The 56,510-nt window shown below is 69.8% G+C and carries 54 protein-coding genes, 1 tRNA gene, 1 other RNA gene and 1 pseudogene (1 of these 57 running past the window's edge); 40 read left to right on the top strand and 17 right to left on the bottom strand.

Annotated elements, in window-relative coordinates:
• Positions 1-152 precede the first annotated feature (152 nt).
• On the top strand, positions 153-1,649 hold the full coding sequence (locus ACWCOV_RS19605) for a LuxR C-terminal-related transcriptional regulator (RefSeq protein ID WP_449830703.1): 1,497 nt from the start codon (positions 153-155) through the stop codon (positions 1,647-1,649).
• A 7-nt stretch (positions 1,650-1,656) separates the two neighbouring features.
• Positions 1,657-2,514 carry a class I SAM-dependent methyltransferase gene (locus tag ACWCOV_RS19610; protein WP_449830704.1) on the top strand — a complete coding sequence of 286 codons (858 nt, stop codon included), beginning with the start codon at positions 1,657-1,659 and terminating at the stop codon, positions 2,512-2,514.
• On the opposite strand, the gene ACWCOV_RS19615 is transcribed toward ACWCOV_RS19610, so the two are convergent.
• The 3 genes from ACWCOV_RS19615 to ACWCOV_RS19625 are packed head-to-tail and all read right to left on the bottom strand — an operon-like array spanning position 2,487 to position 6,338.
• Positions 2,487-3,239: a class I SAM-dependent methyltransferase gene (locus tag ACWCOV_RS19615; RefSeq protein ID WP_449830705.1), complete on the bottom strand. Its 753-nt coding sequence runs from the start codon at positions 3,237-3,239 to the stop codon at positions 2,487-2,489. The genes ACWCOV_RS19610 and ACWCOV_RS19615 overlap by 28 nt on opposite strands.
• Positions 3,240-3,279: 40 nt before the next feature.
• The gene (locus ACWCOV_RS19620; RefSeq protein ID WP_449830706.1) at positions 3,280-5,634 is read right to left on the bottom strand and encodes an ABC transporter permease; all 2,355 of its coding nucleotides are present in this window, start codon (positions 5,632-5,634) and stop codon (positions 3,280-3,282) included.
• Entirely contained in the window at positions 5,631-6,338 is a 708-nt protein-coding gene (locus ACWCOV_RS19625; RefSeq protein ID WP_449830707.1) for an ABC transporter ATP-binding protein, read from the bottom strand. The genes ACWCOV_RS19620 and ACWCOV_RS19625 overlap by 4 nt, the downstream gene beginning before the upstream one ends.
• A gap of 137 nt (positions 6,339-6,475) precedes the next feature.
• Here ACWCOV_RS19625 and ACWCOV_RS19630 point away from each other — a divergent pair, with 137 nt between their 5' ends.
• From ACWCOV_RS19630 to ACWCOV_RS19650, 5 genes are all read left to right on the top strand, one after another.
• Positions 6,476-7,273: a sensor histidine kinase gene (locus tag ACWCOV_RS19630; protein WP_449830708.1), complete on the top strand. Its 798-nt coding sequence runs from the start codon at positions 6,476-6,478 to the stop codon at positions 7,271-7,273.
• Positions 7,274-7,287: 14 nt separating this feature from the next.
• Positions 7,288-7,944: a response regulator gene (locus ACWCOV_RS19635; RefSeq protein ID WP_449830809.1), complete on the top strand. Its 657-nt coding sequence runs from the start codon at positions 7,288-7,290 to the stop codon at positions 7,942-7,944.
• A gap of 12 nt (positions 7,945-7,956) precedes the next feature.
• Entirely contained in the window at positions 7,957-8,832 is an 876-nt protein-coding gene (locus ACWCOV_RS19640; RefSeq protein WP_449830709.1) for a class I SAM-dependent methyltransferase, read from the top strand.
• Positions 8,810-9,076 carry a hypothetical protein gene (locus tag ACWCOV_RS19645; RefSeq protein ID WP_449830710.1) on the top strand — a complete coding sequence of 89 codons (267 nt, stop codon included), beginning with the start codon at positions 8,810-8,812 and terminating at the stop codon, positions 9,074-9,076. The genes ACWCOV_RS19640 and ACWCOV_RS19645 overlap by 23 nt, the downstream gene beginning before the upstream one ends.
• A gap of 62 nt (positions 9,077-9,138) precedes the next feature.
• Complete coding sequence (locus tag ACWCOV_RS19650; RefSeq protein ID WP_449830711.1) at positions 9,139-9,615, top strand: hypothetical protein; 477 nt, start codon at positions 9,139-9,141, stop codon at positions 9,613-9,615.
• An 88-nt stretch (positions 9,616-9,703) separates the two neighbouring features.
• On the opposite strand, the gene ACWCOV_RS19655 is transcribed toward ACWCOV_RS19650, so the two are convergent.
• Positions 9,704-9,791: transfer RNA gene (locus ACWCOV_RS19655), tRNA-Ser, on the bottom strand.
• Between the two features lie 92 nt (positions 9,792-9,883).
• Between ACWCOV_RS19655 and ACWCOV_RS19660 the strand changes: the two genes are divergently transcribed.
• The 4 genes from ACWCOV_RS19660 to ACWCOV_RS19675 all read left to right on the top strand — a co-directional run bounded on the left by ACWCOV_RS19660 (position 9,884) and on the right by ACWCOV_RS19675 (position 12,059).
• Positions 9,884-10,393, top strand: a complete 510-nt coding sequence (locus tag ACWCOV_RS19660) for an RNA polymerase sigma factor (protein ID WP_449830712.1) — start codon at positions 9,884-9,886, stop codon at positions 10,391-10,393.
• Entirely contained in the window at positions 10,390-10,797 is a 408-nt protein-coding gene (locus ACWCOV_RS19665) for a hypothetical protein (protein WP_449830713.1), read from the top strand. The genes ACWCOV_RS19660 and ACWCOV_RS19665 overlap by 4 nt, the downstream gene beginning before the upstream one ends.
• A 123-nt stretch (positions 10,798-10,920) precedes the next feature.
• The gene (locus tag ACWCOV_RS19670) at positions 10,921-11,547 is read left to right on the top strand and encodes a CatB-related O-acetyltransferase (protein WP_449830714.1); all 627 of its coding nucleotides are present in this window, start codon (positions 10,921-10,923) and stop codon (positions 11,545-11,547) included.
• The gene (locus ACWCOV_RS19675) at positions 11,544-12,059 is read left to right on the top strand and encodes a GNAT family N-acetyltransferase (RefSeq protein WP_449830715.1); all 516 of its coding nucleotides are present in this window, start codon (positions 11,544-11,546) and stop codon (positions 12,057-12,059) included. The genes ACWCOV_RS19670 and ACWCOV_RS19675 overlap by 4 nt, the downstream gene beginning before the upstream one ends.
• On the opposite strand, the gene ACWCOV_RS19680 is transcribed toward ACWCOV_RS19675, so the two are convergent.
• Positions 12,048-12,866: a TIGR03620 family F420-dependent LLM class oxidoreductase gene (locus ACWCOV_RS19680; protein ID WP_449830716.1), complete on the bottom strand. Its 819-nt coding sequence runs from the start codon at positions 12,864-12,866 to the stop codon at positions 12,048-12,050. The two genes, ACWCOV_RS19675 and ACWCOV_RS19680, sit on opposite strands and share 12 nt — an antisense overlap.
• Before the next feature lie 57 nt (positions 12,867-12,923).
• Here ACWCOV_RS19680 and ffs point away from each other — a divergent pair.
• Positions 12,924-13,020, top strand: an RNA gene (ffs, locus tag ACWCOV_RS19685) — signal recognition particle sRNA small type.
• A gap of 39 nt (positions 13,021-13,059) precedes the next feature.
• The gene (nadE, locus tag ACWCOV_RS19690) at positions 13,060-13,878 is read left to right on the top strand and encodes an ammonia-dependent NAD(+) synthetase (protein ID WP_449830717.1); all 819 of its coding nucleotides are present in this window, start codon (positions 13,060-13,062) and stop codon (positions 13,876-13,878) included.
• A gap of 115 nt (positions 13,879-13,993) precedes the next feature.
• Here the strand turns inward: nadE and ACWCOV_RS19695 are convergent, their stop codons facing one another.
• Positions 13,994-14,392 (bottom strand): hypothetical protein, encoded by a 399-nt coding sequence (locus ACWCOV_RS19695; RefSeq protein WP_449830718.1) that lies wholly within the window; start codon positions 14,390-14,392, stop codon positions 13,994-13,996.
• A 2-nt stretch (positions 14,393-14,394) separates the two neighbouring features.
• Positions 14,395-14,880, bottom strand: a complete 486-nt coding sequence (locus ACWCOV_RS19700; RefSeq protein ID WP_449830719.1) for a MarR family winged helix-turn-helix transcriptional regulator — start codon at positions 14,878-14,880, stop codon at positions 14,395-14,397.
• Between the two features lie 131 nt (positions 14,881-15,011).
• On the opposite strand from ACWCOV_RS19700, the gene ACWCOV_RS19705 reads away from it, so the two are divergent.
• Positions 15,012-16,640 (top strand): long-chain fatty acid--CoA ligase, encoded by a 1,629-nt coding sequence (locus ACWCOV_RS19705; RefSeq protein WP_449830720.1) that lies wholly within the window; start codon positions 15,012-15,014, stop codon positions 16,638-16,640.
• 40 nt (positions 16,641-16,680) lie between these two features.
• Here the strand turns inward: ACWCOV_RS19705 and ACWCOV_RS19710 are convergent, their stop codons facing one another.
• From ACWCOV_RS19710 to ACWCOV_RS19725, 4 genes are read right to left on the bottom strand one after another with little or no spacing between them, the layout of a single operon-like run.
• The gene (locus ACWCOV_RS19710; protein ID WP_449830721.1) at positions 16,681-17,163 is read right to left on the bottom strand and encodes a MarR family winged helix-turn-helix transcriptional regulator; all 483 of its coding nucleotides are present in this window, start codon (positions 17,161-17,163) and stop codon (positions 16,681-16,683) included.
• On the bottom strand, positions 17,160-17,540 hold the full coding sequence (locus tag ACWCOV_RS19715; protein WP_449830722.1) for a hypothetical protein: 381 nt from the start codon (positions 17,538-17,540) through the stop codon (positions 17,160-17,162). Before ACWCOV_RS19715 ends, ACWCOV_RS19710 begins: the two co-directional genes overlap by 4 nt.
• 54 nt (positions 17,541-17,594) lie before the next feature.
• Complete coding sequence (locus ACWCOV_RS19720; RefSeq protein WP_449830723.1) at positions 17,595-18,413, bottom strand: hypothetical protein; 819 nt, start codon at positions 18,411-18,413, stop codon at positions 17,595-17,597.
• Positions 18,414-18,427: 14 nt separating this feature from the next.
• Complete coding sequence (locus tag ACWCOV_RS19725) at positions 18,428-19,156, bottom strand: hypothetical protein (protein WP_449830724.1); 729 nt, start codon at positions 19,154-19,156, stop codon at positions 18,428-18,430.
• Positions 19,157-19,520: 364 nt separating this feature from the next.
• Between ACWCOV_RS19725 and ACWCOV_RS19730 the strand changes: the two are divergent.
• Positions 19,521-20,837, top strand: a pseudogene (locus ACWCOV_RS19730) (DNA polymerase III subunit gamma and tau); the annotation flags it as partial.
• Positions 20,838-22,995: 2,158 nt separating this feature from the next.
• Here the strand turns inward: ACWCOV_RS19730 and ACWCOV_RS19735 are convergent.
• On the bottom strand, positions 22,996-23,907 hold the full coding sequence (locus ACWCOV_RS19735; protein WP_449830725.1) for a sigma-70 family RNA polymerase sigma factor: 912 nt from the start codon (positions 23,905-23,907) through the stop codon (positions 22,996-22,998).
• A gap of 136 nt (positions 23,908-24,043) precedes the next feature.
• Here ACWCOV_RS19735 and ACWCOV_RS19740 point away from each other — a divergent pair, with 136 nt between their 5' ends.
• From ACWCOV_RS19740 to ACWCOV_RS19765, 6 genes are all read left to right on the top strand, one after another.
• The gene (locus ACWCOV_RS19740) at positions 24,044-24,658 is read left to right on the top strand and encodes a DUF2461 family protein (RefSeq protein ID WP_449830726.1); all 615 of its coding nucleotides are present in this window, start codon (positions 24,044-24,046) and stop codon (positions 24,656-24,658) included.
• Positions 24,659-24,857: 199 nt separating this feature from the next.
• A complete protein-coding gene (locus ACWCOV_RS19745; protein WP_449830727.1) occupies positions 24,858-25,439 on the top strand; it encodes a YbaB/EbfC family nucleoid-associated protein in 582 nt (193 codons plus the stop codon).
• 1 nt (position 25,440) lies between these two features.
• Complete coding sequence (gene recR, locus ACWCOV_RS19750; RefSeq protein WP_449830728.1) at positions 25,441-26,040, top strand: recombination mediator RecR; 600 nt, start codon at positions 25,441-25,443, stop codon at positions 26,038-26,040.
• Positions 26,033-26,677, top strand: a complete 645-nt coding sequence (locus ACWCOV_RS19755) for a DUF5063 domain-containing protein (RefSeq protein WP_449830729.1) — start codon at positions 26,033-26,035, stop codon at positions 26,675-26,677. Before recR ends, ACWCOV_RS19755 begins: the two co-directional genes overlap by 8 nt.
• Positions 26,678-26,680: 3 nt before the next feature.
• Positions 26,681-27,334: a hypothetical protein gene (locus ACWCOV_RS19760; protein ID WP_449830730.1), complete on the top strand. Its 654-nt coding sequence runs from the start codon at positions 26,681-26,683 to the stop codon at positions 27,332-27,334.
• A gap of 23 nt (positions 27,335-27,357) precedes the next feature.
• Complete coding sequence (locus ACWCOV_RS19765) at positions 27,358-28,890, top strand: serine/threonine-protein kinase (protein WP_449830731.1); 1,533 nt, start codon at positions 27,358-27,360, stop codon at positions 28,888-28,890.
• A 40-nt stretch (positions 28,891-28,930) separates the two neighbouring features.
• On the opposite strand, the gene dinB is transcribed toward ACWCOV_RS19765, so the two are convergent.
• Positions 28,931-30,130: a DNA polymerase IV gene (gene dinB / locus ACWCOV_RS19770; protein WP_449830732.1), complete on the bottom strand. Its 1,200-nt coding sequence runs from the start codon at positions 30,128-30,130 to the stop codon at positions 28,931-28,933.
• 80 nt (positions 30,131-30,210) lie between these two features.
• Between dinB and ACWCOV_RS19775 the strand changes: the two genes are divergently transcribed.
• Positions 30,211-31,419 carry an MFS transporter gene (locus tag ACWCOV_RS19775; RefSeq protein WP_449830733.1) on the top strand — a complete coding sequence of 403 codons (1,209 nt, stop codon included), beginning with the start codon at positions 30,211-30,213 and terminating at the stop codon, positions 31,417-31,419.
• On the opposite strand, the gene ACWCOV_RS19780 is transcribed toward ACWCOV_RS19775, so the two are convergent.
• Together ACWCOV_RS19780 and ACWCOV_RS19785 are read right to left on the bottom strand one after the other, a co-directional pair.
• The gene (locus tag ACWCOV_RS19780; protein WP_449830734.1) at positions 31,305-31,916 is read right to left on the bottom strand and encodes a dihydrofolate reductase family protein; all 612 of its coding nucleotides are present in this window, start codon (positions 31,914-31,916) and stop codon (positions 31,305-31,307) included. The two genes, ACWCOV_RS19775 and ACWCOV_RS19780, sit on opposite strands and share 115 nt — an antisense overlap.
• A 56-nt stretch (positions 31,917-31,972) precedes the next feature.
• Positions 31,973-32,293, bottom strand: coding sequence for an ArsR/SmtB family transcription factor (locus ACWCOV_RS19785; RefSeq protein WP_449830735.1), 321 nt, complete (start codon positions 32,291-32,293; stop codon positions 31,973-31,975).
• Positions 32,294-32,533: 240 nt separating this feature from the next.
• On the opposite strand from ACWCOV_RS19785, the gene ACWCOV_RS19790 reads away from it, so the two are divergent.
• Together ACWCOV_RS19790 and ACWCOV_RS19795 are read left to right on the top strand one after the other, a co-directional pair.
• A complete protein-coding gene (locus tag ACWCOV_RS19790; RefSeq protein ID WP_449830736.1) occupies positions 32,534-33,802 on the top strand; it encodes an aspartate kinase in 1,269 nt (422 codons plus the stop codon).
• Positions 33,803-33,807: 5 nt separating this feature from the next.
• Entirely contained in the window at positions 33,808-34,905 is a 1,098-nt protein-coding gene (locus ACWCOV_RS19795) for an aspartate-semialdehyde dehydrogenase (protein ID WP_449830737.1), read from the top strand.
• A 63-nt stretch (positions 34,906-34,968) separates the two neighbouring features.
• Here the strand turns inward: ACWCOV_RS19795 and ACWCOV_RS19800 are convergent, their stop codons facing one another.
• The gene (locus ACWCOV_RS19800) at positions 34,969-35,958 is read right to left on the bottom strand and encodes a helix-turn-helix domain-containing protein (RefSeq protein ID WP_449830738.1); all 990 of its coding nucleotides are present in this window, start codon (positions 35,956-35,958) and stop codon (positions 34,969-34,971) included.
• Between the two features lie 1,140 nt (positions 35,959-37,098).
• On the opposite strand from ACWCOV_RS19800, the gene ACWCOV_RS19805 reads away from it, so the two are divergent.
• The 14 genes from ACWCOV_RS19805 to ACWCOV_RS19870 are packed head-to-tail and all read left to right on the top strand — an operon-like array spanning position 37,099 to position 53,166.
• The gene (locus ACWCOV_RS19805; protein ID WP_449830739.1) at positions 37,099-37,965 is read left to right on the top strand and encodes an ABC transporter permease; all 867 of its coding nucleotides are present in this window, start codon (positions 37,099-37,101) and stop codon (positions 37,963-37,965) included.
• Positions 37,966-37,981: 16 nt separating this feature from the next.
• Positions 37,982-38,770, top strand: coding sequence for an ABC transporter ATP-binding protein (locus ACWCOV_RS19810; protein WP_449830740.1), 789 nt, complete (start codon positions 37,982-37,984; stop codon positions 38,768-38,770).
• 3 nt (positions 38,771-38,773) lie between these two features.
• A complete protein-coding gene (locus ACWCOV_RS19815; protein WP_449830741.1) occupies positions 38,774-39,871 on the top strand; it encodes a glycosyltransferase in 1,098 nt (365 codons plus the stop codon).
• Positions 39,868-41,190, top strand: coding sequence for a glycosyltransferase (locus ACWCOV_RS19820; protein ID WP_449830742.1), 1,323 nt, complete (start codon positions 39,868-39,870; stop codon positions 41,188-41,190). Before ACWCOV_RS19815 ends, ACWCOV_RS19820 begins: the two co-directional genes overlap by 4 nt.
• Positions 41,187-41,891, top strand: coding sequence for a hypothetical protein (locus ACWCOV_RS19825; RefSeq protein WP_449830743.1), 705 nt, complete (start codon positions 41,187-41,189; stop codon positions 41,889-41,891). Before ACWCOV_RS19820 ends, ACWCOV_RS19825 begins: the two co-directional genes overlap by 4 nt.
• A 4-nt stretch (positions 41,892-41,895) precedes the next feature.
• Positions 41,896-43,080: a hypothetical protein gene (locus ACWCOV_RS19830; RefSeq protein WP_449830744.1), complete on the top strand. Its 1,185-nt coding sequence runs from the start codon at positions 41,896-41,898 to the stop codon at positions 43,078-43,080.
• Positions 43,077-43,688 carry an acyltransferase gene (locus ACWCOV_RS19835; RefSeq protein ID WP_396351961.1) on the top strand — a complete coding sequence of 204 codons (612 nt, stop codon included), beginning with the start codon at positions 43,077-43,079 and terminating at the stop codon, positions 43,686-43,688. The genes ACWCOV_RS19830 and ACWCOV_RS19835 overlap by 4 nt, the downstream gene beginning before the upstream one ends.
• Positions 43,685-44,776: a DegT/DnrJ/EryC1/StrS family aminotransferase gene (locus tag ACWCOV_RS19840; protein ID WP_449830810.1), complete on the top strand. Its 1,092-nt coding sequence runs from the start codon at positions 43,685-43,687 to the stop codon at positions 44,774-44,776. Before ACWCOV_RS19835 ends, ACWCOV_RS19840 begins: the two co-directional genes overlap by 4 nt.
• A 1-nt stretch (position 44,777) precedes the next feature.
• Complete coding sequence (locus tag ACWCOV_RS19845; RefSeq protein ID WP_449830745.1) at positions 44,778-45,785, top strand: Gfo/Idh/MocA family protein; 1,008 nt, start codon at positions 44,778-44,780, stop codon at positions 45,783-45,785.
• Complete coding sequence (gene wecB / locus ACWCOV_RS19850) at positions 45,782-46,834, top strand: non-hydrolyzing UDP-N-acetylglucosamine 2-epimerase (RefSeq protein ID WP_449830746.1); 1,053 nt, start codon at positions 45,782-45,784, stop codon at positions 46,832-46,834. Before ACWCOV_RS19845 ends, wecB begins: the two co-directional genes overlap by 4 nt.
• 4 nt (positions 46,835-46,838) lie before the next feature.
• Positions 46,839-48,086, top strand: coding sequence for an acyltransferase family protein (locus ACWCOV_RS19855; RefSeq protein WP_449830747.1), 1,248 nt, complete (start codon positions 46,839-46,841; stop codon positions 48,084-48,086).
• A gap of 25 nt (positions 48,087-48,111) precedes the next feature.
• Positions 48,112-49,413 carry a nucleotide sugar dehydrogenase gene (locus ACWCOV_RS19860; protein ID WP_360519062.1) on the top strand — a complete coding sequence of 434 codons (1,302 nt, stop codon included), beginning with the start codon at positions 48,112-48,114 and terminating at the stop codon, positions 49,411-49,413.
• Positions 49,410-52,010, top strand: a complete 2,601-nt coding sequence (locus ACWCOV_RS19865; protein ID WP_449830748.1) for a glycosyltransferase family 4 protein — start codon at positions 49,410-49,412, stop codon at positions 52,008-52,010. Before ACWCOV_RS19860 ends, ACWCOV_RS19865 begins: the two co-directional genes overlap by 4 nt.
• A 1-nt stretch (position 52,011) precedes the next feature.
• The gene (locus ACWCOV_RS19870) at positions 52,012-53,166 is read left to right on the top strand and encodes a glycosyltransferase (RefSeq protein WP_449830749.1); all 1,155 of its coding nucleotides are present in this window, start codon (positions 52,012-52,014) and stop codon (positions 53,164-53,166) included.
• A 198-nt stretch (positions 53,167-53,364) separates the two neighbouring features.
• Here ACWCOV_RS19870 and ACWCOV_RS19875 read toward each other — a convergent pair whose 3' ends face one another.
• Positions 53,365-55,305, bottom strand: a complete 1,941-nt coding sequence (locus ACWCOV_RS19875) for a CocE/NonD family hydrolase (protein ID WP_449830750.1) — start codon at positions 55,303-55,305, stop codon at positions 53,365-53,367.
• 162 nt (positions 55,306-55,467) lie between these two features.
• Between ACWCOV_RS19875 and ACWCOV_RS19880 the strand changes: the two genes are divergently transcribed.
• Both ACWCOV_RS19880 and ACWCOV_RS19885 read left to right on the top strand, forming a co-directional pair.
• Positions 55,468-56,385, top strand: a complete 918-nt coding sequence (locus ACWCOV_RS19880) for a hypothetical protein (RefSeq protein WP_449830751.1) — start codon at positions 55,468-55,470, stop codon at positions 56,383-56,385.
• Positions 56,386-56,390: 5 nt separating this feature from the next.
• On the top strand, positions 56,391-56,510 hold the beginning of the coding sequence (locus ACWCOV_RS19885; RefSeq protein WP_449830752.1) for a hypothetical protein. 783 nt of this gene lie beyond the right edge of the window; only the first 120 of its 903 coding nucleotides appear in the window; the start codon lies at positions 56,391-56,393; its stop codon lies off the right edge, out of view.

Genomic DNA, 56,510 nt, shown 5'->3' on the forward strand with positions numbered 1-56,510 from the left:
GCACCTCTCGGAGCCGTCTCCGGACCTGCTTCCGCAGGTGGATCGCCTGGTCGACGCGCTGATCGCTCACCTCGACCACGAGGAGGCCCAGCTGTTGGCCTACTTGTAGTCGGCTCTTGCGTTCCACGGCCGGCGAGGATCAGCGTTGGCCTGTGTACGACGACGCCGTCGAGGCCGGCCGGGCTGCCCTGTCACGGGGCGCCTGGCCGGACGCTCGGCTGCGGTTCGCGCAGGCAATCGAGGCTGTGGCGACTGCTGAGGCGTACGAAGGGCTGAGCTGGGCCAACTGGTGGCTGGAGGACGTGACTGCCTGTCTGCAGGCGCGTGAGCAGGCTTATCGCCTGTATCGGAGGGCCGACGACGTACGTGGTGCTGCCCGGATGGCCTTGTGGCTCGGTGATGACCACAACGAGTTCCATGGCGCCGGAGCGGTGGCTGAGGGGTGGTTCAACCGGGCCGCGCGGTTGCTCGGCGACGTGGATTGCCCGGAGCGGGGCTGGCTCACGGTGTTCGACGCCAACGCCGCGCTCGGTCGGCGGGAGACCGGTCGGGCGCGGCAGCTCGCCGTACAGGCTGAGGAGATCGGTCGGCGGCATCGGGCTGTGGATCTGGAGATGTTCAGCCTTGCCACCGAAGGCGTTGTGCTGGTGGCCGAGGGCGCTGTGGAGCAAGGGATGCGGTGCCTCGATGAGGCGACAGCGGCTGCGCTCGGCGGTGAGTACGAGAACCTCGCACCGGCTGCGTGGACGTGCTGCCGGTTGATGCAGGTGTGTGAGGAGGTTCGCGACTACGAGCGCGGCGCGCAATGGTGCCGGCAGGTGGAGGAGTTCAGTCGGCGGATGGAGGCGCGGTTCGTCCGTGGGGTCTGCCGGGCGCACTACGCCGCCATCCTCGGTTGGTACGGGCGGGAGAGCGAAGCGGAGGTGGAGCTCGCCGGCGCGCAGCTGGATCTGACGGCGAACCGGCCGTACTGGCGGGCGGAGGCCGTCGTGCGACTCGGTGAGCTGCGCAGGCGAGAGGGGCGGCTGGAGGAGGCCGCGGCGCTGTTCGACGACGTGCCGTGGCATCCGATGGCCAAGCGTGGGCTGGCCGAGCTCTGTCTGGACCGGGGCGATCCGGCGGCCGCGCGGGCTGTGCTGGACCGGGTGCTGCGGCAACTGCCGGCCGAGGGATCTGTGGACCGCGCGTGGCCGCTCGAGTTGCTCGTCCGGGCGGAGACTGCGCTGGGCGACCTCGATGCGGCCGGCGCGCATCTCGAGGAGTTCCGCCGGATCGCGCTGACAGTGGGGACACGGCCGCTTCGGGCGGCGGCGCGCTTTCTGGAAGGCCTGTACGCGGCTGCGCTCGGCGAGCACGAGGCCGCGAACGTCTGCTTCGAGGACGCTTGCGAGTTGTACCTGGCGCCGTACGACGTGGATCGGGCTCGGGCGGAGCTGGCTCGGGTCCCTCGGGGCGGGACGCTCACTTCCCGGCAGGTGGCGGTCCTGCGTCTGGTGGCCGCCGGACTCGGTGACCGGGAGATCGCGGCCAAGCTGGTGATCAGTGAGCACACCGTGCATCGGCATGTGGCCAACATCTATGCGCGGTTGGGTTGCTCCACCCGTGCGGCGGCGGTCTCTCGGGCAACTCAGCTGGGCCTGATGGCCTGAGCAGGCCATGCTCGGGAGTTGGCTGTTCCGGGCGATGCTGTGGGGTCGCGGCTTGCCGATCCTGGAAGTCATGCAGCAACTGGCGGAGTACAAGGGCATGGTGCGGACGACCTGGTCGACCGGGGACTACGACGCGATGATGCGTCAAGAGGGCTTGTACGAGGTGGGCTCGCGCTTGGTGCGGACCGTGGGAGTCCGGCCTGGTGAGGACGTCCTCGACGTTGCCTGCGGGACAGGGAACGCGACCATCCCGGCTGCCGAGGCGGGCGCCCGGGTGAGGGGTCTGGACCTGACTCCGGCGATGCTGTCGAAGGCGCGCGAGCGGGCGGCCGGACTCGCGATCGAGTGGGTCGAGGGTGACGCGGAGGACCTGCCGTATCCGGGCGAGCACTTCGACGTGGTGCTCTCCACCTTCGGCTGCATGTTCGCGCCGCGGCACGAGGTGGTCGCCGACGAGATTGCCCGGGTACTGCGGCCGGGCGGGCGGCTGGGGTTGTGCACGTGGACCCCTTCCGGCGCGATCGGTGACTTCTTCCGGGTCGTCGGCGGGTACTTCCCGCCGGATCCGCCGTACGTCGATGCGCCGCTGGGATGGGGCGATGAGGACCACGTGCAGGAGCTGTTCGAGGGCACCGGGATCTCGCTGCGGTTCGCCCGCGAGGTCTCTGTCATCCGTCACGAGTCGCCTTCGGCGGCCGCTGAGTTCTACGCGACGAAGTTCGGGCCGGTCGTCATAGCGCGTGCGGCGCTGGGTGATCGGTGGCCGGACCTTCGGGACGATCTCGTGCGGCTCTTCGCCTCTTACGACTCCGTGCTACCCGCCGAGTACCTGGTGATTCAGGGGCGGCGGGCGAGCAGGGCGTAGGCGTTCGGGAGGCGGCCGGACCAGGCGGCCGCGGCGTGTCCGTCCGCGGGTCGCCAGAACGGTTCGGCGTACTCCTCGAGGGTTTCGAGGCGGAGGCCGGCCGCGGTGACCGCGGTGACGATGTGGCCGAGGTTCCACTGCCATTCGCGGGCGCCGTTGGCCGGGAACGTGTCGTTGATGTGCGACTCGGCGAAGTAGCTGCGGTCCGGGCGGATCCGCGGCTCGTCCTCGTCCCACGTCCACAACGGCACCGCCGGGTGCGCCTCGTACACGAACAGGTGGCCGCCGGGCCGCAGTACTCGCGCGACATCCCGCGCCCACGCGTCGATGTCGCGCATCCAGATCAGCGCGCCCTTGCCGGTGTAGACGAGATCCGCGCTCCCGTCCTTCACCGGTACGCCGGGAACCTCGGCGACGACGTACCGGCAACTCACCCCGAGCTCGACCGCCCGCCGCTGAGCCGCCCCCGCGGCCACCGCGCTGTAATCCACCCCCACGACTCGACCGGCCCCGGCCTTCACCAACGCCACGTCGTCGAGCCCGTTCCCACTCTGAAAGTGCACCACCGTCGGCCGCCAGCCTAGCAATGGCCGCAGCAGCTCCGCCTCTCGCTCGAACAACCGCGGCCCACTCCGCGCTTCCTCGAGCAACTCGTCGTACTCCCGAACGTACTTGTAAGACGCCGTCTCCCAAGCCACCCGATTCCCCAGCACGGCCTCGTCCATCCGCAGAGTCTTGCGCACGACGAGGCCGCCGTCAGCTGGATTACTCGTTGTGGAGGACCTTGGCGATGGTGGTGTGGGCGGCGGCTCGGGCTGGGACGTAGGCGCCGAGGGCGGCGAGGAGGATGCCGGAGAGGACGAAGAGGGCGAGGAGGGGGAGGGGGTAGACGTCGAGCATGAAGGCGGGCAAGGCGACCTGGGCGCCGTTGGCCATGGCGGGGACGACCAGGCGGTGGGCGAGGATGCCCAGGGGGATGCCCGGGACTCCGCCGATGGCGCCCAACGCGGCCATCGAGGTGACGACCATGGTGGTGACCTGGCCGGGGGTCATGCCGATGGACTTGAGCATGCCGAGGTCGCGGCGGCGCTCGCGGGTGTTGAGCACGACGGTGTTGAAGACGCCGAGCGCGGCCACGGTGCCGAGCATCAGGGTGAGCAGAATGACGGTTGCCAGGACGACGGCGACGAACGTACCCGGATCCTGGCCGGGGACCTCTTCCAGTCCGGGGTCGCCGGCCTGCACGGCCTTCACGTAGGCGTCGATGTCGGTCCCGGGCTTGAGCTGGATCTCGTACAGGATCGCCCGCAGGTCCGGCGCGATCAGCGCCAGCGTCTCCCAGTTGGAGAGGATCTCGTCGCCTGAGTTGTAGAGCGCCTTGGCGACGATCCGCACCTGGGTGCGTTTCCCGTTCGACTCCAGCGTGATCGTGTCACCGACCGACAACCCGCGCTGCTTCAGGAAGCGCTCGGACACGGCCACCTGGCCCGGCCCGTCGAACCACTGTCCCTCCAGCACCCGGTAGCCGATCTGCGTGGAATCGCCACGGTAGAAGGTGACCCGGAGCTCCTGGTTCGTCCCGGCGAGCCGCATCGGGAGATCCCGGCTGGCCGTCACGTAGGCAGCCCCGGATGTCGATCGGAGCAGCGCCTCGTCCGCCGGATCGCTCAACTTGGCGACCTGCCGCTGCGGTGTGTTGCTTCCCGGAGCAGGCGCCGGCGCGTTGCCCTCCGTCGTCCCGCTGCCCTCCGTCGTCCCGGCGAACATCGTCACGTCGACGGCGCCCACGCGGCTCGCCGCGGTCTGGTAGTTCGTCAACGACGTGCCGAGGCCGACCGCCAACGTCACGCTCGTGACACCGAGTACGACGGCTGCCAGCGTCAACGCGGTACGCGCGGGTCGGGCGAACGGCAGGCCGAGTCCGAGACTGATTGCCCGCGGCAACCGGGTGCCGCTCAACCACCGCTGGGCCCGCAGTCCTCGCCCGGCCCGCGGCGCGCTTCCCGCGCTGATCGCCTGGGCGGCCGACAACCCACGAGCGCGCAGCGAGGGCACGAGGGCGGACAGAGCAACCAGCAGAGGTACGCCGATCAACGCCGCCACGTCCACCCAGAGCGGAACGCCCAGCCCCTCGGCGCCGTAGTTCTCGAAAGCCCTGGTCAGCAAGGAAGTCGCGAGCACGTTGCCGAGCACGGTGCCCAGCGCGCAGCCGACGATCGCCGGGATGGAGATCATCGCCAGATAGACCGTCATCACCTGGGTCGGCGTGAATCCCAGCGCCTTGAGTACGCCGATGTGCCGGAAGCCGGCCACCACCGCACCACTGACCACGTTCGCAACGATCAGTACGGCGACGACGAGACCGATCCAGCCGAACACCAGAAGGAACGGTACGAACGTGTTCGGCTCGCTGGCAGCGGTGGCCTTGAGCGCGAGATAGGACTGGGTGCCGAGCAGCGCACCGGACGGAAGGCCCGCGGTGACTGCGGACTGACCAGCGGTGACCTCCGCGTTGGTTGAGGCCGGCGAGAAGCGGTAGAGCATCTGCGTCGTGGTCGGCCTCAGCGCGGTCATCTGCTCGGGCGTGACCCAGGCGTCGGCCGACTTGCTGACGCTGTAGGCGAACCCGACAACGGTCAGCTTGACGTTGCCGGTCGTGAGCTCTGTCCCGATGGTCGCCGCGCCGCGCTGGTTGCCGGACTCGACCGGGTTCCGGTTGAGCACGATCTCACCGGGCGTGTCTGCCCACCGTCCCTCCCACACGTTGAGCCGGTCGACCGCGCCTCCGGGGTCCGCGCGACCGGCGACCACGAGCGGCATCGGGCGCCCACCCATGTTCAGCTCCAGATCGGCGAGTCCGAACGGCCCTGCAGTCGCCTCGGCCTTGCCCGCGGCTTCGGTCAGTTGCGTCTCCGAGACCTTGCTCCGGTCGTACGACGCCACCAGGTGCGCACCGCTTTGCCGCGCGTACGCCTGCTCGAATGGTCCGGTGGAGGCGGCGAGCAGTCCCAAGGCGACCACGATCATGGTTGTCGACAATCCGACGACCACCCCGATCACGACGGTCTGCAGCCGGCGGCGCCGTACCGCGGCTCGCGAGACTGGCCAGACGGCGCTCACAGCGTCGGCTCCAGACTGCGTTCGCGCGCGACCTGTCCGTCGACAACCTCGATCAGCCGGCTCGCGCACCGGGTGGCGAGTTGCTGGTCGTGGGTGACGAGGAGCAGGGTCTGACCGATCTGGTTGAGGTCTAGCAGGAGGTCCATCACCTGTTCGCCGGCCCGGGTGTCCAGCGCGCCGGTCGGTTCGTCCGCGAGCAGCACGGCTGGGCGGTTCATCAGTGCCCTGGCGACCGCGACGCGTTGCCGCTCGCCGCCGCTGAGCTGGGCCGGGTACGTGTTGCGTCGACCCGCGATGCCGAGCTCCTCGAAGAGCTCGATGGCACGCTTGCGGGCGTGCGACGCGGAGGTGCCGGTGAGCTGCGCGGCCAGTGCGACGTTGTCCAGGGCCGAGAGGTCGTCGAGCAGGTTGAAGAACTGGAAGATCATGCCGATCCGGCGGCGCCGGTACAGCGCCAGGCCCTTCTCGTCCAGCGCGCCCAGGTCCTCGCCGTGCACCACGACGGACCCGGAGGTCGGCCGGTCCAGCCCGGCCACCATGCTGAGCAGCGTCGACTTGCCGCTGCCGGACGGTCCCATCACCGCGACCGCCTCCCCGGCATGGATCTCCAGCGACACCCCGTCCAGCGCGACGGACTCGCCGTACTCCTTGCGGACGTCGGTGAGCCGCACGACCGACTGTTCGTTGCCTTCTGCATCCGTCATGTGTTCACGCTAGGGCTGCCGGCGGCCGCCGTACGTCAGCCTGCGGACGTAACGTCCGGGCCACGTCATCCTGGGGATGTACGGCGTGCCACCTGCGGATGATGCGGATTCACCGGGCCCTTGGGACAGTGGTCCTTGTGATCACCACCTGGCTGCTCGTCATCGCCTGCCTGGCGGCGGTGGCGCTCGCGGTCGCGCTCGTCCGTGCCCGGCGCGCGCACGCCCGGGCGCTCGAGGAACGCGGCTGGCTGCTGGAACGCGAACGCGAGAGCGCTGCGCAGAACGCAGTCGACGCCGAACGGGCCAGGATCGCGCAGGACCTGCACGACATCGTCAGCCACAACGTGAGCGTGATGGTGATCCAGGCCGGCGCCGCCCGGCACGTGCTGGCCGATCCTGCCGAGGCCGAGGCGGCGCTGCTCGCGGTGGAGGCGGCCGGACGCGACACGATGACCGAGCTCCGGCACCTGCTCGGCCTGCTCGCGCCGTCGGCGGACGGCACGGACTCGGCCTCGTCGGAGGAGCTGTCGCCACAGCCCAGCCTGAGTCGGCTGAGTCCGCTGATCGACCGGATCGCGTTCGCCGGGCTGCCGGTGGAGGTGCGCATCTCAGGCGAGCCGCGGCCGCTACCCGCCGGCGTCGACGTCACGGCGTACCGGATCATCCAGGAGGCGCTGACCAACGCGCTCAAGCACGGCGACGGCGTGAAGGCGGAGGTGACGGTGCGGTACGCCGACCACGCGCTACGAGTCGAGGTGCTCAACACCGGGCCCAGCGTGCTGTCCGGTGGTCGTGCGCCGCGGCCGGACGGGGAGGGGCGCGGCCTGCTGGGGTTGCGGCAGCGAGTGGCCGTGTACGGCGGGGACCTCGATGCACGGCGCAGACTCGGCGGCGGGTTCCGGGTGCGGGCGAAGATTCCGTTGGAGCGGCCGTGACGGCGGAGCCTCGCGTGGTGATCGCAGACGATCAGGCGTTGGTGCGGATCGGGTTCCGGATGATCCTGACCGCGCGCGGGATCGAGGTGGTCGGTGAGGCCGCCGACGGACACGAGGCCGTTGAGTCGGTACGGCGGCTGCGGCCCGACGTCGTACTCATGGACATCCGGATGCCGACAATGGACGGTCTGGAAGCCACTCGGCGCATCCTGGCCGAGTCGCCGGACTGCCGGGTGCTGATGCTGACGACGTTCGACCTGGATCGCTACGTGTACGCCGCCTTGGCCGCAGGGGCCAGCGGCTTCCTGCTGAAGGACGTGACGCCGGAGCACCTGGCTGCAGCAGTCCGCTTGGTCAACACCGGGGACGCGTTGCTCGCGCCGTCGATCACGCGGCGACTGGTGGAGCGGTTCGCCACCGGTGATCAGGCTCCGGTGCAGCAGCCCGCCGTACACCGGGATCTCGCCGTGCTCACGCCGCGCGAGCTCGAGGTGCTCACGCTGATGGGGCACGGCCTGTCCAACGCGGAGTTGGCTATCGAGCTGACGCTCAGCGAGGCGACGGTGAAGACCCACGTCGCCCGGATCTTCGCGAAGCTGTCGCTGCGGGATCGAGCGCAGGCCGTAGTACTTGCTTACGAGACAGGGCTGGTTTCTCCGGGCGATCGCTAGCAGGGTGTGGGCATGACATGCATCCTCTGCTCTGCGGCTGGGCCGTTCCGACCTCGTGGGGCGAAGGAGGGCTACGAGATCAAGGAGTGCGCGGCCTGCGGGCTCGTGCAGCTGGTGCCGACGCCTACGCCCGAGACCCTACGTGCGCTCTACGAGGGATCGTCGTACTTCGACGGGGACGGCGGGTCGGGGTACTCGGAGTACGAGAGTCAGGAGCGCGAGTACCTGGCGACGTTCCGCGCGGACGTCCGGCGGATCGCGGAGTTCGTGCCGTCGGGCCGGGTGCTCGAGGTGGGCTGCGGGTACGGCTATTTCCTGCGGTGCGCCGAGGACGCGGGGTACGACGTCTACGGCATCGACGTCTCACCGACCGCGATCAAGGTGGCGGCCGAGCGATTTCCCGGCCGGGTGTTCTGCGGGATGCTGGACGAGGTGCCGGAGATCCACGAGCAGAAGTACGACGTCATCTTCGGCTCGCACCTGATCGAGCACGTCACCGACCCGGGCGCCTTCCTTGCGTCAGTCGGTCGCCTGCTGAATCCGGGCGGCGTGATCGTCCTTGTCACGCCGAACATCAAAAGCTTGCTGGCGCGGGTCTCCGGGCGGCGGTGGGTCTCGTTCAAGATTCCCGAGCACGTCAGCTACTACGACCCGACCACGATCACGGAGCTGATGCGTCGTACCGGCCTGAGCGTCCTCGCGGTCGATCCGGCCTACCAGTACTACGCCCTTCCCTTCGTCGCCGGGCGCCTCCGCGAGTTGCTCGATCCCGTGGCCCGGTTGATCCCGCGCGTCGAGAACCTTGGTCTGCTACGCAGTCGGCAGGTCCGGGTGACCAGTGGGTCCATGCGAGTCCTGGCCACCGATGCAGCAAGCCGGAGTACTTGAGGACGGCAATCTTGCTCTCCTGGAGAACGGCACGACCGTCCTTTGGAGCACGAAGGTCACCGGTTGGCCGAACTCGTCGGCCGCGCTCGATGCCAACGGCCGGTTCGCCACCCACAACCAGAACGGCGAGGAAACCTACGTCATCGACACCCGCCGCGCCGGTACCGTCCACCAACTCCGCCCTGACGGCCACCTGCTGCTGATCCACGGTCCGGACCTTGCGCTGAGGGTCTCGAGGGGTTGATCCGAGCGCGCTGCCGGGGCTCACAATGGGAGCTTCGGCAGTTACGTGCGGAGGGGGTCCTCGTGACGTTCGAAGAGTTGGCGCTGGCCGCGGGGGTGGTGTTCTCGGGGCTGTGGTCGGGGTTGCTGGCGACGCTGACCACGATCATGCATCCGATGCTCAAGGCGATGGACGGCCGGGGCTTCCGGAACTTCATGGGAGGTTTCCTGGCCTACGCGCGGAAGGCCTGGTTCAACTACATCTGCGCGTCGGGCATGGCGATCGCGCCGATCGTCGCGCTGATCGCCCTCTGGGGCGACTGGAGCACCGCCCCGTTCGTGCTCACCGTGATCGCCCTGGCCGTGGTGATCTTCGGCGTGTACGTCGTCTCCAACGTCTGGAAGGAACCCCTGTACGACGTGATCCTCAGCTGGGACCCGGACGCCGTCCCCGCCGACTGGCAGACAACCCAGGCCCGCTACTTCACCATCAACTGGATCCAGGCCATCTCGACCTGGACGGTCCTAGCCCTACTCCTCGCGGCCCTGCTCCTGCTGTAGGTCGTCCCACCAACGACCAGAGGGCCGGCCGCACCCGCGACCGACCCTCTGACCCTGTTCATCACCAGGTTTCCCGACTCCCGGCGAGTGGCGGAGGATACGAGATTCGAACTCGTGAGGGGTTGCCCCCAACACGCTTTCCAAGCGTGCGCCCTAGGCCTCTAGGCGAATCCTCCAGCGGAGAGGATACGCGAGACGGCTCGGGAACCTGAAATCGGGGCGTGAACCTGGTGCGGCCGCCACGCGACTGTGCTTGTAGGAGGTGAGCGTGGAGCGGGAGTGGGTGGCGGTGGTGGTGCGGGCTCAGGTCGGAGACCGGGAGGCGGTGGCCGAGCTGGTTCGGGGGTGGCACGAGCCGGTGTGGGGCTACGTACGGCGCATGCTCGGCCGGGACGACGTCGCGGACGACGTGTCGCAGGAGGTGTGGCTGGCGGTCGTGCGTGGACTGCCGCGGTTGAAGGAGCCGGAGCGGTTCGCGGCGTGGCTGTTCACGATCGCCCGCCGCAGCGTGGTCAACCAGCTCCGAGGCCAGCACGCCGACCAAGCGCGGCAACCGCCGTACGACGAGCCAGACCCGGCGGATCAGGTGGTCGACAGGGTCGACGTACGGCGGCTGGTCGATCGGGTGCCCGTGGTCGAGCGGGAGGTGCTCGTGCTGTTCCACCTGGAGGACCTGAGTCTCGAGGAGTGCGCCGAGGTGCTCGGCGTCCCTGTCGGAACGGTGAAGTCCCGCCTGCACCGAGCGCGGCGGATGCTGCGGGAAGGAGCGGAGTCGTGATCTCGGCAGAGCAGACGATCGCCGGCCTGCAAGACGCGCTGTCGTTGCGGAGACGGGTCCGGTCCCTGGTGCAGCTGACCGGCGCCGCGGCCGTGGTCACACTCGTCACGATCCTCTGGCTGACCGAGGACGGTCTGCCGGTCCGGGCACAGGTCGGTTTCGGCGGCATCGTCGTCGCTGGGTTGCTAACGATGCTGGGAGCGGCCCGCGCCCTCCGCCGCCGCGGCCACCTCTTCGCGCGGGATCGCGTCATCGCCGGCTGGATCGCGGCCGGGTTCGCAGTACTCCTCGCGGTCGGGCTGGCGCTCGCCGGCCGCGGCCTGCTCGGCCTGCCGATCGCGATCGCGGCACTCGGATTCCTGGCGTTCACCTGGCACACCAGACGGCGATTGGAGCAACGATGATGAAACCGATCGGTCCCTTGGCGATCGCGATGCGGCGGTTCGGCACGAGGCGTGGAGCCGTGGTGGTCGCGGCGGCGCTGATTCTGCTGCTGGTGGTCGGCCTGCTCATCTAGGGTCGGCGGCATGGACGGAGCGCCGGACCCGAACGTCGTACACCCGATGCCCGACGTCGAGCGGGTGGTGTTGCTGAAGGCCGTGGTGACGTCGCCGCTGATCGAGATCGGGGACTATTCGTACTACGACGATCCCGACGACCCGGCCGCGTTCGAGACCAGAAACGTGCTGTACCACTACGGTCCCGAGCGGCTCCGCATCGGCAAGTACTGCGCGCTCGGCGAGGGCACGACGTTCATCATGAACGGCGCCAACCACCGGATGGACGGCCCGTCGACGTTCCCGTTCCCGATCATGGGCGGCGCGTGGGCCGGGCACTTCGACCTGATCACCGGGCTGCCGGGCCGCGGCGACACCGTGGTCGGGAACGACGTGTGGTTCGGGTACCGCAGCCTGGTGATGCCCGGCGTGACGATCGGGGACGGCGCGATCATCGCCTCCGGTGCGGTCGTCGTGGACGACGTGCCGCCGTACGGGATCGTCGGCGGCAACCCGGCGAAGCTGATCCGCACCAGGTTCCCGGCGGCCGACGTCGCCAAGCTTCAAGAGATCGCCTGGTGGGACTGGCCCGTCGAGCGGGTCACCGCGAAGGTCCGCGCGATCATGTCCGGCACCATCGAGGACCTCGAGGTATGACGCTCGTACTGCGCCCGATCGAGCCGGCTGATGTGGACGCACTCCAGGAGCTGATCGAGTCCGACTCCGGCTACACCGAGCGCATCACCGGCTATCCACCGGGTGAGTCTGACGCGCAGAGCCTGTTGATGATGCGGCCGGAGCACCTGCCGGAGGACGCGAAGCTCGTGCTCGGCGCGTTCCAGGATGATCACCTTGTAGCCGTCGTGGATCTCCTCCGGGGCTATCCCAACGACCACACCGCATTCATCGGCCTGCTGGAGGTGCACTGGAACAGCCAGGGCACCGGCCTCGGCGCCTCGACGTACGAGCTGGTGCAGCAGTACGTCGAGACGTCGTGGACCGAGGTGCGGACACTCCGGCTGGCAATAGTGGACACCAATGCGCACGTGGCGACCGGCTTCTGGCTGCGGCAGGGGTTCGAGCCGACGGGTGAGGAGCGGTCGTACCGGTACGACAAGCTGGAGTCGACCGCCCGGCTCTACGAGAAGCAGCTGGGGCTAGCCCAGTAGCGTGCCCGCCAGTGCGCGCCACTGCTCGACCGGCTGCGGTCCAGTGACGCCAGTGATCACGTTGATGGCCACATGGTCCGCGCCGGCGTCCAGATGCTCGCTCAGCTTGGCCTTGATGTCGGCCGGTGTGCCCCACGCGGCCAGTGCATCGACCATGTGGTCCGGCAGCTCGGCTTGCTCCTCGGCACTGAACCCCTGCCGCGCGAGCGAGGCGGCGTACCCAGGCAGCCGGGGGAAGAAGCTGATCGTGTCCCGCGCGATCGCCCGCGCACGCTCGGCGTCGGCCTCCACGACGACCAGGTGGCTGACCGCGAGCAACTTGTCTGGGCCAAGCACCTTGCGCGCCTCGGCGGAGTACGACGCCGCGGTCAGGAACGGGTACGCGCCGGCCGACCGGTCGCGGGCCAACCCGAGCATCCGCGGCCCGAGCGCTGCGAGCAGCCGACGCTCTTCGGGTACGGCGTCCAGCGTATCGAGGTAGGCGTTGAGTGTGGCGATCGGCTTGGGCCCGTGCGCACCACCGAGGCCCACGGTGAACCGGCCCGGTGCAGAGGCCTCCAAAGCGGCGTACGTCGCGCTGACGTCGGCGGCGCCGTACTGGTCGACGGAGAGGATGCCGCTGACGAACTTGATCGACGAGGTCGCGCCGACCAGATCGACGATGGTCTGGAGCCCGGGCAGCGGGCCGCCGGACAACCAGATCGCGGGGTAGCCGAGCTCCTCGGCCGCAGCGGCGGCGGCCAACGACTCGGGGCTGCTGGTCAGGCCCGTGGTGATCCCGAACGGACCGAATTGATGATTCGTCACCCAACCAGCGTAGGCCGCTCGATTTCGGACCGCACGCGGGCATCACGTACACTTCTGGCTGGTTCCCCGCGTGGCGGTATCTCGCCCAACTCCCCCAGGGCCGGAAGGCAGCAAGGGTAAGTGAGCTCTTCCGGGTGCGCGGGGAATCCTCATGTCTAGGCTGGTGCGCAACCGCCGACATTCGAGGAGCCCGATGAGCGAGGAACGCCGCTACCTGCAGGAACTGATCATCGCCGAGCTCGGCGTCCCCGCATCGTTCGACGCGGACACCGAGATCGAGCGCCGGGTCGAGTTCCTCGCCGACCAGCTCCGGCGGACCGGCGCGACGACGTACGTGTTGGGCATCAGCGGCGGAGTCGACTCCAGTACGGCGGGACGCCTCTGCCAGCTCGCGGTCGAGCGGGTCCGGGCCGAGGGCGGTCAGGCGACGTTCGTGGCGATGCGGCTGCCGTACGGCGTGCAGGTGGACGAGGCGGACGCGCAGCGGTCGCTCGAGTTCGTCCAGCCGGACGAGACGCTCGTGGTCGACATCAAGCCGGCCACCGACGCGATGGTCGAGTCGGTGCGGCACGCGGGTCTCGGCGGCGAGCAGGAGGACTTCCACACCGGCAACATCAAGGCGCGGCAGCGGATGATCGCGCAGTACGTCGTCGCCGGCGCGCGCGGCGGCCTCGTCGTCGGCACGGACCACGCGGCGGAGGCCGTGATGGGCTTCTACACCAAGTACGGTGACGGCGCCTGCGACCTCACGCCGCTGTCCGGGCTGACGAAGCGGCGGGTCCGGGCGATCGGGGCGCGGCTCGGCGCGGCCCCTGAGGTCACCGGCAAGGTCCCGACCGCCGACCTGGAGACCAACAAGCCCGGCCTCCCGGACGAGGTCGCGCTCGGGGTGACGTACGACGAGATCGACGACTTCCTCGAGGGCCGCGAGGTGAGCGAGAAGGCAGCCGCCACGATCATCGCCACCCACCGCCGCACCGCCCACAAACGCGCCATGCCGCTGGCCGTCTGATCAGCCGAGCACCAACTCGGTGATCCGCCCGCAGTAGTCGGCCGGCGCTTCCGCGTGCATGAAGTGACCGGCACCGGCCGCGAAGTGGGCGGGTGTGGGAGCGTCACGGCCTCCGTCAAGAGGTGTGGGCGAACTGGCGGATGCGGTTGGTGAGGCGAGCCAGGCGGATGGTGGCGACGTTGCGGTAGGCGGGGCGGAGCACGGTGGCCAGCGGGCCGGTCTGCTCGAAGGCGTGGGTGACCTGGCCGTCGGCGCCGATGGTCCACTCGCCGACCTCGCGGAACCCGGGGACCTGCCAGGTGATCTCGATCCGGTCCGGCTCGATCACCGTGTATTGCAGCTCCCCGGCCAGTCCAGGGCGGACCCGCAGGTCGTAGCGGGCTCCGACGCTGGCCTGGGCTGGGCCGTGGATGCCGAGGAACGCCTCGTTCCACTCCGGGAGCGCGAGCGCGTCCAGCAGGACCTGCCGGATCGCCGCCGGGGTGGCGGGGACGGTGTCGGTGGCTTGCTCCATGACTATCTCTCCTGGGCGAGGGCGTGGTCGTACTCGGGGTCCCGCCGGCGGGCCAGCGCGGCTCCGGCGGGAAAGGCGTCGGCGACGGCGCGCAGCGTCGCGATGGTCTCGTCGAGGGGCTGGCCGGCGACGAGGTCGTTCATGGTCCGGTGCAGGCGGTTCTCCGCGGTGACGATCCGCCGGTGCAGGGCGCGGCCCTGCGTGGTCAGGCTCAGCGCGAGGTAGCGCCGGTCGACCTTGTCGATGCCGCGCTTCACCAGGCCCTGCGCGACCAGGCGATCGACGAGGCGGCTGGGGCTGTTGCCGGTCTCGCAGACCAGAAGACCGCCGAGGGCGTTGAGCGTCAGCGGCCCGTGGTCGCGGAGCACGCGCAGCACTTCGGCCTGTGACGGTGTGATGCCGAGCGGGCGCAGCTCGGCGGCGAGCAGCCGGTTGCCCTCGCGCTGGATCGCCAGCACGAGATAACGCAGCTCCTCGACCAACTTCATGACCTAAATATTACACGACATGTATGTCATGTCATCTATCTGCGTCGGCAGACCGGAGTGCGCGAAGAGTGCGTGAGAAAGTCCGGTTGAGGTCGTGGTCAAGGGCACATCGCGGATGGCAGAGTGGCGTCATGAAGGGTCTGATGCAGAACTACCAGCTGTCCCTGGACACCATCTTTCTCCGGGCTGAGCAGTTCTACCCGGACAAGACCGTCTACACCGGCGGTCCGGCGCCGTCGAGACTGACGTACGCCGAGTGGGCTGCGCGGACCAGACGACTAGGCGGCGTGCTGAACGCCCTCGGGATCAGCGCGGACGGCCGGGTCGCGACCTTCGCGTGGAACTCGGGGCGCCACCTCGAGCTGTACTTCGGTGCGCCCTGCACCGGCCGGGTCCTGCACACGCTGAACATCAGGCTCTTCCCCGACCAGGTCGTCTACATCGCGAACCACGCCGAGGACGAGGTCGTCTTCGTCGACCGTTCGCTGCTCGGTCTCTTCCTGCCGCTGCTCGACCGGCTGCCGCTGGTCAGACATGTCGTCGTGATGGACGATCTGCCGGCCGGCGCTCCCGGGCCGGAGGTGCCGGACGACCCGCGGTTCCACGACTACGAGGAGTTGCTGGCCGCCGCTGACCCGGTCGAGTTCCACGTCGACGACGAGAACCAGGCGGCCGCGATGTGCTACACGAGCGGAACGACGGGGCATCCGAAGGGCGTGGTGTACTCACACCGATCCACCTGGCTGCACTCCATCGGCGTGCTGACCAACGCGGGGATCGGGCTGACGGAGACGGATACGGTGATGCCGGTCGTGCCGATGTTCCACGCGAACGCCTGGGGCCTTGCGCACGCGGCGCCGATGGCCGGTGCTTCGCTGGTGTTCCCGGGGCCGGACATGAGTCCGCAGGGGATTCTCAAGCTCTTGCAGGAGCAGGAGGTGACGCTGGCCGCGGGTGTGCCGACGATCTGGCAGGGGTTGTTGCCGTTGCTGGACGGGGTCGAGTTGCCGAAGCTGCGACGGGTTCCTTGTGGCGGGTCCGCCGTACCGATGGCCTTGTCGGAGGCGTTCCGGGAGAAGCTCGGCCGGCCGATTCTGCAGGCGTGGGGCATGACCGAGACCAGTCCGGTGGCGACGGCGGCGCACGTGCCGGCTCGGTACGAGGAATTGCCGGAGGACCAGAAGGCGCGGTTGCGGGCCCGGCAAGGGCAACCGCTGCCTGGTGTCGAGGTGCGGATCGTCGAGCCTGGGTCGATCACGCCGTTGCCGTGGGACGACGAGGCGACGGGTGAGCTGCAGGTGCGTGGACCGTGGATCGCAGCGGAGTACTACCGACCTGACGCGGGTGTCCAGCTGAGCACGGAAGACGGCTGGATGAAGACGGGCGACGTCGCGGCGATCGACCAGTTCGGCTCGGTGCGACTGGTGGACCGCACCAAGGACCTGGTGAAGTCCGGCGGCGAGTGGATCAGCTCGGTCGAGCTGGAGAACCTGCTGATGGCCCACCCCGCGGTGAAGGAGGCCGCTGTCATCGGCGTACCGCACCCGAAGTGGGACGAGCGTCCGCTGGCCTGCGTCGTCCTTGCCGAAGGTGAGTCCGCCACGGCCGAGGAGATCCTGGAGTACCTCCGTCCACGGGTGGCCAAATGGTGGCTCCCCGATGCCGTCGAGTTCATCGAAGAGGTCCCCAAGACCTCGGTCGGCAAGTTCTCCAAGAAGGACCTCCGCACCCGGTTCGCGGACTACCGCCTGGAGGAGTAGGCCAACTGAAGCCCTCGCCGGGACACACAGGGGATCGGGGTCAGAGGCTGTGTGAGCGGTTGAGGATGGATTGCATGGCCTGGTGGAAGGTGCTGCGTTGGTGGGCGGTCCAACCGGCGGTGAGGTGGTTGAAGACCTCTTCCTGCCAGTGGTGCGCGTGGTCGAGCATGTCGAGGCCGGCCTGGGTGACGGTGACCTGGCGGCGACGGGTGTCGGACTCCGCAGCCTGGGTTTGGAGGTAGCCGGCGGCAACTGCCTCCTTCACCAGGCGCGATGCTCCGCTCTGGTCGATCCCGATCTCGTGGGCGATCGCGTTGATGGTCGCGGGGTTGCGTTGGGCAACGGAGCTCACTGCCTCGGTGACCAGGACCAGGCGGCCCTGCTCGGCGATCCCGTCGTCGGCGGTGTGCGAGCGGCGCGCCCAATGCCGGACGAACTCGAACAGCACCTGCCCTGGGCCGTGGTCGCTGGTCGTCGATCCGCCGCTGGGCTTGGGCGAGGACGGTGGGTTCGACCTGGTCATTCGGTGGCCGCCAGCTCGCGGCAGATGTAGGCGAGTTCGAGCGCCGACCTGAGATCCGGAAGCCGGAGCGCGGCCGAGACCTGCTCGCCGGTGACTCTGAACTGCGTCGCCACCCGGGTCGGCGATGTGCTCCCGGGCCAGGTGGCGTCCTGTTCGACCACCATGAGCCGCTCGCTGATCGGATGCCACGACCGCGGCACGAGCCGGATCCCCGATCGCTGGACCCAGTCGGCAAATCCGGTCGGCGTGATCGCGCCTGCGCCTTTCGGTCCGAGGACGACGATCGGGTCGGTGACCGCACCGGCCGCACCGTCCAGATTCCCGTCGTTGACCGTCGCATGCCATCGGTTGACTGCTACTTCCAGGGCAGACTCCATGACCCCAATTGTATGCGATTCGCATAGATCTTGCGGCGGTGCCTGGAGGCCCGCTCAGCCGAAGTCTTCGCCGAAGTGCCGCTGAAGGTGAGCGAGCGTTGCCTGGACGAACTCCTCGGGCCAGCGCTCGCCCGTCTGCTCGGCCAGTGCGCAGCCGCGGCGGATGAAGTCGCGCACGATGTACCGATTGGCGTCGACGGTGTCGGCCGGATCGGTGCCGACGGCCGGGACCGCTTCGAGGACGGCGCGCTGCTCCTCGGACAGCAGCGCGTTGAGGCGTTTCGCCCCACTGGTACGACGTACTCCGCGCTCGGCCAGCATCAGAGCGATGAGCTGGTCGCGGAGCACGCCGACGCCCTGGTTGGCCACGATGCGTTCGTCGCGCCCAAGCACCGTGACGAGGTTGCCGAGGAAGTAGAAGAACAGGTTCACGGTCTGCTCGGGCCAGTGCGGCGTACCAGGGCGACCGCCCGTCGCCGGCTGGTCGCCATCGGGGAACAGCGTGCCGTCCCGGTCGAACAGCACCCGGACGCCGTCGTACTGGAAGCGATCGAAGGCGGCCAGCGGGTGGATGACGAGGTCGACGTGCAGCCAGTCGGGTGTGATCGCGAGGCCGGCGCCCACCAGTCCGGGGATCCGGTCGACGAGCACGGTCGGTCCGGTGATCGACCGCAGTACGTCGTCCCAGTGCTCCGCAAACCAGTCCATGGTGTCGTCGGCAACGACCAGGTGGACGTCGACGTCACTGAACCTGTCCGCCTGGCCGGCGCCGTAGCTGCCGATCAGGTAGACGGCGAGGATGCGTTCGTCGGCGGGGAGTACGGCGCGGGCGCGCTCGATGACCTGCTGCTGCCTGTCGTCTCCGATCGTCACCCGCGCCAGCGTACTTACTCGCCGTACAACGGCAGCCCGCGGAAATCCGCCCACCGGAAGTCGACCGGGTCGCCGAACGTGGCGGGCACCTTGCCGAGTCCGCGGATGACGGTTGCGGTCCCGTCGGCGTGGCCGACGGTGTAGAGGTAACCGGCGCCGGTGTCTTTGTCGATGCCGAGCAGCAGCGTCCCGGACTGACCGCAGCGGCTGCCCATCAGCGACTCGAAGCCTTGCCAGGTGGAGCTGCGGACCACCTTCACCACCGGGCGCATCGGCGACGTCAACGGGATCCGCACGGTGTATAGCGCCCCGCCGCGGGTGGTCATCAGCAGCGTGTCGTAGGTGCTCGTGCGGCTGAGCAGTGTCATCGCCTTCACTGCACTGAAGCCCGGGGATGACGCAGCCCGGTAGACGGGCGCTTGGCCAGCTCGGGTCTCAATGGTCCAGCGGTACAGCGTGCCGTCGTTGCGCAGTGCATACAGTCGCTCAGTCGAGCCGGCGGGCTCCGATGCGACCCGCTGTGAGCTGCTGAGCGTCACGAAGGGGTCCCAGCCGCCGCCGATCCGGTCCAGGATGACCTCGTACGGCCGGTCGGTGCCGTCGAAGACCGGGTAGGTGACCCGGTAGAGCGCTGAGCCGAGGACGACGTGGCCGCTCATCACGGTGTAGCCCTGCGCCCGGAGCCGGGTCATCCCGGAGTTGAGCCGCACCTGGCCGGGCGAGAAGACCCCACGGCCGCGCACGACGTCGTGCACCTTGCTGACTGGCGCCGTACTCGCGAACAGCTGCGACCTGTGGTTGCCGCCGGCAGTTACTGAACCGGCATCGACCTGACACGCGGCCGCTGTGCCGGTCGAGGCTTGGTGTGCGTCCGTCGTACTTGCCGAGCTTGGGACGGCTGTGCCGGCTAGCAGCAGCGTGGCGGCAGCTGCGGTGCTGATGATTGCGCAATGGCGCGCGGGACGCCGTGCGTCGAAACCTTGTCCTGTCATGGTCCACCCCCGGTTGGTTCGTCGTACGAGTACGACTCCTGGCGGCGGGGCCAAGTTGCACCTGACCGGCCACGGGGAGGATTTGTCGGCGAGCGGCGCTAGGGTTGCGGGCGTGGAAGCACCCCTTGCGCTGTACCGCCGGTATCGCCCGGAGACGTTCGCCGAGGTGATCGGGCAGGACCATGTCACCGCGCCGCTGCGGAACGCGTTGAGCAACAACCGGGTCAACCACGCCTACCTGTTCTCCGGCCCGCGCGGGTGCGGCAAGACCACCAGCGCCCGGATCCTGGCCCGCGCGATCAACTGCGAGAAGGGCCCGATCGCCGAGCCGTGCGGGGTGTGCAAGTCGTGCACCGACCTGGCCCGCGGCGGCCCCGGCAGCATCGACGTGATCGAGATCGACGCCGCCTCGCACGGTGGTGTCGACGACGCCCGGGACCTGCGCGAGCGCGCGTTCTTCGCGCCGGTGGAGAGCCGCTACAAGATCTACATCATCGACGAGGCGCACATGGTGACCACGCAGGGCTTCAACGCCCTGCTGAAGCTGGTCGAGGAGCCGCCACCGCACCTGAAGTTCATCTTCGCCACCACCGAGCCGGACAAGGTGATCGGGACGATCCGGTCCCGGACCCACCACTACCCGTTCCGCCTGGTCCCGCCGAAGGCGCTCGGCGACTACATGGCCTCGCTGTGCGAGTCCGAGGGCGTCGCGATCGAGCCGGCCGCGCTGCCGTTGGTCGTCCGGGCCGGCGCCGGGTCGGTCCGTGACTCGCTGAGTGTGCTCGACCAGTTGATCGGTGGCGCGGGGCCGGACGGCGTCACGTACGAGCTGGCCGTGGCGCTGCTGGGGTTCACGCCCGACTCACTGCTCGACGCGTGCGTGGACGGGTTCGCGGCGCACGACAGCAAGACCGTGTTCGAGACGATCGAGAAGGTCATCGAGACCGGCCAGGACCCGAAGCGGTTCGCCGAGGACCTGCTGCGGCGGTTGCGTGACCTGGTGGTGCTGTCCGCCGTACCGAACGCCATCATCTCCGGCCTCATCGAGGCTGCCGAGGACCAGGGCGAGCGGCTGCAGACGCAGGCGGCTGGTATCGGGGCCGCGGAGCTGACGCGGGCGGCGGACATCGTCGCGGCCGGTCTGCTCGAGATGCGCGGGGCGACGGCGCCGCGGCTGCAGCTGGAGCTCATCTGCGCCAAGGTGCTGCTGCCGGGGGCCGACGACTCCACGAACGGCATCCAAGCCCGCCTCGACCGCATCGAACGCCGCCTCACCATCGGAGCCCCCGCCGGCACCCCAGCAGGCGAGTACGCGCCGGCCCCAGGCCCAGACGCCGCCACCAGCCGAGCCGCAGCCCGAGCCGCCGCCGGCGGTGGTACGACCCCCACCGCCACAACCGACCCAGCCGGTGCAGCCGGCAGCGCCGGAGGTAGCGGTAGCGCTGGAGGTGGCGGTGTAGGCGCGGGTGGTGCTGCGGCCGGCGGCGCCGCGACGAGCGGAGCTGGTGGTGGCGTAGGCGCGGGTGCTGCGGCCGGCGGCGCCGGGGCGAGCGGAGCTCCGGGGGGTGGAGCAGACGGTGCCGGCCTTGCGGCGGGTGGCGCTCCGGGTCGTGGAGCGGGTGCCGCGGCGAGCGGAGCTCCAGGCGATGGAGCGGGTGCTGCGGCCAGCGGCGCTCCAGGCGGTGGAATGGGTGCTGCGGCGGGCGGTGCTTCAGGTCGTGGAGCGGGCGGTGAGACGGCCGGTGATCGGCCTGCTGCCGACGCACGCTCAGGCCGGGGCGATCGCACCGAAGCTGCTGGGGATGCGCGACCAGCCGACAGCGGTCGTGCCGGGGACGGCGGCCGCGCCGACAGTGGCCGTGCCGGGGACGGTGGTCGTGCTGGGGACGTTCCGGCCGCTGGTGCCGCGGCGCGCACCGGTGCCTGGGCGGACGAGTCCTCTGCGTCTTCTGCAACCGCAGCCTCTTCGTTGCAATCACAAGCTGTGTCATCCGCTCCAGGCGCGTCCGCCCCGGCTGCGTCGCAGGCGCCGGCAGCTGCTGGCGCCGGCTCGGCTGGCGCTGGCGGTGGGGTGCACGCGGGAGGCGGGGCCGCGGCGGCTCCGTCTGCGGGGGCTGTGGGGCTGGCGGACATTCGGCGGCTGTGGCCTGAGGTGCTGGAGGCTGTGAAGAGCAAGCGCCGGTTCGCCTGGATCATGCTCAGCCAGAACGCACAGGTCGTCGCCATCGACGACCAGACCCTGACCCTCGGCCTGGTGAACTCCGGCGCCCGCGACAGCTTCGCCCGCTCCGGCAGCGACGAGATCCTCCGCCAGGCAATGATCGACACCATCGGCCTCAACCGCCGCGTAGAAGCCGTAGTAGACCCCTCCACCGACCCCGGCGCCGCCGGAACCCACCACGGCCCCGCCGGAGGACCACAAGGCGGCGGCACAAGTCCCGGCCCCCACGGCAGCACCCCGGGCGGCGCCCCGCACAGCGGCCCCGGCGCCAGCCCGCAGGGCGGCGCCCCGAGCGGCGGGCCCCAGGGTGGCGGTCCGATCGGCGGTTCCCACGGCGGCAGTCCCAGCGGTGGTCCCCAGGGCGGCGGCCCGGGCGGGGCTCCCGGCTGGGGTGATGGCGGAGCTGGTTCCGGTGGCGCGGCTGGTGGTTCTACGGACGCCAGCGGTGCTGGACCGAGCGGGCTTGCGGCCGGTGGGTCAACGGCGAGTGGACCGGCAGGTTCCCAGGTGGGTGCTGATGCCAGCACGACTGCGTCCGGTCCGGGTGCGGCGGGCGGGTCAGGTGCCGGTGCCGCGCACGGGTTGTCCGCAGGCCAGGCGGGCGGCCCGGCGGCGCGAGGTGGCGCGGCCGGCAGCGGTTCGGCGCCGGGGCGCTCCGGCGGTGCTCCGGGCGCGGGCGGACCTGGTATGAGCGGGTCCGGGGCGGCGCGCGTGGGGCAGTGGTCCGAGGGCGCGGGTACGGCGATCGACGTACAGGAGCCGCCGGACGAGTACGACGTACCGCCGGAGACCGACCCGTGGGACGAGCCGCCGAGGGTGAACGCGGGCCGGTCGAGCGGACCAGCAACCTCAGGCGCGCCGGACAGTTCGGCTGCCGCGCGGGATCGGCGGGAGCAGGCGGGGAGTAAGCGGCGGGCTGCGCAGGCGGCTGTGGCTGCGGAGGCGGCTCGGCGGGCGGCGCAGGCGTCGGCGGCTCCGGAGGTTCCGCTCACGCCCGAGGAGGAAGCGGACGCGATCGGCGAGGACGACGTGGTGCTGGAGGACGACTCCCGCTCCCACACCGACCTCCTCCGCGACACCCTCGGCGCCCAAATCATCACCGAGGAACCCAACTAGCGCCCGTCGAGGCACGTAGTCGCCACGCCGTCCAGCAAGGCGGCGTGGGTGTGGGTGTTGAGTGCCGCGGCCTTGGAGCCCGACTAGGGCTCGTGGAGGTAGGTGGTTGCCGCGCCGTTGAGCGGGGTGGCGTGTGGGTGTCGAGTGCCGCGGGCTTGGAAGCCGACTAGGGTTCGTCGAGGTAGGTGATTGCCGCGCGGTCCAGCAGGGCAGCGTCGGTCAGGATGTCGAGCGCAGCGACCTTGGAGCCCAACTAGGGTCCGTCGAGGTAGGTGATTGCCGCGCCGTCGAGCAGGGTGGCATCGGTGAGGATGTCGAGGGCCGCGACCTTGCCTGCCGCGATCGTGAAGAGGGCGGCTGACGTTGGCACGTCCTGTGTGAGGGCTACCGCGCCGAGGGCGCCGTTGAGTAGTGCCGGTCGAGTGAGCTCGGCCAACTGGGCAAAGGTCGCGGCACCGTCGGCGACCACCTGCGCGCCCTGGAGGACGTTGGCTGGACGAACGGCGCCGTACGTGTGGAGCACCACCTCCGGATCCAGTAGCCGGACCAGCGTCTGAAGATCGCCACACCGCGCCGCGGCCAGGAATGCGTCGACGACCGCCCGATCGGCGGGCGCCGGGGCCGGCGGCGTACCGCGGATGTGACGTCGGGCCCGGCTGGCCAGCTGCCGGGTGGCGACCGGAGTCTGGCCGACGATAGGCGCGATGTCGTCGAACGGCACCTCGAACAAGTCGTGCAGAACGAACGCCAGCCGCTCCGCCGGCGCAAGAGTCTCCAGTACGGCGACCAACGCAACGCCGACCGAAGCCGCCAGCACCGCCTCGGCCTCCGGATCCGCGCCGTGCGCGCCGTGCGCGCCGTCCGCGGCGGCACGAGCAGCGGGCTGGTGCGACGGCAGCGGTTCCTCGCGGAGCCTGCCCCGGTCGCGCAGCATGGTGAGGCAGATGCGCCCGACCACCGTCGTCAGCCAGCCGCCGAGATTCTCCACGGTGGACGCGTCCGTGCGACGGAGCCGCAGCCAGGTCTCCTGTACGGCGTCGTCGGCCGCACGCGCCGAGCCGAGGATCCGGTGCGCGACCGCACGCAGATGCTCGCGGTGGTCCTCGAATCGAAGCATCAGCAACTGCTCGTCGGGCAGCCGCTCCGGAAACTCGCCTTCGGTCATAGATCACGTTCCTTCGTCGGGTGGGGTCATTGCACTGACCCGTGAAACCGCGCCGATGTGACAGCCGAGCTGGCAGCAGCCCTGACCACGGGGCAGCAGCGGTGGACTGTCGGTGGGCGGTGGGAGATTGCGGGGTATGGCGTTTCACGGGTGGACGGACGCGGCGTTCAACGTACTGGTCGATCTCGAAGGGGATCCGGGGCCGGCGCAGTTGGAGGCGCATCGGGACGACCTGGAGCGGCACGTCCGTGGACCGTTGCAGCAGCTGTGCGACGAGCTCAACGGGACGGGCGAGTTCGGCACGTTCTGGCTGAGCGGGCTGTCCGGCCACGCCGCCGGGTGGCAGCACTCTCGCGCGACGTGGTGGATTGCGCGGCGGATCCGGATCACGTTCACGTTCGACCTGGACGGGTTCACGCTCGGCGGCGGCTCGGCGAGCCCGGCCGGTGATCAGGTGGCTCTGTTCCGGCAGATGGTCGACGCGGAACCCAGCGGCAGTGAGCTCGACGCGGTCGTCAAGCGGCTCGACCGCAACGGGTACGACGTCATCGGACCGATCGGCCGCCGAGTGCCGGCCCAGTTCGCACCGGATCACCCTCGCACCGACCTGCTCCGCCGCCGCGCCGTCTACGCCGAGAAGCCCCTCGACACCACCGACGTCACCCAGATCCGCAAGTCCCTCCGCCCCCTCGTGGAACTGACCACCTGGTACACCGACTACGTCGCCACCGCCGGATGGGAACAGCCCTAGTCCACATCTCCGCCCACACATCGACGACAGGGACCGGGAAGGCTTTCCACAGGATCCACAGGGTTGTGGATAACTTTGTTCACAGGATTGTGGACAAGTTGGGGAGACTGGTCGGTTTCTGGCGGGTGGCTGGGGTTGTCCGGGGGACCGGATAGGGTTGAGGCTCGGTAACAGGTAGCGGCTCGACGAGGAGATCGCGGTGTTCGACGGTGGCGGTGCTGGCGGCTTCGACATGTCCGACCTGCTCGCGCAGGCGCAGGCGATGCAGAACCAGCTGATGGAAGCCCAGGCCAACCTGGAGAGCCAGGAGATCGAGGGCTCGGCCGGTGGCGGGCTGGTGACCGCGCTTGTGTCCGGGACCGGTGAGCTGCTGAGCCTGAACATCAAGCCGGAGGCCGTTGACCCGGACGACACCGAGACGCTGGCCGACCTGGTCGTCGCCGCCGTCCGGGACGCCTCGGAGAACGCGAAGCAGGCCGCCGCGCAGGCGATGGGCCCGCTGGCCGGCGGGATCCCCGGATTCGGCTCCGAGGGGCCCGGCTTCGGCGGTGGGTCCTCCGGGCCGGCCGGCTTCACGCTGCCGGGCGCAGCCCCGGGCATCACCGGCGGGAGCACGACGAGCCCTGCCGACACGCCGGACGATGACAACCCCGGTCCAGGCACGTCCAGCACCGGCGGCCCCAGCCCAGCCGGGCCGAGCGCGAGCGGAGCAACCGAAGGTCCTGTCGGGTTCGTGAACCCGGGTGGCGGGGCCGGGGTTTCCGGTCGGGACTCGGGCTGACGTGTACGAGGGGGCCGTACAGGACCTCATCGACGAGCTCGGCCGGTTGCCCGGCGTCGGTCCGAAGTCCGCACAGCGCATCGCGTTCCACCTGCTGGCAGCCGACGAGACCGACGTACGGCGGCTGGCGCACGTGCTCGTGCAGGTGAAGGAGAAGGTCAAGTTCTGCGAGATCTGCGGCAACGTCGCGGAGGAGACGCAGTGCCGGATCTGCCGTGACCCGCGCCGCGACCTGGCCCTGATCTGCGTGGTCGAGGAAGCCAAGGACGTGGTCGCGATCGAGCGGACCCGGGAGTTCCGCGGCCGCTACCACGTGCTCGGCGGGGCGATCTCGCCGATCGAGGGGATCGGGCCGGACGAGCTGCGGATCAAGGAGCTGATGCAGCGGCTGGCCAGTGGCGAGGTGACCGAGATCATCTTGGCCACCGACCCGAACCTCGAGGGTGAGGCGACCGCCACCTACCTGAGCCGGTTGCTCCGGCCCATGGGGTTGCGCGTCACCCGTTTGGCTAGTGGACTTCCAGTAGGCGGTGATCTCGAGTACGCCGACGAGGTCACCCTCGGACGGGCGTTTGAAGGGCGACGATCGATCGATGACTGAACCAACCGATATTGCGGAACGCGCGCTGGGCACGGATTCCGAGGACCTGACCGAGTTCGCCGAGCAGATCGCCGACCAGGTGCGAAGCTTCCTGATCTCGGTCCGCGACATCGCGGCGCAGCCGGACGAGGACGGTGTCGACGAGGGTCTCGCCTCGCTGCCGTACCTGCTGCTCGAGGTGAGCCAGCTGCTGCTGGCCGGCGGCCGGCTGGGCGCGTTCGAGGACTTCGTGCCGGAGGAGCGCTTCGAGAGCGACGCCGGCCCGGACCCGGACCTGGACGCGATGCGGGACCGGCTGGCGGTGCTGTTCGAGGGCCTGGACGAGTACGCCGAGGTCTTCGACCCGTACGCCGCGCCGCCCGAGATCACCGTGAACCGGCTGTCCGACGACCTCACCGCGATCGCCACCGACCTGGTGCACGGCCTCGCGCACTACGAGGACGGCCGGATCCTCGAGGCGCTGTGGTGGTGGCAGTTCTCCTACGTGTCCACGTGGGGCGCGGCGGCGAGCGCCGTACTGCGGGCCATCCAGTCGCTGATCGCGCACGACCGCCTCGAGCCGGCCCATGACGCCGAGACCGAAGCCACCGACCGCGAGCTCGTCGAGGTAGCCGAAGAAGCCGTCCAACGCCGCTGACCAATGTCTGTCCACGAGCTGGTGAGGCGGCTGCCTGACCTGCCGACCGTCAAGCGGGTCAGCCGGGCGTTGGCGGTGCTGGATCTGGTGCTGAACGACGTCGACGACCTGAACTACTTCTCGTTCGATGCGCGGTGGTCGGACCGCGAAGAGGCCGCGCTGATGCGGGACGGGTCAGGGAACGAGTACTCGATCGTGTTCTCGGGAGACGGCGCGTTCGGGTACGGGTTCGATCACGAGTCGCCGATGTCGCCGTACGTGAACGGGATGCGGGTCTGGCCCGGGCTGGTCGACGGGGTGCCGGAGGTGTTCCACGGCGCGCGGGACGATCAGGCGTTCTGGGACCCGATGGGCGCGCCGCGGGCGACGGTCGCGTTCTGGCGTACGGCGGCCGACACCGAGTGGCGCTGTGGTCCGGTCGAAGGGGTCGAGAAGGACGGCGCCGACGAGCTGTTCGAGGTGCTCGCGGACGGCCGGCCCGAGGCGTACCTGACGTTCGCCGAGGACTACTACGAGGTGGCGCTCGATCTGGAGCCGATCCGGCACGTGTACGCGCTGATGCCGCTCACCGAGTACGTCGTGACGTCGCTCAACCGCCGGCGCCGGCTGCAGGATCTCGCCGAAGGGATCGCCGAGATCGGCTACCCGCGCTCCTGAACCCGGGTTAGCCTGACTCCCCGATGACAACGCACCCAGGGGATCCGGCGACGATCGGGTCGTTCGCGATCGAGGCCCGGCTCGGCCGGGGCGCGATGGGTGCGGTGTACCTGGCGCGGTCGCCCGGCGGCCGGCTGGTCGCGGTCAAAGTGGTCCGCGACGAGCTCGCCGGCGACGACGGGTTCCGGGCCCGGTTCGCCCGCGAGATCGAGGCCGCGCGCAGGGTCAGTGGGGCGTTCACGGCAGCGGTCGTCGATGCGGATCCGGACGCGGAGCATCCGTGGCTCGCGACCGAGTACCTGCCCGGACCGACGCTGCAGAAGGCGATCGACACGTCCGGCCCGTTGACGCCCGGCGGGGTCCGGTCACTCGCCGGCGGGTTGGCCGAGGCGCTGGTCGCGATCCACGCGTGTGGGCTGATCCACCGCGACCTCAAGCCGTCGAACATCGTCCTCACCGGCAACGGGCCGCGGGTGATCGACTTCGGCATCGCGCGGGCGCTGGAGGACGCCAGCCTGACGGCGACCGGGGTGGTGATCGGGACGCCGGGTTACCTGTCGCCCGAGCAGATCACGGGTACGGCGATCGGTCCGGCCAGCGACATGTTTGCGTTGGGCGCCGTACTGGTGTTCGCGGCGTCCGGCCGTGGTCCGTTCGCTACCGGAAACCCGGCGTCGCTGCTGCACCGGATCGTCAACGAGCAGCCGCACATCCCGGCGCTGCCCGATCCACTGCAGGATCTCGTACGGCGTTGCCTGGCAAGAGATCCCGCGCACCGCCCAACCCCGCAACAGTTGCTGCACGCAGTCGGCTCCCCTGCGAACACCGCACTACTGACCGCACCCGCTCCGACGATCGCCAACCCCACCAAACTGCTCCCGGAGCCGACCGCCTCCGCACAGCCGGCGTTGCCGGGAGGAGCGGCGGCACTACCCCGCCCCGTGCCGCCGGGGCCGATACCAGCCGGACAGGTGTCGGCGGGACAGGTGCTGGGCGGTCAGGTGTCGGCCGGACATATGTCGGCGGGACCGGTGCCGGTGGGGCAGTCTGCGGCGGTGCGGACCGGGGCTACCTTCGCCACCAGTAGGACGCGGCCGGTGATCGTCGCCGTGCTCACCACCGTGCTCGTCGCCGGGTTCTGGCCGCGGCAGGCCGCGGCGCAGGACCCAGTCGTCGCCGTCATCGGGATCACCGTGTCCGCGATCAGCCTCTACTTCGCGATCCGGAACTGGCGGCTGGTCCTCAGACGCCGCGTCGTCCTCCGCCTGACCCCGGAAGGCCTCTCCCTGGAACGCGGCTACCAGCAAGCCGCCGTCCCCTGGTCCGCCGTGACCCGGCTCCGCCTCGTCGGCGACCTCAAGCGCCCCTGGCTGATCGCCTGGCTGGACGCCCAGCACCAATCCACGCTCCCGACCCCACGCCGCCGGCACCACGGCGGCCTGAAGCTCTACCCCGTCGCCCACGAACGCGCCGCCAAACCCCGCGCCCACCAACTCAACGAGCTCCAGGCCGCCCTCAACTGGTACGCCGGCCACCTGCACGACAACTCCTACTGAGGACAGGCACACCGGTCGCCAGCCGCTCAGGAGCAGTCACCTAATCCGGCAACATCGGCACGGTCAGCCCCTGGTCGCGGCCGAGCAATATCCCGCGGGTGATCGCGTTCGTGCCGAACTTGTCCTTCACCGAGTCGAGGGCCGAGTCGAGCTCGTCGTTCGACGCCTTGTCGAACGGCAGGGCCAATTGCAGGGCCGCCTCGTTCTCCAGGTTGCCGATCGAGATGCCGATCATCGTGATCCCCTGCGCGGTGATCAGCGGCCGGGCCGCCGACAGCAACGCCCGCGCGGTGATCAGGATCGCCCGCGTCTGATCGGTTGCCTGGGGCAACGTATGAGACCGGGTCGCCCGGCTGAAGTCGTCGAACCGCAGCCGCAGGGTCACCGTCCGCCCGACCCGTCCAGCCGTCCGCATCCGCCGCGTCACCCGGTCGACCAACCCGGCCAGTACGGCGTCCAGCGTCGCCGGTGACTTGGGCGACCGGCCGAGCGCCCGTTGCGACCCGATCGACCGCCGCCGCCGGCCGACCTCGATCGGCCGCGGGTCGCGGTTGTGCGCCAGCGCATGCAGATGCCGCCCCGAGGCGCGCCCGAGCATCGCCACCAGCGCGGCCTCGGGCAGCATCGCGACGTCGCCGACCTTGGTCAGCCCGCGGGCCCGCAGCTTCTCCGCGGTCACCTCGCCCACACCCCACAGCCGCTCGACATCCAGCGGATGCAGGAACTCCAGCTCCCGCTCCGGCTGCACCTCCAGCAGGCCGTTCGGCTTCGCCACCCCGCTGGCCACCTTGGCCAGGAACTTCGTCCGCGCCACCCCGACCGTGATCGGCAGACCCACCTGCGACATCACGTCCGCCCGCAGCCGCTGCGCGATCTCGAGCGGCGTCCCGGAGATCTTCCGCAGCCCGCCGACGTCGAGGAACGCCTCGTCGATCGACAGCCCTTCGACCAGCGGTGTGGTGTTCTCGAAGACCCGGAAGACGGCCTTGCTGGCTTCGGAGTACGCCGACATCCGCGGGTCGACCACGATCGCGCCGGGGCAGCGGCGGAGCGCCTGTCCACCGTTCATCGCGGTGCGGACGCCGTACGCCTTGGCCTCGTAGCTGCAGGCCAGCACCACGCCGGCGCCGACGATCACCGGGCGGCCGCGCAGGCGTGGGTCGTCCCGCTGCTCGACCGACGCGTAGAAGGCGTCCAGGTCGGCATGCAGGATGCTCGCCGTACCGTTCGACACGAACATATGTTCGCATACCCGCAGGCTGTCCGGATAGGGAGAATTCCCGAGGCGCCGAACCGGTTTGTCAGGACAGAATGCGCTCCATGGACCTGACGGCGTACCGCGATCTCTGGAAGACCCACGGGGTGATGGCGCTGCTGGCGTCGGCCCTGATCGCGCGGATGCCGGTGATGGCGACCATGGTCCCGCTGGCCTTCCTGGCCAAAGATGCCGCCGGCAACTTCGGCTGGGCCGGAGTCGTGGCCGGCGCCTACTCCGTCGGTACGGCGGTCGCCAGCGTCGTGTGGTCGCGCAGAGCCGACCGCAAGGGCGCTCGCTGGGTGCTGATCGGCACCGGGATGGCGTGGGGCGTCCTGATGGCCGTGGTCGCCCTGCTGCCGGACAGCTGGTACCGGGCGCTGCCGATCGCGGCTGCTCTGGCCGGGATGTTCGTCGCCCCGGTCACCTCAGCACTGCGGGCCAGCTGGCCGCGGCTGGTCCAGGGGGCGCGGCTGCGGGCGATCTACGCGCTCGACGCGACCGCGCAGGAGCTCCTGTTCGTCGTCGGCCCCATGGTCGGCGCGGTGATCGTCAGCTTCGCCAGCCCGCGTGCGGGTCTGCTGGCGTGTGCTGTGACGGCTGCTGCAGCCATCTGGTGGTTCGGCCTCAAGCAGCGGCCGGACGCGCACCAGGAGGTGAGCGACGAGCCCCGCCCGACCGCTCGGCAGCTGGTGTTCCACCGCCACCGGTTCGGGCTGCTCCTCGCCTTCGCGTGCCTCGTGACGGGCTTCGCCTCGATGTCGCTCGGCATCGTCGCGTTCGCCGATGAGCACGGCAACCGGCTGATCGCCGGCGTACTCGAGACGGTCGCCGCGCTCGGCAGCCTGATCGGCGGACTGGTCGGTGGCGCACTCCCCGGCCGGCGCTCGTCGTACGTCTGGCGCCGGATGCTCGCGATGACGGTGCTCGTCACCGGTTGTGTCTTCGCCACCTCGTCCGTGGTCGCGCTGGCGCTGATGCTGTTCGCGGCCGGTTGCCTGATCGCGCCCACCGTCGGAGCGATCTACGAGCGGCTCGGGGTGATGACCCCGGCCTCGGCGCGGACCGAGATCTTCGGCTGGATGATCAGCGGCGGCATGATCGGCTCGGCGGTCGGCTCGGCCGTTGCCGGAGCGGTTGTCGAGGCCTTCGGCGTCCGCTACGCGTGGGTCCTGATGGCCGTGCTGGCGCTGCTGGCGACGCTGTCAGTGCTCCACGTCCCGCCCCACCGGCCGGCAGACGCCGATCTGGAGGAGGTCGCGATCGCCGCGTAGTCGACGCGGTAGCTCGCCTCCAGTACGCCGGAGTCGCCCGCGCACATCGAGATCAGCCGCAGCGTCCGGCGGTCCGGGAACAGCGGCGACCCGAAGCCGGCCTGGACCGGTTGGATGAGCAGCGACACCTCGTCGATCAGCCGCCACCGCAGCAGCGACCGGACCAGCTTGACGCTGCCCACCACGTGCAGGTCGGAGCCAGGCACCTGCTTCAGTGCGCGCAGTACCCGGTGCGGGTCACCCTGCAGCACCTCGGTGTGCGGCCGCGCGATCACCGGCCGGGACGCGATCACCAGCTTGCGCACCCGGTCCAGGGGTACGGCGGCATCGTGGAAGCGCGCCACCGAGGCGGAGTACTGCTCGAACGTGCTCCGTCCGAGCAACACCGTCTCGGCCCCCGTCACCAGTCGATCGAGACCGGGTTCCGGAAGCCAGTACTCCGGCCGGTCGACGATGCCGTCCTCCGACATCCACAGCCGGGCCACGATGTTCCGCATGCACTGCTCCTCTGGGTCTGCTTACCTACCCAGATGCACGGGCCGGCCCAAAGGTTTCAGCGCCGGCGGCCGCGGCGGATCTCGGTCTCCAGGGCGTCGAGGCGGTTGATCCAGAACTTGCGGTAGCGGTCCAGCCAGGTGTCGATCTCGCGCAGCGGGCCGGGGTCGACGGCGTACAGCCGCCGGGTGCCGTCGATCGTGACGGTCGCGAAGCCGTTGTCGCGCAGCACCTTGAGGTGCTGGGAGACGGCCGGCTGGCTGATCCCGAACTCGTCGCCGATCGCGGCCGCGATACTGCCGGCCGGCAGCTCGCCGTCGGCCAGCAGCTCCAGGATCCGGCGCCGGACCGGGTCGCCGAGGATGTCGAACGCGTGCACGGGCCGAGTATTTCAGTGATGACTTATATGAACAAGGCCCCGCGGCGGCCGGACGGTTTCCGGCCGGTCCACAGCGTCGCCGTCGAACCTTCCGGCGCCCCGGCGATCGGCCGGACGAGCGGCCCGGCTGCTGGTCAACGGGTAGGCAACGAACAAGTCACGGCTAGAATGAGGCCCGAGACTACGCCTGGTGCAACGCCGCACGGCGTACCGCAACCAGTGGTTTGAGGAGACACACCTGTGGGACGCGTCGTGCACAAGTACGGCGGTTCTTCGGTCGCCGACGCCGAAAGCATCAAGCGTGTGGCCCAACGGATCGTCGCGACGAAGAAGGCCGGGAACGACGTCGTGGTGGTCATTTCGGCCATGGGCGACACCACCGACGAGCTGATGGACCTGGCCCAGCAGGTCTCCCCACTGCCGCCGCCGCGCGAGCTCGACATGCTGCTCACCTCGGGTGAGCGGATCTCGGCGGCCCTGCTGGCGATGGCGATCGCGAACCTGGGCTACGAGGGCCGCTCGTTCACCGGCTCGCAGGCCGGGGTGATCACCACCTCCGCGCACGGCAACGCGCGCATCATCGACATCACGCCGGGCCGGATCGAGGAGGCCCTCGGCGAGGGCCACATCGCGATCGTGGCCGGCTTCCAGGGCGTCGCCCAGGACACCAAGGACATCACCACGATGGGCCGCGGCGCCTCCGACACCACCGCGGTCGCGCTGGCCGCCGCGCTGGAGGCGGACTACTGCGAGATCTACACCGACGTGGACGGCATCTTCACCGCGGACCCGCGGATCGTGCCGGCCGCGAAGCACATCCCGATGATCTCCTACGAGGAGATGCTCGAGATGGCTGCCTGCGGCGCCAAGGTGCTGCACCTGCGCTGCGTGGAGTACGCGCGGCGCTACAACGTCCCCGTCCATGTGCGCTCCTCCTTCTCGCAGAAGGAAGGCACCTGGGTCGTCGATGCGAAGGAACTGAATCAGATGGAACAGGCGATCATCTCCGGCGTGGTCCAGGACCGCAACGAGGCCAAGATCACGGTCGTCGGCGTGCCGGACAAGCCGGGCGAGGCGGCCCGGATCTTCGAGACGGTCGCCGGCGCCGAGACCAACATCGACATGATCGTGCAGAACGTCTCGGCGATCGCCACCAACCGCACCGACATCTCCTTCACGCTGCCCCGCGCCGACGGCGCCCGCGCGATGTCCGCGCTGGCCCGGACCAAGGACGAGGTCGGCTACGAGCAGCTGCTGTACGACGACCAGATCGGTAAGGTCTCGGTGGTCGGTGTCGGAATGCGCTCGCACCCGGGCGTTTCCGCGAAGTTCTTCTCCGCGCTGGCCGACGCCGGCGTGAACATCGAGATGATCTCCACCTCGGAGATCCGGATCTCGGTGGTCGTGGACGAGAACCTGGTGGACGCCGCCGTGACCGCGGCGCACACCGCATTCGACCTGGACGACGAGCACACCCAAGCTGTCGTGTACGGAGGAACTGGACGGTGACCCCTGTGAGCGCTTTGGACAACCAGACCGAGGACCGGACGGGCCTGCCAGCGCTGGCGGTGGTCGGCGCGACCGGCGCCGTCGGGTCGGTGATGCTGGCCCTGCTCTCCACCCGCGAGAACGTCTGGGGAGAGATCCGGCTGATCGCGTCCGAGCGCTCCGCAGGCAAGAGGCTCAAGGTCCGCGGCGAGGAGGTCGAGGTCGTCGCGATCAGCGAGGCGGCCTTCGACGGCATCGACGTGGCGATGTTCGACGTGCCGGACGAGGTGTCCGCGCACTGGGCCCCGATCGCGGCCGCCAAGGGCGCCGTCGTGGTGGACAACTCCGGCGCGTTCCGGATGGACGACGACGTGCCGCTGGTGGTCCCCGAGGTGAACGCCGAGGCGGCCCGGAACCGGCCGAAGGGCATCATCTCCAACCCGAACTGCACGACGCTGTCGATGATCGTGGCGATGGGTGCGCTGCACCACCGGTACGAGCTCGAGCAGCTGGTCGTGGCGTCGTACCAGGCCGCCTCGGGCGCCGGGCAGGACGGCATCGACGCGCTCTACGACCAGCTGATGAAGGTGGCCGGCAATCGCGACCTGGGCACCACGCCGGGTGACGTACGGCGGGTGATCGGCAACGCGCTCGGCCCGTTCCCGGCGCCGCTGGCGCTGAACGTCGTACCGTGGGCCGGCTCGCTGAAGGACGAGGGCTGGTCCTCGGAGGAGCTGAAGGTCCGCAACGAGTCGCGCAAGATCCTCGGCCTGCCCGACCTCAAGGTGTCCGCGACCTGCGTCCGGGTGCCGGTGATCACCACCCACTCGCTGTCCGTGCACGCCCGGTTCGCGCACGAGGTGGACGCCGACGAGGCCCGTGAGGTGCTGCGGGACGCGCCGGGGGTGCTGCTGTTCGACAACCCGGCCGAGGGCGAGTTCCCGACCCCGGCCGACGTGGTCGGCACCGACCCGACCTGGGTCGGCCGGGTCCGCAAGTCCCTGGACGACCCGAACGCCCTCGAGCTGTTCGTCTGTGGCGACAACCTGCGCAAGGGCGCGGCCCTGAACACCGCCCAGATCGCCGAGGTCGTCGCCAAGGAGTTCGCCGCCGCGGCGTCCTGAAATCGTTGGAACAAAGGGTTCCCGGCGCTCGCCGGGAACCCTTTGTTGTCTTGAGCAACGGGTTTAGAGCCAGTTCTCCCGGGCCGCGTGCAGGGCGAGCTGGAAGCGGGTGCTGGCGCCGGTGCGGTTCATCAGGCGCTCGAGGTACCGGAAGAAGGTACGGCGGCTGATGCCGAGCGTGCGCGCGATCGTGTCGTCCGCGGCGCCGGTCGCGAGCAGGGCCAGCAGGCGGCGCTCGATCGGCTCCAGCCGGTCGTCCTCGGCGCCGACCGAGGCGTGCAGCGGCAGCGCGTTGCGCCAGCACAGCTCGAACATGCCGATCAGCGCGGTCAGCAGGCTGCTCGGGCGGATGATCAGCAGCGACCGGTTCACGTCGGTGTCGCGCACCGACATCGACACGAACGCGATCGAGCCGTCGATGATGGTCAGCTTGGCCGGCACGTCGGGCAGCACCCGGGCCTGCTCACCGGCCTCCACGCACGGCAGGATGTTCTCGGTCAGGTAGCCCGGCACCTCGACCGACTCCGGGGAGTACACCACCCGGTAGGAGACCCCGCGCTTGAGGTGGTCGATCTCCTCCTGGTTCGGGCCGCCGATGTAGTACGGCGGGGAGTCGATGGCCAGGATCTCGCGCTGGGCGCCGCCCTTGATCTGCCGGATCCGCTCGACGATCGCGTTCCCGGTGACGACCTCGATCAGGTGCGTCGTCGACTCGTTGTGCACGGTCCGGCGGAACTCGTCGTACGCGTTCAGGACCTCGATCCGCGCCTGCTTGAGCTCGGACTCCCGGCGCAGCGTCATCGCCTCGAGGCCGGCGTCCGGCGGCACCGGGAGGTAGCGGGAGTGGTCCGAGCCGGACCGCCGGGCCAGGCCGGCCTGGACCAGCCCGCCGAGGGTCGCGTCGATGCTGGCCTGGCGGTCGGGCACCGCGTCGTCCAGCTCGGTGATCGACGACGGGCCGGTCCGCAGCAGGTGCTGGTAGACCTTGATCTCGTCGTCGCTGAGCCCGAGGACGCGCAGGTGGTCGGCACGCTCCGTGTCGGTTGTGCTCACAACCCTTTCCTCCCTTCCGAGTGCTGTCACTGTCCGCTACCGCCGTCCCAGAGTAGGGCTGCTGCTCCAGCACCTGTCGCACAGGCAGCGAAACCTGCACCGTGCGTGTTGACATGTATGCGCCCAGCGATATTTGTTGTCCTGTCAGCATTCTTGTGCCGTGTCACCATCTGGCCACCATTTCCGCGCAGTCGTGAGCGAGAATTGAGGTCCAGCAGCCCGGCGACGGACCACCTGAGCGCCGCCGGGCTGCTGTTCCAATTCTGGCCCGAGTTCGCTGTCACGTCAGCGGAGCCCGTTTCGGTTGGGTCTCGATCCCGGCGCATCGGTGCCCTCGCACTTCCGTGCCATCACCGGCTGTGCTGGAGGGTGTACAAACTGTGCATCTCCATCGTGAGGCCGATGAGGAGGAGAGTCCGATGCGACCGGTTCTGCATCCCGCCGCCGCTCGCTTCGGTGCTGCCGTCCCCGGTGCGAATCCGCACCTGCCTTCCTCGGCCGGCCTCGGTGCGATGACCGCCGCCCTGGTCATCGTGCCCGTCGATCCGGCGTGCGCCCGGCCCGCTTCCGCCCATGGCGGGCAGGCTCCCGGATCCAGGGTGGACCCCAGGGAGGTGCTGAGCGGAGCTCCGTGGATGGTGAGGCTGTCCATGGGGAGCGGGGACACCACGTGCCCCGCCCGGCTCGCCCCGGCCAGGACGCACCCCCTGGGGCCCCACCGGTAACAGCAGCCCGCGCAGTCCCCCGGCTTCACATTCGCGGTGGGACACGTCACGCCCCGCCTCCGAACTTCCTGCGTACGGCGGACGTCGTACCTCTGAACACCGTCCCGGCCACAGCCGAATTGACCGCGATTTTTCGTGCTGTGGAAGGCGTTTTGGCCGTCCGAGGGCGTCAAATGTATATTCCAGATAACGATCGGCGAAGGGCGACGACGGCGGAGCCGGAAGTCGGCGCGTCGGGGCCGGGCACGACGTTTGGTAGCCGTCTGTACGTCGTTGCTCACTATGGAGGACCACTGTGTCGTCGGTATTGACGCCGATCCGCTACTCTGCTTCCCGGTCTGCGTGGCCCGCCGTCGTACCGGGCGGCAGCCGCCGAGCCCCAGTCGGATACCGGGCAGAGAGAGGCGTCGCCTGAATGAACGCGACAAGCGTCGACGAGGAGTTCAACCCGTCGGTGCACGTGTACGAACCGCACAAGGTCGGCCTGCCGAAGCTGCGTCCTTACTTCAAGGCGCTGTGGCAGCGCCGGGAGTTCGCGGCCGAGATGTCCCGGACGAACATCCGGGCGGCCAACACCAACACCTTCTTCGGTCAGGTCTGGCTCGTCCTCAATCCGCTGCTGCTGGCGGGCGTCTACTACCTGCTGGTCGACATCATCGCCGGCGGTGCCGCGAAGAGTGACGGAGCCGAGCGGTTCGCCCACATGTGCGGCGGCCTGTTCGCCTTCTACTACTTCTCCGGTGCGATGACCGCCGGAGCGGCCAGCGTGGTCGGCGGCGGCAAGCTGCTGATGAACATGTCGTTCCCGCGGATGCTGCTGCCGTTGTCGGCGGTGCGGACGGCGTTCTTCCGCTTCCTGCCGACGATGGTCGTCTACATCGCCATCCACCTGCTGATGCGCCAGCCGCTGCACTGGGTGATGCTGCTCGCGCCGGCCTTCCTGATCTTCCTGACGATCTTCGCGGCCGGGATGGGCATGATCTTCGCCGCGCTGCAGGTCTACTTCCGGGACACCACGAGCTTCCTGCCGTACTTCGTCCGGATCTGGCTCTACCTGTCCCCGGTGCTCTGGTTCGCCGAGGACGCGCCGGCCAAGTTCAAGGGCTTCATCCAGTACAACCCGCTGTACACGCTCCTCGGTGGCTGGACCGATCTGCTGGTCCGCGGCGACATGCCGAACTGGGAGATGTGGGCCGGCGCGGCGTTCTGGGCGGTCGCGGCCTTCGTCATCGGCTCGTTGTTCTTCATGTCGAGGGAGCGTGAGTTCGTTGTCCGTCTCTGAAGCAGAGAAGAAGCCGATGCAGAAGGCCCCGTCAGGCGTACCTGCCGTCAAGGTGCAGGACGTGTCCATCACCTACCGGACCACGTTCGAGCGGGTGCCCACGTTCAAGAGCGCGATCGTCCGGTTCGGCCGCGGCGAGCGGGCGGTCCGCGAGGTCAAGGCCGTCCAGAACGTGTCCTTCGACGTCGACCACGGCACCACCATCGGCATCATCGGCGCGAACGGCGCCGGCAAGTCGACGCTGATGCGCTCGATCGCCGGCATCCTGCCGCCGACCACCGGCCGGATCGAGGTGCACGGCCGGGTCTCCACCCTGCTGTCCCTCGGCGTCGGCTTCAACGCGGCGCTGTCCGGCCGGGAGAACGTCGTGCTGGGCGGCCTCGCCGCCGGCCTGAGCCGCAAGGAGATCCAGGCGCGGTACGAGGAGATCGCCGAGTTCGCCGAGCTCGGCGACTTCATGGAGATGCCGATGCGGACGTACTCGTCCGGCATGTTCAGCCGGCTGGCGTTCTCGGTCGCGGTGCACATGGACCCGGACATCCTGCTGATCGACGAGGCGCTGTCCGCCGGTGACGCGAAGTTCAAGACCAAGGCCGCGGCCAAGATGCAGGACCTGGTCACCAACAGCCGGACCATGTTCCTGGTCAGCCACGCGATGAGCAGCGTCCGCGAGCTCTGCAACGACTGCATCTGGCTGCACAAGGGCAAGCTGATGATGCGGGGGCAGCCGGACGAGGTGATCGCGGCCTACACCAAGTTCCTGCAGGTCGGCGAAGCGGAATCCGTCTCACTCGAGGACCTCTGACCGATGGCACGCAGCACGGCGCCGGACGTGGGGATCATCACGACCGGTCACGACGTGGCGGACGCGCGCCTGCACAAGATCACCGCGGCGCTGCAGCGCCGCGAGCTCAGCGTCGAGCTCTGGGGCCTGGGTGAGGCCGAGGCCGGTCCGGCCGGCGCGTCCGTGCATGCCGGGCCGCGCGGCAACCTGGTCCAGCGGCTGGCCCGGACCGCGGTGCTGCCCTGGCGGACCAGCGCGAAGGTGGTGATGACGGTCGACCCGGACATGATCCCGGTCACCCGCCTGGTCACCGCCCTACGCCGCCGCAAGATGGTCGCCGACGTGCACGAGGACTACGGTCGGCTGCTCGCCGACCGGGCCTGGGCGAAGGGCCCCGCCGGGCTGCCGGCCCGGCTGATCGTCCGGGCCAGCTCCAAACTGGCCGCCCGCGCCGACCTGACCGTGGTCGCCGACTCGCACCTCGCACCGCACGAGGCGAAGCGGCGCCTGGTCGTCCAGAACCTCCCCTACGTGCCGTTCCTCGCACCGACGCCGCCGTCCGGCGCGCCGCGGGCCGTGTACGTCGGGGACCTGCGGGCCAGCCGTGGCCTGTTCGACATGGTCGAGACCGTCGCCGCGGCGGCGGACTGGTCACTCGACCTGATCGGCCCGGTCGCACCCTCGGACCGGGACCAGCTAGAAGCCCGGATCGGGCAGCCAGACCTGGCCGGGCGGATCCGGTTGCACGGACGCCAGCCACCGGCCGAGTCCTGGCGGCTCACCCAGGGCGCCTGGGCCGGCCTGGCCATGCTGCAGCCGACTCCGGCCTTCGTGGAAGCGATGCCGTCCAAGATCTACGAGTACCTCGCCAGCGGTCTTCCCGTGCTCTCCACCCGGCTGCCCCGGCAGTCCAAGGTGATCGAGGAGTCCGGTGGCGGAGTCCTGGTGGACTCGGTGACGGAGGCGGCCGAGACGCTGCGGCGCTGGTCCGCGGATCCCGGTGAGCTGGAGAAACTGCGCGACCACGCGCTTCAGTGGGCGGCGGACCAGCTGCCCACGACCACGCCGTACGACGAACTGGCCGACGCGATTCTCGACTTGGTAAGAGGAAGTAGTACATGACCGACCGCCCACACCTGCTGTACGTCGCCTGGGGCTTCCCGCCCTGCCGGGGCGGCGGTGTCTACCGGGCCCTGGCCACGGCCAACCGGTTCGCCGCGCTCGGCTGGAAGGTGACCGTGCTGACGGCCGAACGTGAGACCTTCCACCGGTTCACCGGCGCCGACCTGACCCTCGAGGAGCGGGTCGACCCGTCCGTCGAGGTCGTCCGGGTCCCGTTCGAGTGGCCGATCCTGGAAGCCGACCTGCGCAAGTGGTCCAAGCGCCGCGCCGCGAACCCGAAGCTGTGGAGCAAGTGGCGCACCAAGCAGGACCAGATCCCGTTCCCGGAGACCGGGTACGGGCCGTGGCGCTCGATCATCGAGAAGGCCGCCGAGCGGATCCACGCCGCCCACAAGGTCGACCTGACCGTCGCCACCGCGAACCCGCACGTCGCGTTCACCGCCGCGTACCGGCTGAACCAGAAGCACGGCGTGCCGTACGTGATGGACTACCGCGACGCCTGGCTCCTGGACGTCTTCACCGGCGACCGGCTGCACGAGCCGAACAGCCGGGCGGCCAAGTGGGAGAAGAAGCTGGTCGAGTCCGCCCGCGAGGTCTGGTTCGTGAACGACCCGATCAAGGACTGGCACGAGCAGCTCTACCCGGCGCACGCCGCGAAGATGCACACCGTCGCCAACGGCTTCGACCCGGACCTGGTGCCGGACACCAACGACCGCGGCCCGGTCACCGACCGCCCGCTGGTGTTCGGGTACGTCGGCACGGTGTCGCCGAAGGTGCCGCTGGCCGAGTTCGTCGAGGGCTGGCAGATCGCCCGCTCGACGTCGGAGGAGCTGGCCGGCGCGAAGGCGAAGATCCACGGCTACCTCGGGTACTACGCCCAGCCGCGGGCCGACATGCTCGCGACGATCAACAACGCCAAGGACGACGGGGTCAGCTACGAGGGCCCGGTCGGCAAGGCCGAGATCGCCAAGGCGTACGACGAGTTCGACGTCCAGCTGCTGATGCTGGGCAAGGGCCGGTACGTGACCAGCGGCAAGGTGTTCGAGTACCTCGCGACCGGGTTGCCGGTCGTGTCGGTGCACGACCCGGAGAACGCGGCGTCCGACGTGCTGCGCGGGCACCCGTTGTGGTTCCCGGTGGCGGAGGTGACGCCGGAGGCGATCGCGGCCGCGCTGACCGAGGCCGCGCACGCCGCCCGGACGGCCGACGAGGGCATCCGGGCCAAGGCGCGCGAGTTCGGCGCGTCCTACCGGCGGGACCTGCAGCTGGACCCGCGGATCGAGTCGCTGGCTGCTGCCGTGAAGGGAGTCCGGGCGTGACGAACGTCGTACTGCTGAGCACCCGCCGGCTGCCTCCGGCGTACTTCGACACCGTTCGCGAGGACCTCGGAGACCCGGACGTGACGCTCGACGTCGTCGGTTGGGTCGCCCCCGGCGGCTGGGTCGCCGACAAGGTGAACTCCTTCACCCTGATCGGCCCCGGCCGGATGCCCGCCGCTCCCGCCCCGGAGCCGGTCGGCGACCCCACCGAGGAAGCCCCGGACGCGGTCATCGCGCCGGAGGCCGTCGCCGAGCCTGAGTCAGTGACCGCGGACGAAGCCCAGGTTGCTCCGGCAGCCGCCGCGGTCACCGACGCAGGTCCCGCGCCGGCGCCCACTCCGAAGCCCAGGCCCACTGGAATGAAGCGGGTGGTGAAGGCCGTGCAGTGGCGGGCGCGGAAGGGGAAGAAGGTCGCCGGTCGGATGTTGCCTAAGGCAATCAAGACCTCGGCGCCGGTGAAGTTCCTGCGCGGGAACCGGGCCAGCAAGGATCTGGGGAAGACCTACTGGGGCCGGGTGCTGAGCCGCCGGGACGTGATGGCGACGATCGAGAAGGCCGACGTCGTGGTCGCCCTGGACGCCGGCGCGATCTGGGCCGGCTGGAACCTCGGCCAGCGGAAGGCGAGCACCCCGGTGGTGCTCGGCATCCCGGCCGCCCGTCGCGAGCTGGACATGCTGAAGGCACCGGCAGGTAATGGGTGAATCGATGACGGTGTCGCGTTCGATCCGCGAGCACCTGCCGGCGCCACTCGCCCGGACCGCGGGAGCGGTCCGGCGGCGCCTGCGCGGCTTGCGGTACTCGTACGCGCAGCTGCCGGCGTTCCCGCCGGTGGCGACGACCCCGGTGCGGATGCTGGTCGGACCGACCAACTCCGCGGGTCAGGGCTACGCCTGGGCACAGGCCGCCAAGACCCTGCCCGAGGTCAGCGCCGTCTCGTTCGCCCTGCACCGCAAGGGGCAGTTCCAGTTCGCCACCGACTACGGCGTCCCGCTCGCGTGGTTCGGCCAGCCCCGCTGGCAGCGCGCCCAGGAGCGGTACGTCGGTTCGCACACCCACGTCCTGGTGGAGTCGCTGCGCCCGATCTTCGGCGCGCGCGGCTTCCCGGACGCCGCCGCCGACATCGCCGCGCTGCTGGCCGCCGGTGTGAACGTCGGCCTGCTGTTCCACGGCTCCGACATCCGGCTGCCCAGCCGGCACGCGAAACGCGAGCGGTGGTCGCCGTTCACCCCTGGTGACGATCTGACCGAGCGCCTGGAAACGCAGGCCCGCCGGCACGCCGAGCTCGTCGAGAGCCTCGGCCTGCCGGTCTTCGTATCCACGGTGGACCTGCTGGACGACGTACCTGACGCGCAGTGGTTGCCGGTCGCGATCGACCCGGCGCCGTGGGCGCAGGCGGCTCGTCCGCTGTTCAGCGGTGAGCTTCCGGTCGTCGTACACGTTCCGTCGAACGCGCAGCTCAAGGGCACCGACCGGATCGACGCCGTGCTGACCGAGCTGCACGACAACGGGGTACTGGAATACCGGCGGATCACCGGTGTGCCGCACAGCGGGATGCCGGGCGTCATCGGCGACGCTGACATCGTTGTAGACCAGCTCAGAATGGGTCTGTACGGCGTGGCGGCGGCCGAGGCGCTCGCCGCGGGGCGGATCGTCGTCTCGTACGTCGGTGAAAGTGTGCGCCAACGGGTGCGTACTCTGACTGGGCGAGAGGTGCCGATCGTGGAGGCGGATCCCGACACTCTGGGTGATGTTGTCACCGGCCTGATCGCCGATCGTGACGCCGCCGCCGAGCGGGCGGCCGCCGGACCCGCCTTCGTGGCGGAGCTGCACGACGGACGCCGCTCGGCCGAAGCACTCACCAGCTGGCTCAGTTCGAAGGAGATCCTGTGACGTCCCGCATCGCGCCATCCGCCGACGTCGACGACCGCGCCCAGATCGGCGACGGTTCGTCGGTCTGGCACCTGGCCCAGATCCGCGAGAACGCGGTGCTGGGGAAGAACTGCATCGTCGGCCGCGGCGCCTACGTCGGGACCGGGGTCCGGATGGGCGACAACTGCAAGATCCAGAACTACGCCCTGGTCTACGAGCCGGCCGTGCTCGAGGACGGCGTCTTCATCGGCCCGGCCGTGGTGCTCACCAACGACTACTTCCCGCGCGCGGTCAACCCGGACGGGTCGCCGAAGAGCGGCCACGACTGGGAGCCGGTCGGCGTGACGATGAAGGAAGGCTGCTCGATCGGGGCGCGCAGCGTCTGCGTGGCGCCGGTCACCATCGGCCGCTGGGCCACCGTCGCCGCGGGTGCGGTGGTGACCAAGGACGTGCCAGACTTCGCGCTGGTCGCCGGCGTCCCGGCCCGCCGCATCAAGTGGGTCGGCAAGGCCGGCGTTCCGCTGCTCGCCGTCGGTGACGGCGAGTGGAAGTGCCCGAACACGGGCGAGATGTACATCGAAACCGACGGACGGCTGCGGCCGGCCGGTGAAGACATGGAGGAGAACTGATGGTGCAGCCGATTCCGGCCGCGAAGCCGATCATCGGGAAGGAGGAGCGCGAAGCCGTCGACCGGGTCATGCAGTCCGGGATGCTGGCCCAGGGCCCCGAGGTGGCGGCGTTCGAGCAGGAGTTCGGCGCAGCGCTGGTCTCCGGCCGTGCGTGCGTCGCGACGAACTCCGGCACGTCGGGTCTCCACCTCGGTCTGCTGGCCGCGGGTGTCGGCCCCGGTGACGAGGTCATCGTCCCGTCCTTCACCTTCGCCGCGACCGCGAACAGCGTCGCGCTGACCGGCGCCACCCCGGTGTTCGCCGACATCGAGCCGACGTACTTCTGCCTGGACCCGGCCGCGGTCGAGGCCGCGATCACCGAGAAGACCAAGGCTGTCATGCCGGTGCACCTGTTCGGTCACCCGGCGAACATGACCGCGCTGCAGGCGATCGCCGACAAGCACGGCATCCAGATCTACGAGGACGCCGCGCAGGCGCACGGCGCGACCTGGAACGGCGCGCAGGTCGGCACCTTCGGCGAGTTCGCGATGTTCAGCCTGTACCCGACCAAGAACATGACGTCGGGTGAGGGCGGCATGAACTCGGTCGCGAACGCCGACCTCGAGCGCCGGATGCGGCTCTTCCGCAACCAGGGCATGCTCAAGCAGTACGAGAACGAGGTCGTCGGCCTGAACAACCGGATGACCGACCTGCACGCCGCGATCGGCCGGGTGCAGCTGACCAAGCTGGCCGGCTGGACCAAGCAGCGGCAGGAGAACGCGGCCTTCCTGGACGCGAACCTGCAGGGTGTCGCCGTCCCGGCGGTGGCCGCCGAGGCGACCCACGTGTACCACCAGTACACGATCCGGGTGACCGAGGACCGCGACGGCTTCGCCGACGCGCTGCGCAACGAGCACGGTGTCGGCTGCGGTGTGTACTACCCGATCCCGAACCACCGGCTGCCCTCGTTCCAGCGCGAGCTGGACCTGCCGGAGACCGAGAAGGCCGCGGCCGAGGTGCTCTCGCTGCCGGTCCACCCCTCGCTGTCCGAGGAAGACCTGAACCGGATCGTGGCCGCGGTGAACACCGTGGCGAAGGCTGGTGCGTGAGATGGCGAACCTGAAAGCCGGACTGATCGGCCTGGGCATGATGGGGCGCCACCACGCCCGCGTGCTCGCCTCCCTCGAGGGCGTCGACCTGGTCGCCGTCGCCGACCCGGGTGGTGACAAGTTCGGCGTGGCCGGCGGTCGCCCGGTGCACGAGAACATCGAGCAGTTGATTGCCGAGGGCATCGACTACTGCATGGTCGCGGTACCGACCCAGTACCACGCCGAGATCGCGAAGGCGCTGGCCGAGGCCGGCGTGCACGCGATGATCGAGAAGCCGCTGGCCGGGTCCACGGCCGAGGCGACCGAGATCGCCAAGGCGTTCGAGGCGGCCGGCCTGGTCGGCGCCGTCGGTCACATCGAGCGGTACAACCCGGCGCTGCAGGCGCTGCGGGTCCGGCTGGAGGCCGGCGAGCTGGGCGACATCTACCAGATCACCACCCGCCGCCAGGGCCCGTTCCCGGCCCGGATCGCCGACGTCGGCGTGGTCCTCGACCTGGCCACCCACGACATCGACCTGACCGCCTGGGTGACCCAGTCGCCGTTCGTCTCGGTGTCCGCGCAGAGCGCGCACAAGAGCGGCCGGCAGTACGAGGACCTGATCGCGGTGACCGGCCGGCTGGCCGACGGCACCGTGACCAGCCACCTGGTCAACTGGCTGTCCCCGATGAAGGAGCGGCTCACCGTCGTCACCGGTGAGAAGGGCGCGTTCATCGCCGACACGCTGCTGGCCGACCTGTCCTTCCACGCCAACGGCACCGTGCAGACCGCCTGGGACGACGTCGCGCACTTCCGCGGGGTCAGCGAGGGCGACATGATCCGCTACGCGATCAGCAAGCCGGAGCCGCTGCGCACCGAGCACGAGGCGTTCCGGGACGCGGTCCTGGGCAAGGAAGCCGACATCGTCACGCTGCAGCAGGGTCTGGCCACCGTCGCGGTGGCCGAGGCCGTGATCCAGTCCGCCGCCGAGGACCGCACCATCAAGGTCGCCGGGGAGTCCGCCGAGTCATGAAGGTCCTGAGCGTCGTCGGGGCACGACCGCAGTTCGTCAAGCTGGCGCCGGTGGCGGAGGCGTTCGCCGCCACCGAGCACCAGCACGTGATCGTGCACACCGGCCAGCACTACGACAAGAACATGTCCGACGTGTTCTTCGCCGACCTGCGGATCCCGGACCCGGACGTTCACCTGGGTGTCGGGTCCGGCAGCCACGGGGTCCAGACCGGTTCGATGCTGTCCGCGATGGACGCCGTACTGGACGAGCACAAGCCGGACTGGGTGCTCGTGTACGGCGACACCAACTCGACGCTGGCCGGGACGCTGTCGGCGGTGAAGATGCACCTGCCGGTGGCGCACCTGGAGGCCGGGCTGCGGTCGTTCAACCGGCGGATGCCGGAGGAGCACAACCGGGTCCTGACCGACCACGCGGCCGACATCCTGCTCGCCCCGACCCAGGTGGCGATGGACCACCTGGCCAACGAGGGTCTGAAGGATCGCGCCCGCCTGGTCGGCGACGTGATGACGGACGTGTGCTTCCGGGTTCGCGACGCGGTCAAGGACAAGCCGCTGGACGTGCCTTTCAAGCGTGGTGAGTACGTCGTCTCGACCATCCACCGGGCCGAGAACACCGACGACCCGGAGCGGCTGGCCGCCATCATTGAAGGGCTCGCCGCAGCCGGTACGCCGGTGCTGCTGCTGGCGCACCCGCGGCTGGTCGCGAAGTGCGCGGAGCACGGCATCAAGCTGGAGCGTCCGGACGGTTCGCTGCACGTCCGGGAGCCGCTGGCGTACCCGGAGATGGTCGCGGCCGTCCTCGGCTCGTCCGGTGTGGTCACCGACTCCGGCGGCCTGCAGAAGGAGGCCTTCCTGCTCGGCCGGGTCTGCACCACGCTGCGCACTGAGACCGAGTGGGTCGAGACGCTGGAGGACGGCTGGAACGTCCTCACGTCCGACGTGAGCAAGCTGCCCGAGCTGGCCGCCCGGCCGGCGCCGGCAGCCGACCGCCCCATGCCCTACGGAGACGGGCACGCCGCCGGGCGTGTCGTCACCGCACTCACGGAGTAACTACGTGACCAAAGCCGCCGAAGAACAGAGCCAGCCGCCCTCCCCGGGCTCTCCGGGGCCGGCGGCTTCGGCCGTTACGACCGACGACACAGCCGCGCGCGGCGTCGGCACCGCGCCGCCGCCGGGCGCGCCGGTCAGCGCGTTCCCGGGCGAGTCCGGACAGCCACCGGCGGAGCCGCGCAAGCGGCTGCCGCGGGTGGAATCGCTGACCGGCCTGCGCTGGTGGGCCGCGTTCTTCGTGTTCGCGCACCACATGACCAACCTGGCGCCGCTGCCGATCTACGACTTCCTGAAGTACGGGACGTCCGGGGTGACGTTCTTCTTCGTGCTGTCCGGTTTCGTGCTGACCTGGTCGGCCCAGCCGGGGACGAAGATCCGCACCTTCTACCGGCGCCGGTTCGCCCGGATCTTCCCGCTGTACTTCCTCACCCTGATCGCGGCGATCTTCGTGTTCTACCGGTTCGACCCACCGGCCGGGATGGCGTGGATCAAGCCGGTCTCGATCACCGTGCTGGTGCTGTCGGGCCTCCTGCTGCAGGGCTGGTCGAACAACCCCACCGTCCTGTACGGCGGGAACCCGGCCGGCTGGACGCTGTCGGTCGAGGCGTTCTTCTACGCGTACTTCCCGTTCGTCTGGCGGGCCACGAAGAAGCTCAAGGTCGCCGGCGGCCTGATCCTGTGTGTCGCGGTGCTCGTCGTCGGCGGGGCCTACCGGCTGGCGCTGTTCCACAACCGCGACGTCGTGCCGGTGCTGCCACAGCCGATCCTGCACTCGGTCGCGTTCCTGTTCGGCATCGGCCTGGCGATCGCGCTGCGGACCGGCTGGAAGCCGCGGATCCCGGTCTGGTTCGCGTTCCTGGTCACGTCCGGCGGCCTGTTCACGCTGTGGTACTCCGGCAAGCACCCGACCGAGGTGCCGTTCGCGATCACCATGGGCCTGTGCCAGAAGGAAGTCCTGACCCTGCTGTACGGCTTCCTGATCCTCGCCGTCGCCGCCCGCGACACCCGCGGTGGCCGGTCCTGGCTGCGCAGCAAGCCGCTGGTCGCGCTCGGCCAGTGGTCCTACGCCTTCTACCTGGTGCACGCCACCATCCTGTACGCGATCAAGGAGTACCACGGTGTGGCCGGGCCGATCGGCTGGTCCAACCTGACCTGGTACGCCGGTGTCGGCGCCATCTCGATCCTCGCTTCGTGGCTGCTGTACAAGTTCGTCGAGCACCCGCTGGAACGGAAGCTGCGAGGCCCCCGATGAAGAATCACTACCTAGTGGAGTTCCTGTGCGTGTCAGTGTTGTTGCCTTAGGCAAGATCGGGCTGCCGTTGGCGGTCCAGTTCGCGGCCAAGGGCCATCAGGTCGTCGGCGTCGACATCAACCCGAAGACGGTCGAGCAGGTGAACGCCGGGCAGGAGCCGTTCCCGGGTGAGGCGCACCTGGCCGAGCTGCTGGCCGAGACCGTGGCCGACGGCCGCCTGCGGGCGACCACGGACTACGCGGACGCCATCCCCGGCAGCGACGCGGTCGTGCTGGTCGTGCCGCTGTTCGTCGACGAGAAGACCGGTGAGCCGGAGTTCGGCTGGATGGAGAGCGCCACCCGGTCGCTGGCCGAGCACCTGAGCCCGGGCACCCTGGTCAGCTACGAGACCACCCTGCCGGTCGGCACCACCCGGAACCGGTGGAAGCCGCTGCTGGAAGAGGTCTCCGGCCTGACCGAGGGCCAGGACTTCCACCTGGTGTTCTCGCCGGAGCGGGTGCTCACCGGCCGGGTCTTCGCGGACCTGCGCAAGTACCCGAAGCTGGTCGGCGGCCTGTCCGAGGAGGGCGCCAAGCGCGCCACCGCGTTCTACGAGGCGGTGCTGGACTTCGACGACCGCCCGGACCTGGAGCGCGGCAACGGCGTCTGGGACCTGGGGTCGGCCGAGGCGGCCGAGCTGGCGAAGCTGGCCGAGACCACCTACCGCGACGTGAACATCGGGCTGGCCAACCAGTTCGCCCGGTTCGCCGGTGAGCACGGGATCGACGTGCACCAGGTGATCGAGGCGTCGAACTCACAGCCGTACAGCCACATCCACCGGCCCGGTATCGCGGTCGGCGGCCACTGCATCCCGGTCTACCCGCGGCTCTACCTGTGGACCGACCCGGACGCCACCGTGGTCCGGGCCGCCCGCGAGGCGAACCTCGGCATGCCCGACTACACGGTCGGCCTGCTCGAGGGCGCGTACGGCGACCTGGCCGGAGCCAAGGTGGTTGTGCTCGGAGCGGCGTACCGTGGAGGTGTCAAGGAGACCGCGTTCTCCGGGGTCTTCCCGGCCGTGGAGGCGCTGAAGGCCCGTGGTGCGGAGGTGTCCGTGCACGACCCGCTGTACACCGACGAGGAGCTCCGGCAGCTCGGCTTCACGCCGTACGCGCTGGGCGCGCCGGTGGACGCGGCTGTCCTGCAGGCGGACCACCCGGAGTACGCGCAGCTGACCCCGGCCGAGCTGCCGGGCGTGCAGGTGCTCGTCGACGGCCGTGACCGCACCGACCCGGCTCGTTGGGCTGGCGTGCGCCGGATCGTGATCGGAAGGTCGGTCAGCCAGTGACACATGCCGGCCTGCGGGTCGTGATGATGGTCGCAAACGACGTCACCAACGACAGTCGGGTCCGCAAGGAGGCCGCAGCACTGGCCGAGACCGGAGCAGAGGTGACTGTGCTCGGGGTCTCGGCCAGCGGACTGCCGTCGAGGGAGATGCTCGACGGCGCGCTGATCGTCCGGGTGGCGGTTCCGTTCAGCCTCCGGGAGGAGCGGAAGCGGAGCCGCAAGGCCCGCCGGGACTGGCGGCCGCCCTTGGTGGGGTACAGGAACCGGTCGACGTACGTCGCCCGCAGCCAGCGGATCCAGGCCGAGCTGAAGGAGCTCAAGGCCGACTCCGGGCACGCCATCGCGCGCGCGAAGGCGGGGCAGGGCAATCCGCTCAAGTTCAAGGCCGGCGTGGCCACGCGGCTGCTGCGGCGGTCCAGGTGGCAGACGGCGAAGAAGGTGACCTGGGTCCGCAAGGGCGTGGGAAACAAGGCCGACGCGCCGTTCAAGTTCGGCTGGCGTGCGTACGACGGCGTGATCCACCGGCTCCCGTGGCCGGCGCCGTGGCGCAAGCTGCACCCCGAGGCGCTGGACCTCGAGATCGCCTTCGGTGACTTGATCGATCGACTCGAGCCCGACGTGGTGCACGCGCACGACATGCACGTGATCGGTGTCGCCACCCGCGCCGCCGGCCGGGCCAAGCTGCGCGGCAAGCACCTGAAGGTCGTGTACGACGCGCACGAGTACGTCGCCGGCCTGTCCCGGTACGGCGCCCGGACCCGGCGGTCGATCGCGGCCTGGGCCAACCACGAGGCCGAGTACATCCGCGACGCGGACAAGGTGATCACGGTCAGCCCGGCGATCGCCCGGACGCTGCAGAAGGACCACGACCTCGATCACGAGCCCGTGGTGATCATGAACACGCCGAACCCGGCGGACGTGTCGGTCGAGGTGTCCGACATCCGCAGCCGGATCGGTCTGCGCCCGGAGGTCCCGCTGCTGGTCTACAGCGGTGGCGTCACCCGGGCCCGCGGCATCGAGACCGCCGTCCAGGCGCTGGTGGACCTGCCGGACGCGCACCTGGCCGTCGTGTGCGTGCCCGGTGTCGCGACGGACGCCGTCCGGGAGCTGCAGGCTCAGGCTGCGGCCCTCGAGGTGCAGGACCGGCTGCACTGCCTCGACCCGGTGAAGCCGGACGAGGTGGTCGCCTTCCTGCGGACCGCGGACGTCGGCCTGATCCCGATCCTGCGCTACCCGAGCCACGAGATGGCGCTGCCGAACAAGCTGTTCGAGTACGCCTTCGCCGGTCTGCCGGTGGTGGTCAGTGACATGCCGAGCATGAAGGAGTTCGTCGACCGGACCCGGATCGGCGAGGTCTTCGTCGCCGCCGACGCGCACGACCTGGCGTCGAAGGTGCGCACGGTGCTCGGCGACCTCGACACCTACCGCGAGCGCGTCGCCGACCCGGCGTACCAGCAGGAGGTCTCCTGGGCCGGGCAGGCGGACAAGCTGCGCGGCCTGTACAGCGAGCTCGTCGGGCAGCAGCTCGAGATCGTCCAGCCGGGTGGCCGGGCGATCAAGAAGGAGCGCCGGTTGCTGCTCGGTCCGGTCAACAGCGCCGGGCAGGCGTGGCTGTGGGCCACCGCGCTCGAGCGTGAGGTGCCGAACCTCAAGGCCGAGTCGCTGACCACCGGCAGCGGCGCGTTCGACTTCCGCGTGCACCGGACCGGCACCTACCGCCAGTACCGGTCCGACCTGCGCTGGCAGCTCGAGCTGACGGCGTACGCGTTGCGCGAGGTCACCCACGTGCTGTTCGAGGCCGGCCGGCCGATGTTCGGGCAGCAGCGCGGGCAGATGTGGACGAACGACGTACCGATGCTGGACCAGGCGGAGATCAAGCACGGCCTGGTCTTCCACGGGTCGGAGATCCGCGACCCGGCGCAGCACCGGGCGCAGTACCAGTGGTCGCCGTTCCGGAACGCCGACGACGAACTGACCACGCGCCTGCAGGCCGCGAACGACCTGATGCGGACGCACCTGGAGGGGTACGAGGGCACGATCTTCGTCACCACGCCGGACCTGCTGGAGTTCGTCGACAACGGCATCTGGCTGCCGCTGACCGTCGACCTCGAGGAGTTCACGTCGACCGCTCCGGTGCTGGAGCGGGAGGTGCCGGTGGTGCTGCACGCGCCGTCGGCCAGCGCGCTGAAGGGGTCGGTGTACGTCGACCCGGTGCTCACGGACCTGGATGCGCGAGGCCTGATCAAGTACCAGCGGGTCCAGGGCGTCCCGCACGCCGAGCTCGCCGAGATGGTGCGCAACGCCGACATCGTGGTCGACCAGCTGCTGCTCGGCTCGTACGGCGTCTTCGCCTGCGAGGCGATGGCGGCCGGCCGGGTCACCGTCGGGCACATCGCGGACCCGGTCCGCGACCTGCTGCCGACCGACCTGCCGATCGCGGAGGCGACCCCGGACGACCTGTCCGAGGTGATCGAACGGCTGGTCGCCGAGCGCGACTCGGCCCGCAAGATCGCCGACGCCGGTCCGGAGTACGTCCGGGAGCTGCACGACGGGCGGAAGTCCGTGGAGGTTCTGCTGCCCTTCCTCGGCGGAAGGTGACATGCGGGTACTGATGATCGCGCAGTCCCCGATCGCCGGGGACTCGCGGATCCTGCGGGAGGCGACGGCTCTGGTCGCGGCCGGTCACGAGATCCACGTGATCGGCCGCGACGTTCCGGAAGGGTTCGAGGTCGGTCCGGGGGTGACGGTCGAGTCCGTCTCCCGGTCGGCCGGTCTGCGGGGCAGCAACGGCGGTCCCGCGGTCGGGCACGGGCGGAACGGGCCGAAGGTGCTGGTCCAGCGGTTCGGCCGGTGGCTGCTGCTGCCGGAGCACCGGGACCGAACCGAGAAGCAGTGGCGAACCGCGGCGGCCCCTCGAGTGGCCGCCGCGGGGCCGTTCGACGTGGTGCACGCGCACGACTTCAACACGTTGGAGCTCGCTGCCTCGTTCGCTGCGGAGTGGTCGGCGGACTTGGTCTACGACACCCACGAGCTGTGGTTCGACCGGGCGTTGCCTGGACGGCCGACGCCGTTGTGGCGGGCGCGTGGGCGGCGGTTCGAGGTTTCGCTGGCGTCGAAGGCGCGGTTCGTGATCACCGTGTCGGACGGGATCGCGCGGCGGTTGCGCGAACGCGGGCTGGCTGACGTTCGCGTCGTACGGAACACGTTCCCGCGGGCGGACGAGGTGCCGGCGGCGCCGGATCGGCCGGAGGGGTTGCTGTACGCCGGTCGCGTCGGGGCGGGTCGTGATCTGCCGACTGTGGTGGCGGCCGCGCGTCAGCTGGCGCCGTTCCGGACCGTGCTGATGGGGTCGGTGGATCCCAACTACCGCTTGGATCTCGGGCCGGTGGAGACCGTCGCCGAACGCTCGATCGACGAGGTCGACGACACCCTCCGCTCCTACGGCATCTCGCTCGTCACCCTCACCAACACCTGCGAGAACCACCGCCTGGCCCTCCCCAACAAACTCTTCCACGCCGTCCGCGCCGGCGTCCCGGTCGTCGCCGCCGACCTCCCCGAAATGCGCGCCGTGGTAACCCAGTACAAACTAGGCACCCTCTACACGCCAGGCGACCCAGCCTCGTTGACCGCCGCCGTCCGAGACCTGATCGACAACTACCCCACCTACGCCGACGGAATCCGCTCCTCCGCCACAGACCTCAACTGGGAAAAGGACGCAGCCACCCTGGTAGCTGCCTACGCAGAGCTCGCCTGACACCGCCTACTAACACGCCCGCCCCGGCCTCCGGCCGGGACGGGCGTGCTGTTTGAAAAGCCGGAGCCTCGCCAACCGCCGAGCGAGGCCGGCAGGCCAACCATCCCCGCCGACCTGCTGCCGAACGCCAACCTGCTGTGCGGCTCTTCTGCTAACTGCCCGCCCGGCCGGCCGAAGGCCGGGCGGGCGGGCTAGTTCTTAGCGGCTGGCTTCCACCATCTGGCGCATCAACTCGGCTGGGTCCTTTTCCGGCTCGGGTTGGGCGAGGCGGGTGGAGGGGATGCGGGATTGGGGTGCTTCGGCTGTGGTCAGGCCGGCTGTGTAGCCGGTGAGGGGGAGGGTCAGGGAGGAGCGGGTGGGGTCGAGGGTGATGGTGGCTCCGGTGAAGGGGATGGAGGGGTTGTCGGGTTCGACGGTGAGGACCAGGCCCAGGCGGTGGCCGGGAGCGAAGACCACGTCGTCGGCGTTCAGCTCGAAGGTGAGGTCGTACCAGCGGTCCGAGCGCAGGGATTCCTTGGTGTACAAGGACTTGTAGTGCCCGACGTCGGCCAGCGTCCGCACCACGACCGACGTGTCCGACACCGCCGTGTTGACCTGCGTGTCGGCGTAGCAGCCGGTGTCGAGGGCGTTCCCGTCACCCCAGCACACCGACGTGTTCGGCACGTTGGTGACGTTGGTGTAGCGGTTCGCCGTACCGTAGTCCACCAACCGCGCCTTGATGCCTGCGGCAACCTTGTTGACCTTGACCCGGACCGTCACCTTCCCGGTCCCGGTGACCCGAACCGCCTTCTCCAGCTCGTCGCTCAGGAACACCGCCCGATCCGGCCGGGCAGTCGTCGGGTCGAGTACGACGGTGTCCACCGACGGCTCGTCCGTCCCGGTGAAGCTGACCGGGTCGCTCGACGCCGCGGCGATCGACAGCCCACCGGTCTTTGCGCCCGAGGCCTTGCTCAACTTCAGCGTGGTCTGGCGAGCGCCGACGGCCGGCCAGCGCGGCTCCTCGTAGAACGTCCCGTCCTCACGCTGGACGGTCGCCTGCGGGGTCTGCATCACGCCGTTCTGCAGGCCCTGCAGCCAGTAGTCGAACCACGGGTGCAGCTTGTTCACCCACTCGTCGCGGAAGCTGAACCCGTCCAGGTGCACGCCCTGGTGCAGGAAGATCTTCCGCGGCACGTCGTACCGCTGCAGCTGGTCCCACCACTCACCGAAGTGCCGGGTCTTGACGTTCTCGTCGCCGAGGCCGTGGACGACGTACACGCTGGCGTGCACGTTGCGCGCGTCCAGGTTGTAGTTCCGCGGGTCCCACCACTTGCTGTAGCTGCCGGTGCGGGTGTCGGAGTCCTGCTCGATCTCGTTCGTCATCTCGACGCAGCGCGGTGACGCGTCGTTGCTGACGTAGTCGTGCAGGAAGCCCATGTACTCGTCGTAGAAGGGCACCCCGAAGCCGCGGGTGTAGTCGTACCAGCTGGAGATCGCCGCGATTGGGACGATGGTCTCCAGGCCCCGGACGCCGGTGCTGGCGACCGAGTTGGCGATGGTGCCGTTCCAGGAGACGCCGATCATGCCGGCCTTCCCGGTGGACCAGTCGGCCTTGGCGCGGCTGCCGTCGGCGTTGTAGCCGGGCACCCGGTTGTTCAGCCAGTCGATCACGGCCTTGGTGCCGAGCACCTCGAGGTCCGCGCCGACGTCACTGCAGCCGGTCGACCGGAAGGTGCCCGGCATGTCGACGAACGCGACGGCGTACCCGCGCGGCACGAAGTAGTTGTCCAGCCAGCTGCCGAACACCTGCCGGACGCCGTTGCCGTCGAAGTAGGCCTTGTTGTCGCCGGCGTAGTACGGCGAGGCCTGGATGATCACCGGGACGTCGACACCGGCCGCGGCGGCCTCGCCGGGCCGGATCACGTCGACGGTGATCCGGTCGGTGACCCCGTTCGCGTCCCCGTCGAGGCTGGGGACGTCGACCTCGATCCGCTCGTGGATGGCGTTCTCGTAGTCGTAGGCGGCGACCGTGGTCGTGCCCTGGATGAAAGGTTTGGCCGGTACGGCGGTCGGCTCGGCACTCGCGGTGAGTGCGGCCAGCGGCGCCATCGCGGCGGCGACCAGAAGAGTGATCCCGGTCCGGAACCGTTTTCTGCGCATGCGTACTCCCCCTATGGGCGGTAGGTGGAGACCATTCTGCGCACAGATCCCACCCGAGTGGTCACTTCCTGTGCACAGCACGGGAAAAACTTCGCGCCGCAACTTCTCGGCCAGCCCGAGCATCGAGTGAGCGAGAAGGGCAGAACCGAGGGAGAGCCGAACATGTGGCGACGGATGCTGGGTGCGAGCTGTGGGGCGGTCCTGGCGCTGGGGCTGGCGGCACCGGTCGCAGAGGCGACGGGTGCGAGTACGACTGAGGCCTGTACGGCGGGAGTCGGCGGTGTGACTGCGGCCGGGGGACACACGGGCCGGACTGTCACTGCGACGGCGCCGCCGTCGATCAACACCGGCGGCACCACGGCGAACGCGTTCAGCCCGGGCAAGGTGCGGCTCACGACCCACTGGGAGAGCTACCCGAAGTCCGGCGCGGGCAGCGTGAACACCGGCTACGTGATCCTCGGGGACTCGTTGTACAGCGCCGGCTACGCCACCAACGGGCTCGACCAGCTCGAAGGTCCCGTGCACTACACGCGGATCGGCGGCGGCTGGTCGAAGTTCAGCCTGATCGAGTGGGCGACGTACGACACCATCGAGCCCGGCGACGTGTCGCGGACGGAGTTCTACGCGCTGCGCACCGACGGCGTGCTGTTCCGCTGGCACATCACTCAGAACGGCTGGCGCGCCACCGGCTCGTATCCCGGGTTCTCGGCGGTGAAGACGATGGCCGTGATCAGCAAGCGGCCCGGCTACGACACCTTCCTCGCGAACACCAAGGGCGGCGCGCTCTACACCATCCGGATCCCGGTCACCTCGCCGATGAAGCCGGTCGTCAAGCAGGTCCGCACCCGCAGCTGGCAGGGCTTCGAGACGCTGGTCGCGAACCGCTGCGGTCAGTACGGCACGTTGCTGCTCGGCATCGACAAGGACACCAAGGCGGGTTACCTGTACGCCGTCGGGCACGCGAACGGCACGTCGACCGTCATCAACAGCCTGGGCAGGGTCGAGGGCGGCACGTTCGGCGACCCGCTCGACTTCCGGTGGTCCGTGGTCTCCTACTACGACTTCCTGAACGGGGAGTGAGCCGGATGGTGCGACGGGCGATCGGGCTCGCGTGCGGCGCCGTACTCGCGCTTGGGCTGGTGCCGTCCGCCGCTGATGCGGCCACGTCCGCGCCATGTACGGCGTGGGTCGGTTCGGTGACGGCT

Source organism: Kribbella sp. NPDC002412, from assembly GCF_053592935.1.

Excerpts from the sequence above, each read along its gene's own strand:
- ACWCOV_RS19765 (WP_449830731.1), top strand. The coding sequence starts at position 27,358 with ATGACAACGCACCCAGGGGATCCGGCGACGATCGGGTCGTTCGCGATC.
- ACWCOV_RS19670 (WP_449830714.1), top strand. The coding sequence starts at position 10,921 with ATGGACGGAGCGCCGGACCCGAACGTCGTACACCCGATGCCCGACGTC.
- ACWCOV_RS19755 (WP_449830729.1), top strand. The coding sequence starts at position 26,033 with ATGACTGAACCAACCGATATTGCGGAACGCGCGCTGGGCACGGATTCC.
- ACWCOV_RS19700 (WP_449830719.1), bottom strand. The coding sequence starts at position 14,880 with ATGAAGTTGGTCGAGGAGCTGCGTTATCTCGTGCTGGCGATCCAGCGC.
- ACWCOV_RS19780 (WP_449830734.1), bottom strand. The coding sequence starts at position 31,916 with ATGCGGAACATCGTGGCCCGGCTGTGGATGTCGGAGGACGGCATCGTC.
- ACWCOV_RS19625 (WP_449830707.1), bottom strand. The coding sequence starts at position 6,338 with ATGACGGATGCAGAAGGCAACGAACAGTCGGTCGTGCGGCTCACCGAC.
- ACWCOV_RS19775 (WP_449830733.1), top strand. The coding sequence starts at position 30,211 with ATGGACCTGACGGCGTACCGCGATCTCTGGAAGACCCACGGGGTGATG.
- ACWCOV_RS19675 (WP_449830715.1), top strand. The coding sequence starts at position 11,544 with ATGACGCTCGTACTGCGCCCGATCGAGCCGGCTGATGTGGACGCACTC.
- ACWCOV_RS19845 (WP_449830745.1), top strand. The coding sequence starts at position 44,778 with ATGGCGAACCTGAAAGCCGGACTGATCGGCCTGGGCATGATGGGGCGC.
- ACWCOV_RS19875 (WP_449830750.1), bottom strand. The coding sequence starts at position 55,305 with ATGCGCAGAAAACGGTTCCGGACCGGGATCACTCTTCTGGTCGCCGCC.
- ACWCOV_RS19880 (WP_449830751.1), top strand. The coding sequence starts at position 55,468 with ATGTGGCGACGGATGCTGGGTGCGAGCTGTGGGGCGGTCCTGGCGCTG.
- ACWCOV_RS19645 (WP_449830710.1), top strand. The coding sequence starts at position 8,810 with ATGCAGCAAGCCGGAGTACTTGAGGACGGCAATCTTGCTCTCCTGGAG.
- ACWCOV_RS19870 (WP_449830749.1), top strand. The coding sequence starts at position 52,012 with ATGCGGGTACTGATGATCGCGCAGTCCCCGATCGCCGGGGACTCGCGG.
- ACWCOV_RS19615 (WP_449830705.1), bottom strand. The coding sequence starts at position 3,239 with ATGGACGAGGCCGTGCTGGGGAATCGGGTGGCTTGGGAGACGGCGTCT.
- nadE (WP_449830717.1), top strand. The coding sequence starts at position 13,060 with ATGAGCGAGGAACGCCGCTACCTGCAGGAACTGATCATCGCCGAGCTC.
- ACWCOV_RS19740 (WP_449830726.1), top strand. The coding sequence starts at position 24,044 with ATGGCGTTTCACGGGTGGACGGACGCGGCGTTCAACGTACTGGTCGAT.
- dinB (WP_449830732.1), bottom strand. The coding sequence starts at position 30,130 with ATGTTCGTGTCGAACGGTACGGCGAGCATCCTGCATGCCGACCTGGAC.
- ACWCOV_RS19695 (WP_449830718.1), bottom strand. The coding sequence starts at position 14,392 with ATGGAGCAAGCCACCGACACCGTCCCCGCCACCCCGGCGGCGATCCGG.
- ACWCOV_RS19805 (WP_449830739.1), top strand. The coding sequence starts at position 37,099 with ATGAACGCGACAAGCGTCGACGAGGAGTTCAACCCGTCGGTGCACGTG.
- ACWCOV_RS19640 (WP_449830709.1), top strand. The coding sequence starts at position 7,957 with ATGACATGCATCCTCTGCTCTGCGGCTGGGCCGTTCCGACCTCGTGGG.
- ACWCOV_RS19760 (WP_449830730.1), top strand. The coding sequence starts at position 26,681 with ATGTCTGTCCACGAGCTGGTGAGGCGGCTGCCTGACCTGCCGACCGTC.
- ACWCOV_RS19735 (WP_449830725.1), bottom strand. The coding sequence starts at position 23,907 with ATGACCGAAGGCGAGTTTCCGGAGCGGCTGCCCGACGAGCAGTTGCTG.
- ACWCOV_RS19815 (WP_449830741.1), top strand. The coding sequence starts at position 38,774 with ATGGCACGCAGCACGGCGCCGGACGTGGGGATCATCACGACCGGTCAC.
- ACWCOV_RS19610 (WP_449830704.1), top strand. The coding sequence starts at position 1,657 with ATGCTCGGGAGTTGGCTGTTCCGGGCGATGCTGTGGGGTCGCGGCTTG.
- ACWCOV_RS19830 (WP_449830744.1), top strand. The coding sequence starts at position 41,896 with ATGACGGTGTCGCGTTCGATCCGCGAGCACCTGCCGGCGCCACTCGCC.
- ACWCOV_RS19820 (WP_449830742.1), top strand. The coding sequence starts at position 39,868 with ATGACCGACCGCCCACACCTGCTGTACGTCGCCTGGGGCTTCCCGCCC.
- ACWCOV_RS19705 (WP_449830720.1), top strand. The coding sequence starts at position 15,012 with ATGAAGGGTCTGATGCAGAACTACCAGCTGTCCCTGGACACCATCTTT.
- wecB (WP_449830746.1), top strand. The coding sequence starts at position 45,782 with ATGAAGGTCCTGAGCGTCGTCGGGGCACGACCGCAGTTCGTCAAGCTG.
- ACWCOV_RS19810 (WP_449830740.1), top strand. The coding sequence starts at position 37,982 with ATGCAGAAGGCCCCGTCAGGCGTACCTGCCGTCAAGGTGCAGGACGTG.
- ACWCOV_RS19715 (WP_449830722.1), bottom strand. The coding sequence starts at position 17,540 with ATGGAGTCTGCCCTGGAAGTAGCAGTCAACCGATGGCATGCGACGGTC.
- ACWCOV_RS19710 (WP_449830721.1), bottom strand. The coding sequence starts at position 17,163 with ATGACCAGGTCGAACCCACCGTCCTCGCCCAAGCCCAGCGGCGGATCG.